51 protein-coding genes, 3 tRNA genes, 1 pseudogene and 1 riboswitch are annotated in these 52,202 nt (G+C 50.7%); of the genes and pseudogenes, 49 read left to right on the top strand and 6 right to left on the bottom strand.

From position 1 onward, the window contains the following. Nucleotides 1-4: 4 nt before the first annotated feature. The gene (locus tag TX77_RS08605) at nucleotides 5-2,170 is read right to left on the bottom strand and encodes a Tex family protein (RefSeq protein WP_044504393.1); all 2,166 of its coding nucleotides are present in this window, start codon (nucleotides 2,168-2,170) and stop codon (nucleotides 5-7) included. Between the two features lie 206 nt (nucleotides 2,171-2,376). Between TX77_RS08605 and TX77_RS08600 the strand changes: the two genes are divergently transcribed. From TX77_RS08600 to thiF, 11 genes are all read left to right on the top strand, one after another. After that, nucleotides 2,377-2,787 carry a Fur family transcriptional regulator gene (locus tag TX77_RS08600; protein ID WP_044504392.1) on the top strand — a complete coding sequence of 137 codons (411 nt, stop codon included), beginning with the start codon at nucleotides 2,377-2,379 and terminating at the stop codon, nucleotides 2,785-2,787. 111 nt (nucleotides 2,788-2,898) lie between these two features. Continuing rightward, on the top strand, nucleotides 2,899-3,735 hold the full coding sequence (locus TX77_RS08595) for a deoxyribonuclease IV (protein ID WP_044504391.1): 837 nt from the start codon (nucleotides 2,899-2,901) through the stop codon (nucleotides 3,733-3,735). A 22-nt stretch (nucleotides 3,736-3,757) separates the two neighbouring features. Next, nucleotides 3,758-4,909: an exonuclease SbcCD subunit D gene (locus tag TX77_RS08590; RefSeq protein WP_044504390.1), complete on the top strand. Its 1,152-nt coding sequence runs from the start codon at nucleotides 3,758-3,760 to the stop codon at nucleotides 4,907-4,909. Beyond that, nucleotides 4,906-7,950, top strand: coding sequence for an AAA family ATPase (locus tag TX77_RS08585; RefSeq protein ID WP_044504389.1), 3,045 nt, complete (start codon nucleotides 4,906-4,908; stop codon nucleotides 7,948-7,950). Before TX77_RS08590 ends, TX77_RS08585 begins: the two co-directional genes overlap by 4 nt. 70 nt (nucleotides 7,951-8,020) lie before the next feature. Then, complete coding sequence (locus TX77_RS08580; protein WP_044504388.1) at nucleotides 8,021-8,503, top strand: YbaK/EbsC family protein; 483 nt, start codon at nucleotides 8,021-8,023, stop codon at nucleotides 8,501-8,503. 16 nt (nucleotides 8,504-8,519) lie between these two features. After that, nucleotides 8,520-8,885 carry a VOC family protein gene (locus TX77_RS08575; protein WP_044504387.1) on the top strand — a complete coding sequence of 122 codons (366 nt, stop codon included), beginning with the start codon at nucleotides 8,520-8,522 and terminating at the stop codon, nucleotides 8,883-8,885. Beyond that, a complete protein-coding gene (locus TX77_RS08570) occupies nucleotides 8,885-9,595 on the top strand; it encodes a tRNA threonylcarbamoyladenosine dehydratase (RefSeq protein WP_044504386.1) in 711 nt (236 codons plus the stop codon). The genes TX77_RS08575 and TX77_RS08570 overlap by 1 nt, the downstream gene beginning before the upstream one ends. 260 nt (nucleotides 9,596-9,855) lie before the next feature. Further along, nucleotides 9,856-12,006 carry an anaerobic ribonucleoside-triphosphate reductase gene (gene nrdD, locus TX77_RS08565; protein ID WP_044504385.1) on the top strand — a complete coding sequence of 717 codons (2,151 nt, stop codon included), beginning with the start codon at nucleotides 9,856-9,858 and terminating at the stop codon, nucleotides 12,004-12,006. Between the two features lie 13 nt (nucleotides 12,007-12,019). Further along, nucleotides 12,020-12,526 (top strand): anaerobic ribonucleoside-triphosphate reductase activating protein, encoded by a 507-nt coding sequence (gene nrdG / locus TX77_RS08560; protein ID WP_044504384.1) that lies wholly within the window; start codon nucleotides 12,020-12,022, stop codon nucleotides 12,524-12,526. Nucleotides 12,527-12,675: 149 nt separating this feature from the next. Then, nucleotides 12,676-12,849 (top strand): hypothetical protein, encoded by a 174-nt coding sequence (locus tag TX77_RS13850; RefSeq protein ID WP_176698850.1) that lies wholly within the window; start codon nucleotides 12,676-12,678, stop codon nucleotides 12,847-12,849. A 114-nt stretch (nucleotides 12,850-12,963) separates the two neighbouring features. After that, complete coding sequence (thiF, locus tag TX77_RS08555; RefSeq protein WP_044504383.1) at nucleotides 12,964-13,761, top strand: sulfur carrier protein ThiS adenylyltransferase ThiF; 798 nt, start codon at nucleotides 12,964-12,966, stop codon at nucleotides 13,759-13,761. Here thiF and TX77_RS08550 read toward each other — a convergent pair. Beyond that, entirely contained in the window at nucleotides 13,733-14,617 is an 885-nt protein-coding gene (locus TX77_RS08550; protein WP_044504382.1) for a LysR family transcriptional regulator, read from the bottom strand. The two genes, thiF and TX77_RS08550, sit on opposite strands and share 29 nt — an antisense overlap. A 117-nt stretch (nucleotides 14,618-14,734) precedes the next feature. On the opposite strand from TX77_RS08550, the gene TX77_RS08545 reads away from it, so the two are divergent. From TX77_RS08545 to TX77_RS08480, 13 genes are all read left to right on the top strand, one after another. After that, a complete protein-coding gene (locus tag TX77_RS08545) occupies nucleotides 14,735-15,610 on the top strand; it encodes a DMT family transporter (protein WP_044504381.1) in 876 nt (291 codons plus the stop codon). Nucleotides 15,611-16,412: 802 nt separating this feature from the next. Then, nucleotides 16,413-18,338 (top strand): BglG family transcription antiterminator, encoded by a 1,926-nt coding sequence (locus TX77_RS08535; RefSeq protein WP_044504379.1) that lies wholly within the window; start codon nucleotides 16,413-16,415, stop codon nucleotides 18,336-18,338. Between the two features lie 74 nt (nucleotides 18,339-18,412). Beyond that, the gene (locus tag TX77_RS08530; protein WP_044504378.1) at nucleotides 18,413-18,703 is read left to right on the top strand and encodes a PTS sugar transporter subunit IIB; all 291 of its coding nucleotides are present in this window, start codon (nucleotides 18,413-18,415) and stop codon (nucleotides 18,701-18,703) included. Between the two features lie 265 nt (nucleotides 18,704-18,968). Further along, entirely contained in the window at nucleotides 18,969-19,442 is a 474-nt protein-coding gene (locus TX77_RS08525) for a PTS sugar transporter subunit IIA (protein WP_044504377.1), read from the top strand. A gap of 23 nt (nucleotides 19,443-19,465) precedes the next feature. Beyond that, complete coding sequence (locus TX77_RS08520; RefSeq protein WP_044504376.1) at nucleotides 19,466-19,756, top strand: PTS sugar transporter subunit IIB; 291 nt, start codon at nucleotides 19,466-19,468, stop codon at nucleotides 19,754-19,756. 31 nt (nucleotides 19,757-19,787) lie between these two features. Then, nucleotides 19,788-21,062 (top strand): PTS galactitol transporter subunit IIC, encoded by a 1,275-nt coding sequence (locus TX77_RS08515; protein WP_044504375.1) that lies wholly within the window; start codon nucleotides 19,788-19,790, stop codon nucleotides 21,060-21,062. A 122-nt stretch (nucleotides 21,063-21,184) separates the two neighbouring features. Further along, nucleotides 21,185-22,222: a zinc-binding dehydrogenase gene (locus TX77_RS08510; RefSeq protein WP_044504374.1), complete on the top strand. Its 1,038-nt coding sequence runs from the start codon at nucleotides 21,185-21,187 to the stop codon at nucleotides 22,220-22,222. 76 nt (nucleotides 22,223-22,298) lie between these two features. Further along, a complete protein-coding gene (locus TX77_RS08505; RefSeq protein ID WP_230198091.1) occupies nucleotides 22,299-23,141 on the top strand; it encodes a transketolase in 843 nt (280 codons plus the stop codon). Then, complete coding sequence (locus TX77_RS08500) at nucleotides 23,141-24,061, top strand: transketolase family protein (RefSeq protein WP_044504373.1); 921 nt, start codon at nucleotides 23,141-23,143, stop codon at nucleotides 24,059-24,061. The genes TX77_RS08505 and TX77_RS08500 overlap by 1 nt, the downstream gene beginning before the upstream one ends. Nucleotides 24,062-24,097: 36 nt before the next feature. Then, nucleotides 24,098-24,535, top strand: a complete 438-nt coding sequence (gene rpiB, locus TX77_RS08495) for a ribose 5-phosphate isomerase B (protein WP_044504372.1) — start codon at nucleotides 24,098-24,100, stop codon at nucleotides 24,533-24,535. Nucleotides 24,536-24,552: 17 nt separating this feature from the next. Next, nucleotides 24,553-25,515, top strand: coding sequence for an ATP-dependent 6-phosphofructokinase (locus TX77_RS08490; protein WP_071822360.1), 963 nt, complete (start codon nucleotides 24,553-24,555; stop codon nucleotides 25,513-25,515). Nucleotides 25,516-25,639: 124 nt separating this feature from the next. Further along, complete coding sequence (gene ptsP / locus TX77_RS08485; protein WP_044504370.1) at nucleotides 25,640-27,271, top strand: phosphoenolpyruvate--protein phosphotransferase; 1,632 nt, start codon at nucleotides 25,640-25,642, stop codon at nucleotides 27,269-27,271. A gap of 107 nt (nucleotides 27,272-27,378) precedes the next feature. Beyond that, nucleotides 27,379-28,059: an HAD family hydrolase gene (locus tag TX77_RS08480; protein WP_044504369.1), complete on the top strand. Its 681-nt coding sequence runs from the start codon at nucleotides 27,379-27,381 to the stop codon at nucleotides 28,057-28,059. Nucleotides 28,060-28,320: 261 nt separating this feature from the next. Here the strand turns inward: TX77_RS08480 and TX77_RS08475 are convergent, their stop codons facing one another. Beyond that, nucleotides 28,321-29,499, bottom strand: coding sequence for an MFS transporter (locus TX77_RS08475; RefSeq protein ID WP_044504368.1), 1,179 nt, complete (start codon nucleotides 29,497-29,499; stop codon nucleotides 28,321-28,323). Nucleotides 29,500-29,608: 109 nt separating this feature from the next. Here TX77_RS08475 and TX77_RS08470 point away from each other — a divergent pair, with 109 nt between their 5' ends. The 6 genes from TX77_RS08470 (at nucleotide 29,609) to rlmH (ending at nucleotide 33,739) form a co-directional block, all read left to right on the top strand. After that, nucleotides 29,609-30,796, top strand: coding sequence for a pyridoxal phosphate-dependent aminotransferase (locus tag TX77_RS08470; protein ID WP_044504367.1), 1,188 nt, complete (start codon nucleotides 29,609-29,611; stop codon nucleotides 30,794-30,796). A 126-nt stretch (nucleotides 30,797-30,922) separates the two neighbouring features. Next, nucleotides 30,923-30,999: transfer RNA gene (locus TX77_RS08465), tRNA-Ile, on the top strand. A gap of 48 nt (nucleotides 31,000-31,047) precedes the next feature. Beyond that, nucleotides 31,048-31,124: transfer RNA gene (locus TX77_RS08460), tRNA-Ile, on the top strand. A 67-nt stretch (nucleotides 31,125-31,191) separates the two neighbouring features. Beyond that, nucleotides 31,192-32,127 (top strand): MBL fold metallo-hydrolase, encoded by a 936-nt coding sequence (locus TX77_RS08455; RefSeq protein ID WP_044504366.1) that lies wholly within the window; start codon nucleotides 31,192-31,194, stop codon nucleotides 32,125-32,127. A 2-nt stretch (nucleotides 32,128-32,129) separates the two neighbouring features. Further along, nucleotides 32,130-33,260: a S1C family serine protease gene (locus tag TX77_RS08450; RefSeq protein ID WP_044504365.1), complete on the top strand. Its 1,131-nt coding sequence runs from the start codon at nucleotides 32,130-32,132 to the stop codon at nucleotides 33,258-33,260. Further along, complete coding sequence (rlmH, locus tag TX77_RS08445) at nucleotides 33,260-33,739, top strand: 23S rRNA (pseudouridine(1915)-N(3))-methyltransferase RlmH (protein WP_044504364.1); 480 nt, start codon at nucleotides 33,260-33,262, stop codon at nucleotides 33,737-33,739. The genes TX77_RS08450 and rlmH overlap by 1 nt, the downstream gene beginning before the upstream one ends. Before the next feature lie 592 nt (nucleotides 33,740-34,331). Here rlmH and TX77_RS08440 read toward each other — a convergent pair. Further along, nucleotides 34,332-34,407: transfer RNA gene (locus tag TX77_RS08440), tRNA-Lys, on the bottom strand. Between the two features lie 375 nt (nucleotides 34,408-34,782). Here TX77_RS08440 and TX77_RS08435 point away from each other — a divergent pair. From TX77_RS08435 to TX77_RS08360, 16 genes are all read left to right on the top strand, one after another. After that, a complete protein-coding gene (locus TX77_RS08435) occupies nucleotides 34,783-35,412 on the top strand; it encodes a hypothetical protein (protein WP_044504363.1) in 630 nt (209 codons plus the stop codon). Nucleotides 35,413-35,538: 126 nt separating this feature from the next. Beyond that, nucleotides 35,539-36,672, top strand: a complete 1,134-nt coding sequence (locus TX77_RS08430) for a hypothetical protein (protein WP_049917331.1) — start codon at nucleotides 35,539-35,541, stop codon at nucleotides 36,670-36,672. Between the two features lie 232 nt (nucleotides 36,673-36,904). Next, a complete protein-coding gene (locus TX77_RS08425; RefSeq protein ID WP_044504362.1) occupies nucleotides 36,905-38,356 on the top strand; it encodes a leucyl aminopeptidase in 1,452 nt (483 codons plus the stop codon). After that, on the top strand, nucleotides 38,353-39,156 hold the full coding sequence (locus tag TX77_RS08420) for a PHP domain-containing protein (RefSeq protein ID WP_044504360.1): 804 nt from the start codon (nucleotides 38,353-38,355) through the stop codon (nucleotides 39,154-39,156). Before TX77_RS08425 ends, TX77_RS08420 begins: the two co-directional genes overlap by 4 nt. Before the next feature lie 18 nt (nucleotides 39,157-39,174). Next, a complete protein-coding gene (locus TX77_RS08415; protein WP_044504358.1) occupies nucleotides 39,175-40,020 on the top strand; it encodes an Asp23/Gls24 family envelope stress response protein in 846 nt (281 codons plus the stop codon). Nucleotides 40,021-40,095: 75 nt separating this feature from the next. Further along, a riboswitch (ZMP/ZTP riboswitch) is annotated at nucleotides 40,096-40,173 on the top strand. Nucleotides 40,174-40,223: 50 nt separating this feature from the next. Continuing rightward, entirely contained in the window at nucleotides 40,224-41,399 is a 1,176-nt protein-coding gene (locus TX77_RS08410) for a phosphoribosylaminoimidazolecarboxamide formyltransferase (protein ID WP_044504357.1), read from the top strand. 211 nt (nucleotides 41,400-41,610) lie between these two features. Next, nucleotides 41,611-43,611, top strand: coding sequence for a molybdopterin-containing oxidoreductase family protein (locus TX77_RS08405; RefSeq protein WP_044504356.1), 2,001 nt, complete (start codon nucleotides 41,611-41,613; stop codon nucleotides 43,609-43,611). Between the two features lie 58 nt (nucleotides 43,612-43,669). Continuing rightward, nucleotides 43,670-43,999, top strand: a complete 330-nt coding sequence (gene ylxM, locus TX77_RS08400) for a YlxM family DNA-binding protein (RefSeq protein WP_071822349.1) — start codon at nucleotides 43,670-43,672, stop codon at nucleotides 43,997-43,999. Between the two features lie 13 nt (nucleotides 44,000-44,012). Beyond that, nucleotides 44,013-45,365 carry a signal recognition particle protein gene (ffh, locus tag TX77_RS08395; protein ID WP_044504355.1) on the top strand — a complete coding sequence of 451 codons (1,353 nt, stop codon included), beginning with the start codon at nucleotides 44,013-44,015 and terminating at the stop codon, nucleotides 45,363-45,365. A 56-nt stretch (nucleotides 45,366-45,421) separates the two neighbouring features. Beyond that, nucleotides 45,422-45,691, top strand: coding sequence for a 30S ribosomal protein S16 (gene rpsP, locus TX77_RS08390; protein WP_044504354.1), 270 nt, complete (start codon nucleotides 45,422-45,424; stop codon nucleotides 45,689-45,691). Nucleotides 45,692-45,706: 15 nt separating this feature from the next. Continuing rightward, nucleotides 45,707-45,934, top strand: coding sequence for a KH domain-containing protein (locus TX77_RS08385; protein ID WP_044504353.1), 228 nt, complete (start codon nucleotides 45,707-45,709; stop codon nucleotides 45,932-45,934). 8 nt (nucleotides 45,935-45,942) lie between these two features. Then, nucleotides 45,943-46,350 (top strand): YlqD family protein, encoded by a 408-nt coding sequence (locus TX77_RS08380; RefSeq protein WP_044504352.1) that lies wholly within the window; start codon nucleotides 45,943-45,945, stop codon nucleotides 46,348-46,350. Nucleotides 46,351-46,356: 6 nt separating this feature from the next. Beyond that, on the top strand, nucleotides 46,357-46,860 hold the full coding sequence (rimM, locus tag TX77_RS08375) for a ribosome maturation factor RimM (RefSeq protein WP_044504351.1): 504 nt from the start codon (nucleotides 46,357-46,359) through the stop codon (nucleotides 46,858-46,860). Beyond that, entirely contained in the window at nucleotides 46,857-47,591 is a 735-nt protein-coding gene (gene trmD, locus TX77_RS08370; RefSeq protein ID WP_044504350.1) for a tRNA (guanosine(37)-N1)-methyltransferase TrmD, read from the top strand. Before rimM ends, trmD begins: the two co-directional genes overlap by 4 nt. Continuing rightward, nucleotides 47,588-48,163: an RNA methyltransferase gene (locus TX77_RS08365; protein WP_044504349.1), complete on the top strand. Its 576-nt coding sequence runs from the start codon at nucleotides 47,588-47,590 to the stop codon at nucleotides 48,161-48,163. The genes trmD and TX77_RS08365 overlap by 4 nt, the downstream gene beginning before the upstream one ends. Nucleotides 48,164-48,177: 14 nt before the next feature. Further along, complete coding sequence (locus TX77_RS08360) at nucleotides 48,178-48,912, top strand: YebC/PmpR family DNA-binding transcriptional regulator (protein ID WP_044504348.1); 735 nt, start codon at nucleotides 48,178-48,180, stop codon at nucleotides 48,910-48,912. A gap of 117 nt (nucleotides 48,913-49,029) precedes the next feature. Here the strand turns inward: TX77_RS08360 and TX77_RS14140 are convergent, their stop codons facing one another. Beyond that, on the bottom strand, nucleotides 49,030-49,599 hold the full coding sequence (locus tag TX77_RS14140) for an IS3 family transposase (protein WP_154651884.1): 570 nt from the start codon (nucleotides 49,597-49,599) through the stop codon (nucleotides 49,030-49,032). 20 nt (nucleotides 49,600-49,619) lie between these two features. Beyond that, nucleotides 49,620-49,835, bottom strand: a pseudogene (locus tag TX77_RS14135) (helix-turn-helix domain-containing protein); the annotation flags it as partial. 496 nt (nucleotides 49,836-50,331) lie between these two features. Between TX77_RS14135 and TX77_RS08345 the strand changes: the two are divergent. Genes TX77_RS08345 through TX77_RS08335 form a run of 3 tightly spaced genes read left to right on the top strand, consistent with a single transcriptional unit; the run spans nucleotide 50,332 to nucleotide 52,116 of the window. Beyond that, nucleotides 50,332-50,697, top strand: coding sequence for a hypothetical protein (locus TX77_RS08345; RefSeq protein ID WP_044504346.1), 366 nt, complete (start codon nucleotides 50,332-50,334; stop codon nucleotides 50,695-50,697). Next, nucleotides 50,694-50,963: a hypothetical protein gene (locus TX77_RS08340; protein WP_044504345.1), complete on the top strand. Its 270-nt coding sequence runs from the start codon at nucleotides 50,694-50,696 to the stop codon at nucleotides 50,961-50,963. The genes TX77_RS08345 and TX77_RS08340 overlap by 4 nt, the downstream gene beginning before the upstream one ends. A gap of 13 nt (nucleotides 50,964-50,976) precedes the next feature. Further along, entirely contained in the window at nucleotides 50,977-52,116 is a 1,140-nt protein-coding gene (locus tag TX77_RS08335) for a helix-turn-helix domain-containing protein (RefSeq protein WP_044504344.1), read from the top strand. The last annotated feature ends 86 nt before the right edge of the window (nucleotides 52,117-52,202 follow it).

Below are 52,202 nucleotides of genomic sequence, written 5' to 3'. Positions count from 1 at the left end.
CTTTTTATTGTTTTACTTTTTTCATCGAAAGTCCGATGCGACCGCGGTCGGCATCGACACTGATGATTTCTGCGTTTATGATGTCGCCGGTGTGGACGATGTCCGTGGGATGACGGAAGGGATGGTTGCTGAGCTGGGATCGGTGGACCAGTCCCGGCGTCTTGATGCCGAAGTCGACGAAGGCACCGAAATCGACGACGTTCTGGACCGTGCCGCGAACGACGGTACCGACCTTGAGATCGGCGAGGGACATGACGTGCTGGCGGGTAAGGGGTTTTGGGAACTCGCTGCGGACGTCGCGGCCGGGCTTACGGAGTTCTTCCAGAATATCCTTGATGGTCGGCTCGCCGGCACCGAGGGAGGCCGCCAGTTTCGGGGCGGCGTTGCACTGGATCTTATCGCGTAGGCCTGCCATTTTTTCCGGTTCCTTCAAATCGTCGCGGGTCAGGCCGTACTGACCGGCAATTTGAGCGGCCAGGTCATACGATTCGGGATGGACCGACGTATTGTCGAGGGGCTCTTCGCCGTCTTTGATGCGCAGGAAGCCGGCGCATTGGGTAAAGGTAGCCGGTCCCAGGCGGGGAACGTTTAGAAGTTCCTGACGGTTTTTAAAGGGACCGTTTTCGTTGCGGTAGGTGACGATGTTGCCGGCCGTCGAAGTGGTGAGACCGGCGATGTGCTGGAGGAGGGCGGCTGAGGCCGTATTGAGGTCGACGCCGACGTAGTTGACGACAGAGGTTACGGTCTGATCGAGGGCCGTCGCCAGATCTTTTTGGTTGACGTCGTGCTGATACTGGCCAACGCCGATCGAAGAGGGATCGATTTTTACCGATTCGGCCAAGGGATCCTGGATGCGGCGGGCGATGGAGACGGCGCCGCGGATGGTGACGTCCAAGTCGGGCAGTTCTTCCCGAGCCAATTCCGATGCCGAGTAGACCGAAGCGCCGGCTTCATTGGTGATGACGTAGCGGCAGCTCAGGTTGTAATTCTCGATGAGCTGGGAGACGAATTGTTCCGTTTCATAAGAGGCCGTCCCATTGCCGATGGAAATGAGGGTGACGCCGTGGCGGCGGATCATATTGGCCAAATCCTTGGCGCTCTTTTTCTTCTGCGCCTCCGAATGGGTCAGGTAATAGGTCCCGTAGTCGAGGACCCGACCGGTGGCACTGATGACAGCGGCCTTGCAGCCCGTGCGAAATCCGGGGTCGAGGCCCAAGATGATTTGTCCTTCAAAGGGCGGCTGCAAGAGGAGGTGGCGGAGATTTTCGGCAAAGACGTCGATGGCCTGCTTTTCGGCCTGGGCCGTCAGTTCATTGCGGATTTCCCGATCCATTTGCGGGAAGATTAACCGCTTATAGCTATCAGCAGCGGCACTCTTGATGATGGCTTCATACGGCGAATGGCGCTCCATGACTAATCGGCACAGCATGTCGATGTGCTTGTCTGTCGGTTCCTTGATCGTGACCTTTAGTTTCTTTTCATTTTCGCCGCGGTTGATGGCCAAGATGCGGTAGCTCGGAAGACGGGTGATGCGTTCGCTAAAATCGGCGTAGGTCAGCATGGGGCCGGCGTCTTTTTCTTCGACTTGGAGGCTGCAGGTTAAGCGGGCCTCCTGCCAGAGGCTGCGGCGCAGTTTTTGACGGAAGTCAGCCCGTTCGGAGAACCGTTCGGCTAAGATATTGGCCGCCCCTTGGATGGCGTCTTCGATTGTCGGGACATCATCATTAAGAAAGGCCTTGGCCGCTTCTTCCGGAGACGGTCCTTTGGGATTTTGCTCAGCAAAGAGCTTGGCCAGGGGTTCGAGGCCGGCGTCACAGGCCATGGATGCCTTGGTACGCTTCTTTGGTTTATAAGGAAGATAGATGTCTTCGACTTCTTGGAGCTGACGGGCTTTGGAAAGGGCCTTTTCCAGTTCGGCATTCCAGCAGCCCTGGTCTTCAATCGATTGGCGTACCGTTTCTTTGCGGCTGGCCAGAGCCTGTTCATAGGCGTACTGTTCCTGGATACAGCGCAGCTGGACTTCATCCAGTGTTCCCGTCGCTTCTTTTCGATAGCGGGCGATGAAGGGAATCGTATTTCCTTCGTCGAGAAGGGAGAGGGCAGCCTGCACCTGCTGAGGACGAACGCCGAGGGTACGGGCAATTTCAATAATCATCGTTTCGTCAGTCATGAATTCATTCCCTCCATAATGTATAGTTAAGATTGCTTATTTTGTAAGAGAAACTTTACACAAGTCATTGAATTTTCTCTTAATAACCGTTACAATATAATAAGGATATTCTATTTTTTGACCATGTAAATTACTCATGTAAGTCCATGTGGAATAAAGCTATAATGTCTTATTATACCATATTTTTCAAAGAAAGGGGGATAAAAATGGAAATTGCTGAAGTTTTGCGAAAAAACGGTTATAAAGTCACACCGCAGCGGCTGGCTGTCTATGATGCGATCATTCACAACCCGATGCATCCCAATGCCGAAGCTATTTACAAAACCTTACAGCCGAACTACCCGTCTATGAGTATGGCCACGGTATATAAAACCATGGAAATTTTTGCTAAAATAGGTGTCGTACAAGTCTTGCAATGTGCAGAAGATGCCCATCGTTATGATTATAACACGAACCCTCACGCTCACATTCGCTGTGAGAAGTGCAACCGCGTCATGGATATCGACTTGGATCAGAAGCATCTGAGTCAGTTGGCTGCCGAACAGACTGGTTTTACGGTCAATGGTGTAAGTGTTTCGTTTGTCGGTGTGTGCCCGAAATGTCGGGAAAAATCGTAATAGGTTGTAACGTCTGTTTTCGCTGCTGTCGCACGAGACCTGTCGGTTTTGTGCGGCAGTATTTTTATATATAATGATAGTATACGTCTCAACGAGAAGAAAGGAAATGTTATGCTGCATATTGGTTGTCACCTGTCGGTGTCACAAGGATTTTTGCATATGGGTGACGAAGCTTTATCTATAGGAGCCGATACGTTCCAATTTTTTTCGCGCAATCCGCGGGGAAGCAAGGTGCGAAAGCTCGATATCGATGATATGGAAGCCTTGAATGAACTCATGAAGAAACACCATTTTGCCCCGATCTTAGCCCACGCTCCTTATACCTTAAACGGCTGTTCCCAGACCGAAAAGACACGGGAATTTGCCCGTCAGGCCATGGCCGATGACCTGCGCCGCCTGGAATACCTCGATAACTGCCGTTATAATTTCCATCCCGGCAGCCACGTCGGCCAAGGGCCGGAAAAGGGCATCGACCTCATTGCCGACATGCTCAATACCTGCATGTTTGCCGGTCAGAAGACGACAGTCCTCTTAGAAACCATGGCCGGCAAGGGGACGGAAGTCGGGCGGACCTTTGAAGAATTGGCGGCCATCATCGATAAGGCCGTTATGAATGATAAAATCGGCGTCTGCCTCGATACATGCCACGTCTTTGACGGCGGCTACGACATCGTCCATGAGCTCGACGACGTCCTCTTGACCTTCGATAAGGTCATCGGTCTCGACCGGCTGAAGGCCGTCCACATCAACGACAGCAAGAACGAACTGGCCAGCCATAAAGACCGCCACGAGAAAATCGGTGAGGGCCATATCGGTATTGCCGCCTTTGATGCCATCGTCAATCATCCGGCCCTGCGGGCCCTGCCGTTTTATTTAGAGACGCCCAATGAACTCGACGGCTATGCGCGGGAAATTGCACTGCTTCGCTCCTTACAACGATCGGAATAAACGTAGATAAAGGGGACTTTTTATGCGTATACTACATACTGCCGACTGGCATTTAGGAAAACTATTTTATGGATCGTATTTGACGGAAGAACAGGACTATGTATTAAAAACTCAGCTCCTGCCTCTCATTAAAGACGAAGAAATCGACGCCGTTGTCCTTTCCGGTGACGTCTATGACCGGAGCCTTCCGCCGACGGAGGCGGTCGCCCTCTTTGATGAAATGGCGACCAAAATCACGGCCGAACTAAAGGTCCCGTTTCTCGTCATCAGCGGCAATCATGACAGCGCCGCACGCCTGTCCTTTGCCAGCCGCCTTCTGGCCTCCCAGGGCCTTTATATCGCCGGCGAATTAGACCGCATGATGGATCCTGTGGTGTTAGACGATAAATACGGCCCCGTCGCCTTTCTATTGGCCCCTTATGCAGAACCGGCCGTCGTCCGCCATTTCTTGGGTGACGACAGCCTGCGCAGCCATGAGGCGGCCCTTTGCGCCCTTCTTTCGTGGCAGCAGGAAAAGATTCCCCGCGGCATGCGGACCGTTTGCGCAGCCCATGCTTTTGTAGCCGGCGGCCTTGCCGGCGACTCAGAGCGGCCCTTGTCCATCGGTGGCAGCGACCAGGTCGGAAGCGACTTGTTCACCGATTTTTCCTATACGGCTCTGGGCCATCTTCACGGACCGCAGCAGATTACGCTGCCGACCATCCGCTATGCCGGAAGTTTGCTGAAATATTCCTTCGGCGAAGCCCGCCAGAAGAAAGGCGCCGTCGTCGTCGACCTCGATGGAAAAGGCAAGGCAAGTCCCGTTTTCCATGAATTTACGCCCCGTCATGACGTACGCATCGTCAGCGGATCCTTTGAAGACGTCATGGCAGCTTCCGACGATCGGCCCGACGATTTTATCTTGGTACGCCTGTCGGATCAACAGCCGATTCTCGACGGCATGGCCAAACTGCGGCGAAAATACCCCAACGCCATGGCCCTTGAAATGCCAAACCGCAATACAGAAGGTGGCGGGCAGCGGGACTTTAACCTCAGGCAGTCGACGGGACAGGAACTCTTTGACAGCTTCTCCAAGGCCATGCGGCCCGACCAGCCCTTGACCGAAGCCGAAGAAGAATGCGTCCGCCAGTTGTGGAGCGAGTTAGAAAAACGTGAACAAGGGGGCTTATCATGATTCCCATTTACTTAGAGATGAAAGCCTTTGGCCCCTATGCCGGGGTGGAAATCGTCGACTTTCGCCGGTTGAAGGATCATAAATTATTTCTCATCTACGGACCGACCGGCTCCGGTAAGACGACGATTCTCGATGCCATCTGCTACGCCCTCTACGGCAGTACCAGCGGCGACATCCGCACCGGCTCCTATATGCGCAGCGAATATGCCACGCCGGATGAGCCGACGTCGGTCTCGTTCCGCTTTGCCATCGGCCAGAAATATTACCGCATCGACCGCAGTCCGGAACAACAGATCGCCAAAAAAAGAGGCGACGGGCTGAAGAAGGCCTCGGCCCAGGCTGCCTTGTACGAAACCGATGAAGACGGGGCTGATGAAAAACTCTTGGCCGCTAAAAACGTCAACGCCGCCGTCGAAGGGCTGTTGGGATTTAAAGCCGATCAGTTCCGCCAGGTCGTCCTCCTGCCGCAGGGCGACTTTCGAAAACTCTTATTGGCAAACTCCGGCGAGCGTCAGCAGATCATGCAGACCCTGTTTCATACCCAGTCCTATGCCAGACTCCAGGCCCTGGCTAAAGAACGCCATGACGAACTGGAAAAACGCCATGAACAGGTGGCCCGCGATCGGGAACAATGTTTGCTCAATCTCGGCGTCGACGATGAAGGGAAACTTTCGGAACGAGAGCAGGAATTTCGGGATCAGGAAGTTTCCGTGTCCGAAAAGTGGCACAAAGCCGAAGCTGAGCGCAGTGCTCGGCAGAAAGACTTTCAGGCAGCCCAGGCCTTGGAAGCCCACTGGAAACTGTGGGAGCAGAAACGGCAGGAAGCAGCCAATCTCGATGGCCAAGCAGGGGTTTTTCAGGATAAGCGGAATAAGATTGACGTCTTGAGAAAAGCCGAGGTCTTAGCCGAACCCTGCCGCCACCTCGATGAGCTGGAACGGGAAGGGAAGGCTGCCGCCAAGGCTGCTGACAAAGCCAATGAAGCGGCACAGCAGGCGGCTGTCGACTTGAAGGCCGCTAACGAGAAGATGGAAAAACTTTCTAAGCAGGAAGGAGCCTATAAGGCGGCCGGAGAAGAACGAATCAAGCTGACCAATCTCAAGGGCAAAGCCGATTCTTACTACGACCAGTGCCAACAGGTCCAAAAGCTTCGGTCAGAAGCAATGGCTGCCGAACAGGCCTGGAAGAAGGCTAAGGGCGAAACAGAATCGGGGAAAAAGGATTTAGAGAAAGCCCGCGTCGCCTTGTCGGCCCTGTCTGAAAAGGCCGTTCTTGCTGAACAGGTGAAGCAGCAGTGCCGGACCTTGGAAGAAAGGGTAGCGCGAGAAAAAGAAGCAGCTGCCCTGGCCTTTCAGAAGTCAGACAGTCAGAAACAGTGGCAGCAGCTTCAGCAGTCGTTAGAAAAAGCCGCTCAAAAGGCACGGAACGACCGCGTCGACTATGAAAGCGTCCGGACCTCCTTCTTACAAGCCCAGGCTGCCGTCTTGGCATCGGAACTTATCGACGGGAAGCCGTGCCCGGTCTGCGGGGCGACGGATCATCCTACGCCTGCCATTCCGCCCGAGGATTTACCGACGCGGGACGACGTCGAACGGCGGCAAAAAGCAGCCGAAACGAGCGAACAGGAGCGGCAAAAGCTGGAAGTTGATACCAAGGCTGCCGAAACGGCTTATAAAGCCTTAGAAGGTCAATACGATCATCTCCGTCAGCAGTATCCGCAAGACGTCTCCTTGAAAGAACTGGAAGCTGAATTGAAAGCGGCGCAAAAGACACAGGCAGACCTTGAAAAGGCCCTGGCCCAAGGGGGAAATCTTCGCAAGGCCGTTTCCGATGGCGAGACGAAACTCAGCCAATGGGAAGCGGCCGAAGAAGCGGCAAGAAAGGCCTTAGAAGAGGCCAAAACGAGAGCCGTCAAGGCCGGCGAGACCCAGGCCCATTTGGAAGCGGAACTGCCCGAGGCCTATCGCAATCCCAAGGAACTCAGCCGCCGTCTGGCCGAGTTGACGCAGCACCTTAAAGACTATGAAGAAGCTCTTCAGAAAAGCCGGGATCATCTGGTAAGCTGTGAACGTCAGGGAGCTCAGCGCCAGGAAGAAGCCAGAAGCCTCACCCAGCAGGTCCTGACCCTGCGCAGTCGATTCAAACAGGACTATAACGACCTCGGCCAACGGGTACTGGCAGCGGGCTTTGCCTCCGTTCGTGCCTGCCGGGACATGCAGCCGTCCGTAAAGGATATTCCCGTCCTGGAAGCCGAAGTCCGTCAATATGAGACCAAGCTGCAGCAAGTACGAGGCCAGCTCGAACAGGAAAAATCAGCCATCGACGGTAAGCCACGTCCCGATGTCCCGGCTTTGGAAAAAAACTTGGCTGAAGCTGAAAAGACGAGCCGCGACCTTGCCGAAGAAAGGGGACGTCTGTCGGCGACCTTCTCCCAATGGCAGCAGGAAAAGAAGAAGCTACTGGCCCTCGGTCAGGACGAAGCGGATCTCGTCGAAGCCTATAAGACCGTCGGTGCCGTCTACGACCTCATTGCTGGCAAACAGACGGGCATCAACTTCGAGCGCTACGTCTTAGGGGCCCTCCTCGACGACGTCTTGGCCGCCGCTAATGAACGGCTCCAGGCCATGAGCCGTCAGCGCTATACCCTGCAGCGTTCCCAAAGTTGGGATGATAAAAGGGTTAAACAGATCGGCCTCGACATCGAAGTCTACGACAACTATACGGGCTATGCCCGGCCGGCCAACACCCTGTCCGGCGGCGAGACCTTCTTGTCGTCCCTGTCCTTGGCTCTTGGGCTGGCCGACGTCGTCCAGGCTTATTCCGGCGGCATCCACCTCGATGCCATCTTCATCGACGAAGGCTTCGGCACCCTCGACAGTGAGACTTTGGACTATGCCTTAAAGACCCTGGCGTCGCTTAAGAGCGGCGGCCGCCTGGTCGGCATCATTTCCCACGTGCCGGAATTAAAAGAGCGCATCGACGCCCGCCTGGCCATTCATAAAACCGATCGAGGCAGTACGTCGTCCTTTGAATTTTCCTAAGCTCGTCTCTATATTGTTGAATTGACGGAAAAAGTATATAATAAGGCATAATCGAGAGAGGAGGGACGGAATGTCCATTCAAAAAGTACGCGACTATTTTTCTCAGTGGGGAATGGCAGACAAAGTCATGGAACTGACCGAGTCCAGTGCCACCGTTGAAGAAGCGGCAGCAGCCCTTCATACGGAAGGTCGGCGCATTGCCAAGACCATGTCGTTTCTGGTCGGTGACCAGCCGATCCTCATCGTCTTTGCCGGCGATGCCCGCGTCGATAACCATAAGTACAAAGAGAGGTTCCATAAAAAGGCGTCCATGATCAAAGCGGACGACGTCGAAGGTCTCATCGGCCATCCCGTCGGCGGCGTTTGTCCCTTTGCCATCAATCCCGGCGTCGACGTGTATCTCGATGAATCACTCAAGCGTTTTCACACTGTCTTTCCGGCCTGCGGCACGGCCAACAGCGCCATCGAATTGACCCTGGATGAGCTGATGACCTATTCGAAGGCTCTCGAATGGGTCGACGTGTCCAAGGTCTGGCAGGAAGAAAGCATTTAACAAAGGGGGTTACACCATGCAGTTTACGTTTAAACACACCAATTTTAATGTATTAGATCTCCAGCGCAGCATGGACTTTTATAAAGAAGCTTTGGGCCTCACGGAAGTCCGCCGCATTGAAAATCCTGATTTCACCATCGTCTATCTCGGTGACGGCGTTACGGGATTTCAACTGGAATTGACGTGGCTCAAAGACCGTAAAGAACCGTACAACCTCGGCGACAACGAATTCCATACGGCTTTTGCCGTTAAGGATATGGATGCTGCCTTGGCCAAACATAAGGAAATGGGCTGCGTCGTCTATCAGAATCCGGCTATGGGTATCTACTTCATCGTCGATCCCGACGGCTACTGGCTGGAAATCATTCCGGAGCGTGGATGATGAAGAAAGAATATACCCAGCGGACAGCCCGCCTCATCGGTCAGGATAAAGTCGATGAGCTCAATACCAAGAAAGTCCTCGTCTTCGGTGTCGGCGGCGTCGGATCGGCTGTCGTCGAAGCCTTAGGGCGAGCCGGCGTCGGCCATCTCATCTTAGTCGATGCCGACGTCTTCGATCCGTCGAACCTTAACCGCCAGTTAGGAGCGACCGTCGAAACCATCGGCCGGCCGAAAGTCGAGGTCATGAAGGAACGGCTCTTGACCATCAATCCCGACATCGACGTCGAAACCCATGCCACCTTCTATCTGCCAGAAAGCCATGAGGGCTTCATTGCCAAGTCCGGTGCCGACTATGTCGTCGATGCCATCGATACGACCAGTGCTAAGATCGCCATTATCGATGAAGCCTATCACAGCGGAATTCCCGTCGTCTCCTCTATGGGGGCCGGCAACAAGCTCCATCCGGAGTACTTCAAGCTCGACTACATCGAAAAGACATCCGTCGATCCCTTGGCTAAAATCATACGCCATGAATTGAAGAAGCGCCGCATCCGCCGCATCAAAGTCGCCTATTCGACGGAAGTACCCCGTACGCCCATCTCGGACAGCGAAGAACTTCGTCCCAGCCCGGGCAGCATCTCCTTCGTGCCGGCCACAGCCGGTATGATTTTAGCCGGTGCCGTCATCCGCGACCTCCTCGATTTAGATTAAAATAAAATTTTACCTATCTTATACACAAAGGCTGCGATCTAAAATCGCAGTCTTTTTTTACGATATTTTCACGGTATTTCGGCGATTTTGATAAGTATCGGAGCATACTTGTCCACAACATGATAGAGTATTTGCGCGTTGACACGACCTACTATATATAGTATCATAAATCTTGTAAATATCGGCCCCGAAATCGTATATATTGTGGGATACGCGGGACTTGTGGACATTTTTATACAATATACTGTGGAGGTAGACATATGCTGGAAGTAATCAAGAGAAACGGACAAAAAGTGCCTTTTGACAGGGACAAAATTACCATCGCCATTGAAAAGGCCATGAACAGCAGCAGCGGCGTATACGAAGAAGGCCAGGCTGCGAAGATTGCAGGTGAAATCGAAGCATATGCTGCATCCATTCATAAGGACATGACCATTTACGCTATTGAAGATCAGGTCTATTATCGCCTCTTGAAGTACAACAATCCGGCCACGGCCCGGGCTTATGAAAACTACAAAGCCATCCAGGCCTTTAAGCGCCAGACCAATACGACGGACAACGACGTTTTTGGCCTGTTGAACAACACCAACTTAGAAGTCCTGAATGAAAACTCCAATAAGAACGGCCACGTCGTTTCGACCCAGCGTGACCTCATTGCCGGCGAAGTTTCCAAAGACATTGCCCGCCGTAAATTGATTCCGGCCGACATCGTCCAGGCCCATGACAGCGGCGCCATCCATTTCCATGACATGGACTACATCATTCAGCCCATGTTCAACTGCTGTCTCATCAACCTCGAAGACATGCTGGCCAACGGTACGGTCATCAACGGCAAGAAAATCGACACGCCGAAGTCCTTCCAGGTCGCCTGCACGGTTACGACCCAGATCATCGCCCAAGTCGCCAGCGGCCAGTACGGCGGCCAGTCCATCAACGGCATCGACCGCATCTTGGCTCCTTACGTCCGCAAGTCCTTCAAAAAATACATGAGCGCCGTCGTCGAAGAACAGCGCGAAGTCTACGGCATTGAACCGGACATGGAAAAAGCCGAAGAAATCGCCTGGAAGCGTACGAAGAAAGAAATCAAAGACGGCATCCAGACGATCCAGTATCAAATCAATACCCTCATGACGACTAACGGCCAGGCTCCGTTTGTGACCTTGTTCATGTACTTTAAGCCCGATTACGAATACGCTAAGGAAGCGGCCCTCATCGATGAAGAACTCCTGCGTCAGCGCATTCAGGGCATTAAGAACGACGCCAACGTCTACGTCACACCGGCCTTCCCGAAACTGATCTACGTCCTCGACGAACACAACGTCAGCGAAGGAAGCCCCTACTTCTACCTGACCCAATTGGCTGCCGAATGCACGGCCAAACGGATGTATCCCGACTACATTTCGGCCAAGAAGATGCGCGAATCCTATGAAGGCAACGTCTTCAGTCCCATGGGCTGCCGTTCCTTCTTAAGCCCCTGGAAAGACGCCGAAGGCAACTATAAATTCGACGGCCGCTTCAACATGGGTGTCGTCTCCTTGAACCTGCCTCAGATCGGGATTCTTGCCGACGGCGATGAAGAAAAATTCTTCCAGATCCTCGACAAGCGCTTGGAACTGTGCAAAAAAGCCCTCCTCCTTCGCGTCAATCTCTTGAAGAAGGTGACGTCTGACGTCTCGCCGATCCACTGGCAGTACGGTGCCATTGCCCGCCTCCAGCCCGGTGAAACGATCGAAAAATTCATTTATGGCGGCTACGCTACCTTATCCTTAGGCTACATCGGCATGTACGAAGCGACGATGTTGACCAAACACTGCTCGCATACGACGCCGGAAGGCCGGAAATTTGCCATGCGCATCATGGACGACCTCAACGCCCATATCCAAAAGTGGAAGAAGGAAACGAACATCGGCTTTGCCCTCTACGGTACGCCGGCTGAAAACCTGACCAACCGTTTCTGCAAGATCGATAAGGCTCGTTTCGGCTCCATTGCCAACGTTACAGACAAAGATTACTACACCAACAGCTATCACGTCGACGTCCGCGAACCGATCAACGTCTTCGATAAATTCTCCTTCGAAGCCGATTTTGAAGACAAATCGACGGGCGGCTGCATCAGCTACGCCGAAATCCCCAATATGGCCCATAATATCCCGGCTGTTCTTACCATGATCCAGTATATTTACGACCATATTGCCTACGGCGAATTCAATACCAAGCTCGACTACTGCCACGAATGCGGTTTTGACGGCGAAATCATCCTCAACGACGACAACCAGTGGGAATGCCCGCGCTGTCATAATCAGGACCGCAACAAACTGACGGTTATCCGCCGGACCTGCGGCTACTTGGGCGAAAATTTCTGGAATGAAGGGCGGACACAGGAAATCAATAACCGTGTCCTCCACATATAAGAGGTGACTTTCGTTGCATTATGCACAGATGAGACAATATGATATCGCTAACGGGCCCGGCATTCGCTCGACCCTCTTCGTGACGGGCTGCTCGCGAAACTGCTTCAATTGTTTCAACCCGGAATACCAAAATGCTAACTTCGGCCAGGAATGGACCGACAAAGAAACGAAACAACTCCTGTCGTGGCTGCAGGCACCGACCAACAGCGGACTGACCCTCCTCGGCGGGGAACCGATGGAAAATACCGACGGCCTGACGCCTTTGATTCAGGAAATCAAAGCGGTCTTGCCCGACAAATCCGTCTGGGTCTACTCCGGCTTCACCTACGATGAAATCATTCAGGATCCGCAAAAAAAGGCCCTCCTCGATCAGTGCGACGTCCTCGTCGACGGCCCCTTCGTCGACGCTTTGAAAGACCCGGGACTCTATTTCAGAGGCTCGTCGAACCAGCGCATCATCGACCTTCAGAAGACGCGTGAGTCCGGCGAGATCACTCTCGTATGGCCTGACGGACGATAATCCGCCTTTTCCGGATTTTTACCGTAAAGAGTAATGAGTATTGGCTAATATGATTTACACCGTAAGCCTTTCTTGATATAATAAGTATAAATAGACGTTCTTATTTCCTTGCATTTGTAACGTCAAACAGACGTTGAGGGGGGCTTATTATGGTAGTCGATTCCGTTAAAAAATTAAAAAATGTCGTCAGCGAAGTTATGAAAGGCTATACCAGCAATTCGACAGGCGGATGCTGCGGCGTGTCCCTTCCGCCGGAAGAACAGCGCGAACTGAAACGGCTGAAAGAGGGCGCACAGGCCGATAAGGCTGAAAAGAAAGATTGACACGTACGATAAAAACGAGTACACTACAGTCATAGAACGCAAACGCACGACGGGGGCACCACGCAAGGTGTCAATCGTCGTGCGTTTTTATTTTGCTCACGAGAGGTGGATACGATGCAATTATTATTGAATGGGGCCCGCGTCGACGGCCCTTGGTCTTCGTTAGAAGAATTGAAACATGCCCACGGTAAGGGCCAGGAAATCACCATCGTCAACGGTTTTGCGACGACAGAAAATTTACCCTTACAAGACGGCGATGAAATCTATTTTATCCCTAAAGACCGGCTGCCGCCGAAAGAAGCCTTGGAGGCTATGATGTGTTCCCGCCACACGCCGAAAGTCCATGAAAAGGTCAGTGCCGGCCGGGTTGCCATCTGCGGTCTCGGCGGACTCGGTTCTAATGCGGCCGTCTATTTGGCACGGACCGGCGTCGGGCACCTGCACCTCATCGACTTCGATACGGTCGATGCCAGCAACCTGAACCGCCAGTCCTACATGGTCCGCGACTTGGGGCAGCGTAAGACCGATGCATTAGCTCGGCAGATTGCCGATATCAATCCGTTTATCGACGTCCGCACGGACTTCGTGCGCATGACCGAAGACAATACGGCCGACCTCTTACAAGATGACCAGATCGTCTGCGAAGCCTTTGACAACCCCGATGCTAAGACGATGTTGGTTCACACCGTGTTGGAACAGTGTCCCGATAAATATATCGTCTCCGCCTCGGGCATGGCCGGCTACGGCGACAGCAATGAAATCCAGACCAAGAAAATCATGGACCGTTTCTACGTATGCGGCGATCAGACGCGAAATGCCAAACCCGGCCGGGGACTCATGGCACCTCGTGTCGCCATCTGTGCGGCCCACGAAGCCAATCTCATCATTCAGCTCCTGGTAGACGTTTTGTAATTTTTGTCGCGTAATGGGCGAACTTTCGAACCGCCGGAGAGGCGGCATTGCCGGGAAGAAAGGCGATGCCGAGGGTAATTGATGACGGCGGATCGAGGGGCAGGATGACGGCTGACGTCACCCGTTTCCGGGTAATGAGGCGGTTCATGATACAGATGCCGAGTCCTTCTTCGACCATCGAAATAGCAGCTGCATTCTCCAGCGTCGTATAACCGATACGAGGCTGGAGATTATTTTTTTTTAGGAGATGCAAAACGTCGTCGTCCTTCCCGAGGGCCGGCATGATGACCGTTTCTTCTTGGCAGCGAGAAAGGGGATAGGGGCCATTGGGGGCCAATTCATGGTCGGGTGGGACGGCGGCCACCATTTCATCGTCAGAAAGGGGAATCCAGTCGTAAGGCATGGGTTCCTGATAACTGAGAAAACCGATGTCGGCCGTGCCGTCGTCGAGCCAGGCCATGACCTCCTGACGGATGCCTTCCCTCAAATGAATCTTGATTTGGGGATAATCCCTTTGAAAGCGGCCGATGACCTTGGGAAGCCAGTGCGTCGCCACGCTCGAATAGGCGGCGATGTTGAGGCTGCCCGTCAATAGGCCGCGTATGTCTGAAGCCAGTTCCTCCACGCGCTCTTCTTCACGGAGCAGCTGGCGGATGGGAACTAGCAGGCGCTCGCCGTTTGGCGACAAGGTGACGCCATGGCGGCTGCGGAGCAATAAGGGAAAACCGACTTCCTTTTCAAGAGCCGCTACGAGTTGACTGACACCGGATACGGTGTAGTCTAGTTGTTTGGCCGCAGCGGCAAAACTTCCCGTTTCGACGGCTGCTAAAAAGGCTTTATAACGTGCCGTATCCATAGTACCTACCCCCTGTACCTTATTCATTAAGTAATACTGTATGAAATATAAAAGAATTATAGATTTACTTAAGTATAATCGATGACTATAATAATGTACAGAAAAGGAGGTATCGTCATGAAGGTCAACGGAAACGGACAAGTCATGCTGGCCGGTATCCTGTGGGGGACCATCGGCATCTTCATTTGGTATATGGAAAGAGCCGGGGCATCCGTCGAATGGATCAGCTTCTTACGGGTGTTTTTTTCATGGCTCATCTTAGTAGCCTTCGTCTGCTGGCGAAACGGTCCGGCCTCGATGAAGGTGAAGCCTGAAATCATGGCTTACTGCGCCCTGTTAGGCCTCATCTGTCACGGCATCTATAATATCTTTTACAGCCTGGCCGTCACCTCCATCGGCGTGTCCCTCAGCGCCGTCCTGCTCAATGTGGCCACCGTTTTTACGGCCGTCTTTTCAGCCCTCTTCTTTCAGGAAAAGATTACACCTTTGAAGGGGCTGGCGCTGGTAATCAACATCGTCGGCTGCGTCCTGGCCGTTACCGGCGGCACCTTCGACTTAACGGCCCTTTCCCTGTGGGGCCTTGGCTGGGGCATCATGGCCGGTCTCTGTTATGGCCTGACAGCTATCATCGGCAAGGTAGCTGGTTACGGTACCGACGCCTTCGTCATGAGCCTGTGGAGCTTCTTTTGGGCTGCCCTCTGCCTTCTCGGTTGGATTCTGTGGCAAGGAGGGCCCATGGTCATGACGCCGTCCGTTTTAGGAATGGGCTTTTTCTACGCACTCATCCCGACCGTCTTGGGCTATATCCTATATTACCTGGGCCTCCAGCAAATCGAAGACCTGAGCCGCGTCCCCGTCCTGGCCTCCTTAGAAACGGCCGCTGCCGTTATCCTAGGCATGAATCTCACCGGCGACATCTTGAACCTGACGAATCTCCTCGGCATCGCCCTAATCATAGCTTCCCAGTGGCTAATCGGGAAAAGCCGCCAATAATCGCTGCGCCTGGAGACAACGTGATTACCTTTCTTGAGACCGATGGACTGGCAAACCGATTGGAAGCATAACCGTATAGATCTTAAATCGGGAGAAAAATAGATGTTGACAGGCTCTCCGTTAGGTCTGCATGAAATGGGATAATATCTCATGCAGACCTAACGGAGAGCTTGTTTTATGTGAAACAAGGAAAGGCTTTCTATATACCCACGGAAGACCGTCGGAGGGATACGAATGATGGCCGGTGTGACCGTAGCGACAAGGGCTCTGGGAGGTCTTTGGAGAATCTTGAAGGGCGAAGGTTACAATGGTCGTCGTGTTACAGACCGAGCCTTCTTGATTGACACCATAGAAGAATCTGTTGAATACGGCTCCGGGAGTATTCACGTCTCTGAAAGGGCAGGCCGGCGATTGGTTGGCCGTATAAAAGATATCATCGGAAACCGGCATCAAAAATAATGCGTATTATATTTTTTCAAGTGTATACTTGACGATTAACCGGTCACGATACAGTGGCTTTGTATTTTTTTCAGCATCCTAAAGCAGATGCGGCAAAGGTTTTCATGATTTATTGAAAGTGAAAATCCTATGCGTTTCGATGACCGCCGTTTCCGTAAATTGCGGAAATAAATCCGTCTATGATGTAAATACGGAAACTGTTATAATAAAGTGAACAATATTATGCATATATATCATAATATTACGGTATACACAGCGTTGCGGTATATACGATATTGCCGTATATATGCTGTTTCGGTATATACCGATACGAAACTTCCATACAAAAGGGGGAAATAGTTGTATGGACAAAAAGTCACGAAAGAAAAAAATTATAGAGCTTCTCATTACCCGTCCGGAAGGCATGACTGGGGAAGACATTGCCACGCAGATCGGCGTTTCTTCCCGTACTGTCCGATCGGATATGAAAAAGTTACAGGAACGGTTGCAGTCCTTTAAAAGCGAAATCATTGCTGCCCCCAATAAAGGCTATCGATTGGAAGTGAAGGAACCGAGAGAAGTGCTTCTTCAACTTTCCGATGAATCTAAAACTCAGGTAGGAATGTTACAGTCTGTATCACAACAGAATTATATTATCGGTCGGTTTATCGTAGCGTGTCTCGATGATGATTCGGTTACGCAGATGCATCTTTCTGAAGAGATGCATGTTGGTATTTCAACGATAAAAAAATACCTTGCCGAAACGCGGCTGAAACTAGAGGAATGGAACCTGACACTGGAACAGTACAAAACAGAAGGCTTGCGAATCGCCGGTGAAGAGGGAAATATCCGCAGCTTTATCGTCGATTATCTTCAAGAAGTAGAGAATCCCCTCGTTAAAGAACGGATTTTTTCACAGACGTCTGATGTACAGTATCAAGATATTTTGCTCAATATTTCTGAAGTTCGCAATCTGCCTTTTACCGATACGGCACAGCATAACCTTATCGTACAGGTTGCCTTATCTGTATTGCGGTCACAACGGGGCCATACCTTGGCTATTACGTCTAGTCTGGCTCAAAAACTGGAAGTTTCCTTTGAACACGATACGGCAAAGAAAATCGCCAACAGTATTAACGAAAAGCTGTCCATCGATTTGCCCTTTAGCGAGGTGTTTTATCTGACTCAGTGCCTCTTGACGGGGAAAAAGTTCCACGATGGTGAATCGGGATTGAATGATGATCACATCCGGCAATTGGTAGAAACCATACTGGACAGGGTAGATGAAAAGTTCGGTCTCGATTTTAGCGACGATTCGTACTTGAAAGAAGGGCTCATGCTGCATCTGCGCATTGCTATTGCCCGCGTCCAGTTCCACATGGCCATACGGAATGAACTTCTAGAAACGGTAAAGCATGACTATCCCGTGCCTTTCCAGATTTCCGTCTATGCCGCAAAGATTGTGAGCGATATCGAAGGTGTCCAGTTTAATGAAAATGAAATCGGTTATATTGCGCTCCATTTTGGGGCTGCCATGAGCCGGAACAGCATGATGGATCTCGATGAAGTAAAACGAGTGTATATCGTCTGCTCTGCAGGACTGGGGGTTTCGATGCTCTTAAAGGCCAAGGTTCGGGAACATTTCCGCAACAGCATACAAGTCGTCGATGTCCTGCCTGCATACAAGGTGACCCAGGATATCATCGATGATACCGACTTTATCTTCTCTACGGTACCATTACCGATGGAATCGCCGAAAATCTTAAGCGTCAATCACATGCTGCAAAAAGAAGACATCGAAAAAATCCAACGCGTCGTTTTCCATCGCCAAGATGAAGTCGGCAGTGATGATTTGATGAAAGGCTTTTTCCATGGTGACTCCTTCTTTCTTAATAAAGATTTTAAAACACGGGAAGAATGCTTGGAATTTCTCACGGATCAAGCCGTTCAAGGCGGCTATATGGATGAACAGAGCAAGCAATCCGTCTTTGAACGGGAACAACTTAGCTCGACGGCCGTCGGTAACTTGGCTGCTTTGCCTCATGCCATGGATACGGAACATGTCAAATCCAATATTTCCGTGCTGACCTTGCAAAAGCCCATTCCTTGGGGGGACATGCAGGTGCAGATCGTCTTTTTGTTGACTATTGAACAAGAAAAATCGGCACTGTGGGAAAAGGTATTCTTGCGGTTATATAATTTCATCAAAGACGGAAATGGTGCCGAGCAAATGCGGAAAATTCGGGATTTTGAACAATTTATGAGCCTCTTTGCCGAGGTGATACCATAAGGATCACGAAGTTCCTGCTACAGGGCTGCGTCCTATATAAATTATAATATTTGAAAACGTAAGGAGATGTTACTATGAATGCGAAAAAAACTGTTTTAATTGCCTGTGGCACCGGCATTGCCACTTCTACGGTTGTCAGCACGGTTGTACAGAAAATTGCCAATGAAAACGATTTGAACGTGGATATTATCCAGTGCAAGATGATGGAAGTTCCGGGCTATGCAGACCGGGCCGACCTCTTGATTACGACGACGGTCGTCGATAAGGATCAATATAAGTTCCCTGTCATCGGTGGTCGACCTTTCCTTACGGGAATCGGAAAAGACAAGGTAATTGCGGAAATTGTAGAAGTCCTCAAAGCATAATTTTATAGCGAAATACTTTTTGAAAAGAGAGATGGTGTTAAAACCGTCTCTCTTTTTTATTTTTCCAGGAAGGTATTACTTGTAAGAATTTTCCGCAATTCGATTTAGGAAATAAATCGGCCCATGAAGAATGAAAAATTTCCGCATGCGTGGAAGTAACTATAACTATGAGGGAAAGTTCTCACTTGGTATACTGTAGTCAGCTCAAGAGAAAGACACAAATACAGAACCATAAAAATTATCACATAAAGAAAAGAGGATGCATATGGATAGTACAATACAGCAGGAGCTCGTTCTCCTCAATGTAGAAGCCAAAGACAAATTTGATTTATTAGAACAGTTAGCATGTCATTTGCAAAAACTGGGGTATGTCAAGGATAGTTATAAAGACGCTGTCATTGCCCGGGAAAAAGTCTTTGCTACCGGCCTGCCGACTATCGCAGGAGGGGTAGCGATTCCCCATACGGATGCCGAACACGTAAATGAACCGGCTATCTGTTTCGCGCGTTTAACGAAGCCCGTCGACTTTGTCATCATGGGTGACGATGAAGAAACGGTTTCCGTCGATCTCGTTGTCATGTTAGCTATGAAAGAGCCGCACGCACAAATCGATCTCCTGCAGAACCTCATGGGGGTTTTCCAAGATGAAGATGCGTTGACCTATCTGAAAACGCAAAATGATAAACAGAGCATCGTAAACTTCATAAAAGAACGTGTCTTTAACAACTCAGCAGAATAATAGTGTATAAGGAGGAACTTATCATGAATACGAAAAAAACAGTTTTAATTGCTTGTGGTACCGGTATTGCTACCTCTACGGTGGTCAACAGCGCCGTACAGAAAATTGCTAAGGAACACAACTTAGACATCAATATGATTCAGTGCAAAATGATGGAAGTACCCGGCTATGCCGATCGGGCTGATCTTTTGATCACGACGACCGTCGTCGATAAGGACCAGTATAAATTCCCCGTCATCGATGGCCGCCCCTTCCTTACGGGAATTGGAAAAGACAAAGCCATTGCAAAAATTATCGAAGAATTAAAAAGTTAATAGAGGTGTCTTATAAAGGCGGTTTCATAAAATGGAACAATTAACACCCATGGTACAAGCATTCTTAGCTCTTGGGCCTACCGTTATTTTACCAGTATTCATTTTCTTCATCGGCTTACTGTTCCGTGTTAAACCGGCAGAATCCTTCCGCTCCGGCCTGACTATCGGCGTTGGTTTTGTAGGAATCAATTTAGTTGTCGCCTTGTTAGTTGATAACTTGGGACCGGCAGCACAGGCTATGGTTGCCAATTTCGGCATCCAGCTGACGGCTATCGATGTCGGTTGGCCGGGATCGGCAAGTATTGCTTGGGCATCGCCGATTGCAGCGGCGATTCTCCCAATCGGCTTGTTAGTAAACTTCGTCATGCTCGTCACCAAGACGACGAAGACGATGGACGTCGATATTTGGAACTACTGGCACTTCACTTTCTGCGGTGCTTGCGTTTATGCCTTGTCGAACAGCTTCATCATGGCTATCCTTGCCGCTGTTCTCTTCGAAATCGCCATCTTGAAAATTGCTGACTGGACGGCACCGTATATGGAAACATACTTCGGCCTCGAAGGGATTTCCGTTCCGACCGGTTCGGCAGCTTCCTATGCCACCCTCGGCGTTCCGCTTATCTGGCTTATCCAGAAGATTCCTTTCATCAAAGACCTCAAAGCGGACCCGGCTTCTATTCAGAAACGCTTCGGTATCTTCGGCGAACCGATTTTCATGGGCTTGTTCTTAGGTATCATCATCGGTGCGCTTGCCGGCTATAATCCCGGTAAAATCATCCAGGTCGGCATGGCTATGGCCGGCGTCATGGTTCTCATGCCGCGTATGGTTAAGCTTCTTATGGAAGGCTTGATTCCCATCTCGGAAGGGGCTCGTGAATTTTTACAGAAACGCTTTGGCGAAGACTCGGAAAATGCTAAGATTTACATCGGTCTCGACGCAGCGGTTACGACCGGCCATCCTGCTGTTATCGCAACGGCCCTGATTCTCGTCCCGCTTACCTTGTTAATGGCGGTCATCCTTCCCGGAAACATCGTACTGCCCTTTGGCGACTTGGCGACCATTCCCTTCTTCGTTGCGATGATCGTAGCTGCAGCCCGCGGCAACATCATTCACTCCGTCATCGCCGGCGTCGTTGTTATCAGCATATCCTTACTCATTGCTTCGTTTATGGCTGAATTCCAGACGTCCATGGGCCTCATGGCACAGTTTAAGATGCCTGACGGCGCCGCTCTCATTTCTTCCATTGACCAGGCAGGTAACTTCGTCAACTTCATCATCTTCCAGATCTTTGCATTGTTTGCATAATTATATGCCCGTGCAGGGCGTAAAACCGCCCTGCATCTATTTTTTTGACTATTTTTAAGATATTTTCCACTAAAATTAGAATTTAAATTCATAAAAGTGTATTTTTATAGGAGGTAGTTATCATGAAAGCACTCGTTAAGATGCAAGAAGGCGCAGGTAATTGGGCTGTTATCGATAAACCGGAACCGAATCCCGGCGAAGGCCAGGTAAAAATTAAGGTAGAATATATCGGCATTTGCGGCAGTGATATTCACACGTATGAAGGTCACTACAACGTCAACGCCAAAGGCCTCACTATCGGTCACGAATTTGCCGGCGTCGTTGCAGAAGTAGGCCCCGGCGTGACCAACGTCAAGGTAGGCGACCGGGTTACCAGTGAAACGACCTTTGAAGTCTGCGGTACCTGCGAATATTGCCAGGCTGGCGAATACAACCTTTGTTCTCACCGCAAAGGCCTTGGGACACAGCAGGACGGTGCCATGGCACAGTATATCCTGGCCCGTGCCCAGAGCTGCCACATCCTGCCGGAAAATGTAACCACTCGTCAGGCCTCGATTACGGAAGCTGCCTGCTGCGCTTACCATGGCGTACATAAAGCCGATATAAAACCGGGAGATATCGTCCTCGTCCTGGGTCCCGGGCCGATCGGTCTCTTGACGGCACAAGTCGTCATGGCCCGCGGCGGCCGTGTCATCATGACCGGCCTTACTTCAGATATGGGCCGTTTGAAGATTGCCAAGGAAAAATTTGGCGTAGAATACATCGTCGATGTACAGAAAGATGACGTCAAAGCTCTTGTCAATGAACTGACCAACGGTTATGGCGCTGATGTCTGCTATGACTGCACCGGTGCCGTTCCCTCCATGCAGTCCGGCATGGATTTGCTCCGTAAGAAAGGGCAGTACGTACAGATTGGCTTATTTGCCAAAGACGAAGTACCCGTAGACTTCTCCAAGATCATTCAAAAAGAATTGGTCGTATACGGAAGCCGCAGCCAGAATACGCACGATTGGGAACCGACGCTGCAGCTCATGAGCGAAGGCAAAATCAACGCTGATAAGATGATTACCCATGAAGTAGGTATCGACGAATGGGATAAAGCCTATCAAATGCTGAAGAGCGGCGAAGCCACAAAAATCGTCATGCATCCGATTGGCTAATAGAAAAAAGTAGTCGTAGACACGCCGGTCTGGGCCGGCGTGTTATGACGTAATATCCCATTCAGGAGGTTTTCGTATGAACATAGATTGCAATACCGTGAAAATGGAAACGGAAAAACGCGCTCGTCAGTTGCGCCGCAACATCGTGCGCATGCTGACCGAGGCCGGATCCGGTCATCCCGGCGGATCCCTTTCCATCATCGATATTTTGAACGTCCTCTATTTTGAAACGATGCATATCGATCCGGCACAGCCGAAAATGGCGGACCGCGACCGCTTCGTCCTCTCCAAGGGCCATGCAGCACCGGCGTTGTATGCAGCGCTCCAGGCACGCGGCTATTTTGCCGAAGAAGAGCTCTGGAAGCTTCGTAAGACCGGTGCCATGCTGCAGGGCCACCCGGATATGAAAAAGGTTCCTGGCGTCGACATGTCAACAGGATCGCTGGGGCAAGGCCTTTCAGCAGCTAACGGAATGGCACTGGCAGCAAAACTGGATAAGGCCCCATGGCAGGTCTATGTCATTGCCGGCGACGGTGAAATCCAGGAAGGTCAGATTTGGGAAGCTGCCATGAGCGCAGCCCATTATCATCTCGACAATGTCATGCTTTTCGTCGACTGCAACGGACTTCAGATCGATGGTACCAACGACGAAGTCATGACCGTCAATCCTGTCAGTGACAAATTTAAGGCCTTTGGCTGGAATGTCATCGAAATTAACGGTCATGATTACGAGGCAATCCGCGGAGCTATTGCTGCCGGCAAGAGCGTCAAGGATAAACCGACGGCTGTCATCAGCCACAGCGTCAAGGGCAAAGGCGTTTCGTTCATGGAAAATCAAGTGGGATGGCACGGCAAGGCTCCATCACCGGAACAGTGCGCCCAGGCTCTGAAAGAACTGGGAGAAGGAGGCGAAGCGTAATGGCTATGGCAACTCGGGCAGCCTATGGGAAGCTGCTGGAAACTGAATTATATAAAAATCCCCGCGTCGTCGTATTGGACGCGGACTTAGGGAATGCGACGAAATCAGCTTCGTTTAAGAAGGCAGCTCCAGAACGCTATTTCAATATGGGCATTTCTGAAGCGGATATGATGGGGACGGCAGCAGGACTAGCGACAGCCGGCAAGATTCCCATTGCCAGCACTTTTGCTATCTTTGCAACGGGCCGTGCCTTTGAACAGATCCGCAATTCTATTTGCTATCCTAAGTTAAATGTTAAGATTGCTGCAACCCATGCCGGCCTTACCGTCGGTGAAGACGGTGGCAGCCATCAGGCGATTGAAGACCTTTCACTCATGCGCAGCCTGCCCAATATGACTGTCATCAATCCGGCCGATGCGAAAGAAGCGCAGGAAGCCTTGAAAGCCGCTGTCGACTATGAAGGCCCTGTATACATTCGTCTCGGCCGTGCCGAAGTGCCTGATATCCACGATGATTCCTATCAATTCCAGTGGGGGAAAGGCGAAATTTTACGTGAAGGCAGTGACGTCGGCATCATCGCGACGGGCATCATGGCTGCTAAAGCGTTGGAAGCTGCAGATGCCTTGGAAGCCAAGGGAATCCATGCCCGGGTCATCAACATCCATACGCTGAAACCCTTGGATGAAGAACTCGTCATAGAAACGGCTAAGATGACAGGCCATATCGTTACCTGCGAAGAACACAGCGTCATCGGTGGACTGGGATCGGCTGTCAGTGAAGTATTAGTACGCCATTGCCCGGTCAAGCAGGACTTTATCGGCGTTGACGATTGCTTTGGCCAGTCCGGTAAACCGGCAGAATTATTAGAAAAATATGGCCTTACAGCAGCGGCCATCGTAAAAGCGGCTGAAACGAAATAAGTTAATACTACGTATGTGATTAGGAGGCAGATAGCGGTGAAACTCATCATTGGCAGCGACCATGGCGGTTTTGAATTAAAAAAATCAATTATAGAGTATTTAGATAAAGAAGGTATTGCCTATACCGATGCAGGTACCCACACGTCGGAACGGTGCGACTATCCGGTCATTGCAAAAAAAGTAGCCGAAGCCGTAGCCGCCGGTGAATACGACAGAGGTATCCTCCTTTGCGGAACGGGCATCGGTATCGGTATTGCAGCCAACAAGGTTCATGGAATCCGGGCGGCTCTTTGCCACGACATGTTTTCTGCAGAATACTGCCGGCGCCACAACGATGCCAACATTCTCACCATGGGCGGTCGTGTCATCGGTCCGGGACTGGCCATCGAAATCGTCCGTCTTTTCCTCACGACCGGCTTCGACGGCGGCCGTCATGCAGAACGGCTCAATATGGTTAAGGAAATGGATACGTAAAGGATCTGACGACAGTGATTAATAAAATTGGAGTATTAACAAGCGGCGGCGATTCTCCCAGCATGAATGCTGCCATCCGCAGCGTGACTCGGTATGCCATCTATAAGGGCCTGACGGTGGAAGGCATACAGCGTGGCTATGAAGGCTTGATCCACGGCGAAAGCTTGGCTTTGAATCGTCGCTCTGTAGGCGGTATCATCCATCGCGGCGGTACGCATTTACGGACGTCTCGTTCTGAAGAATTCATGACCCAAGAAGGGCGGCTGAAAGGCTATAACTGGCTCGTGCAGAATCACATCGATGCCCTTGTCGTCATCGGCGGCAACGGCTCCATGAAAGGCGCTGAAAAGCTGAGTGAAATGGGGCTGCCGACGGTTACGATTCCCGGCACTATCGATAACGATATGGCAGGAACGCAATATACCTTGGGCTATGATACGGCTGTCAACACCGTATTAGAGGCAGTGAACCGAATCCGGGATACGGCTGTTTCTCATGACCGCGTGGCCATCATCGAAGTCATGGGGCGCCATGCAGGCTTCATCGCCTTGGAATCGGGACTGTCCTGTGGGGCTGAAATCGTCTTGATACCGGAAAAGAAGATGTCCATGGAAGAAGTGTCCCACCATCTGGAAGCATCTCATAAGCAGTGGAAAAAGAACAGCATCATCATTACGGCGGAAGGCGCTGTGAGCGGAGCCGAGGTCCTTCAGTATATGAAGGCGCATCATCCGGAAATGAATCCCAGCCTGACCGTTTTGGGCTATCTCCAGCGCGGAGGCGCACCGAGTGCCCGCGATGCGAAGATGGCCAGCCTTTTTGGACAGAAGGCTGTAGAATATCTGCTGTCTGGCGGTACGGGGGCCGTCGTCGGTCTTATCCACGACAACATCGTTGCCACGCCTTATGAGGAAGCTGGCCAATTTCAGTTCGGTATCGATGAAAACGAATATGAATTGGTCCATGCACTGGGAATGTAATAGGAAGGTTTACTAAGAAGGGGCCCTTCTTTTAAGGCAAACCTCTCAAAGTAACGAACAAGAGGAGCCTTGTTGTATAGGTCTCCTCTTCTTTTTATGTACCCCTTGGAGGAGGTAATTTCGTATGATTACGTTAATGGGGAAAAGCGTCTTTCGCGGCATCACCATTGGACCGCTGGCACTTTTTCATCGAAACACGATATCTACAGCTGTCCATGAAATAGAAAGTGTTGAAGACGAAGTCAAACGCTTTCATGGAGCTAGAGAAAAGGCTGTGGAACAACTGCGCATGCTCTATGATAAGGCCGTTCAAAAGGTAGGCGAAGAGCAGGCTGCCGTCTTTGAAGTCCATCAAATGATGCTGGAAGATGACGACTATATCGAATCCATTGAAGGACTGATTCAGGATAAAAATATGAATGCCGAAGCTGCGGTAGAACAGACGGCCCGGTTGTTTGCCGAAATGTTCCGATCTATGGAGGATGCCTACATGCAGGGCCGTGCGGCCGATGTCCTCGATATTTCCCGTCGCGTGCAGATGGAATTGTGCGGCGGTCAGGGCGTCGATTTCAGTAAGTATGGTGAAGTCATTATTGCAGCCGATGACCTCGTACCGAGCGAAACGCTCCAGCTCGATACGGATAAGCTTATTGGCTTCGTCACCTCCGGCGGAAGCACGAGCTCGCATACGGCTATCCTGGCCCGTACACTGGGTATTGCTTCTGTCGTAGGCACGGGAACACAGCTTCATCAGGACGTAGACGGCATGTTGGCAATCATCGACGGGACTACGGGCATGGTTTATATCGATCCCGATGACGACACCCTGGAAAAGATGAAGGCGAAGAAGGCTGAAGAAGACGAACGGCATGCTAAATTAGAACAAGTACGGGGACTTGAATCGGTGACCCTTGATGGCAAAAAAATCAATGTCTTTGCCAATATCGGCAATACGGAAAACCTGCCGCAAGTGCTCCAAAATGATGCGGAAGGCATCGGGCTGTTCCGTAGCGAATTTCTCTATCTCGGCCGCAAGGATTATCCGACGGAAGAAGAACAATTCGAAGCCTACAAAAAGACAGCCCGGACCTTGGAGGGCAAAACGGTTGTCATCCGGACGCTCGATATTGGCGCTGATAAAAAGGTGGATTATTTTAACTTGGCGCCGGAAGAAAACCCGGCCATGGGCATGCGGGCCATCCGCATCTGTCTGACACGGCCTAATCTCTTTAAAACTCAGCTCCGAGCCCTCTGCCGGGCGTCCGCCTTCGGAAAAATTGCCATCATGTTCCCGATGATTATCTCGGTAGATGAAGTGAAGCGCTGTAAGGCCCTTTTACAAGACGTTCGGGCAGAACTGGATGAACAGGGACTACCCTATGATCGCCATATGGAAGTGGGCATCATGATTGAAACGCCGGCGGCAGCGGTCATGAGTGACGAGCTGGCAAAGGAAGTCGATTTCTTCAGCATCGGCTCCAATGACCTGACTCAGTACACACTGGCTATCGACCGTCAGCAGACGACACTCGATTCCTTCTTTGATGCCCATCATCCGGCGGTACTGCGTCTCATTGAACAGACCATTCAAAACGGCCATAAGGCTGGCATCTGGGTTGGTATCTGCGGTGAATTAGGCGCAGATCTTACCTTGACAGAACTGTTTCTTCGCATGGGTGTCGATGAGCTTTCTGTAAGTCCATCGGCTGTGCTGGGCCTGCGTGAAAAAATACGTTCCCTTGATTTGACAAAATAAATTGTCCATTGTACAGTAAGAAAGAGTCTGTACAACGTGAGATTACTCATTGTATACAGGCTCTTCGTAATTTCGATGCCCCAGGGTATCGTGGCTGAGGAGGATATATGGATAGACGAAAGCTGTTTGTGTTTGACCTGGATGGAACTATGTTCGATACGGAAATTATTTCCTATCAGTGTTGGCGGGACGTATCGGCCCGTTACGGATTCAAAATGGGACGTGATGTATTTGATCTCATGTTGGGCCGTGACAACCTGCGCGTCCGCTCTACCTGTGAAAATGCCTTTGGGCCGACTTATCCCTATGACCGGGTGTGCAAGGAGAAGATAGAACTGCAGCTGGAGTACTACCGCACCCATGATATTCCTATGAAACCGGGATTACTCCATATCTTGGAATACGCGAAAGAACAGGGCATCCTCTGTGCTGTTGCCTCGTCGTCACCGCGGAAACTCATTGAGTATCTGCTGAAAAAGACAGCTATCGATTCCTTCTTCACCGTCGTCCAAAGCGGAGAAGAAGCAGCCCATGGAAAACCGGAACCCGATATCTTTCTCATGGCTTGTGACAAGGCCGGCATTGCACCGGAAGATGCCCTGGTTCTGGAAGATTCAGAAAGCGGCATCCTGGCAGCTCATGCCGCAGGAATCCCGTCCGTATGGATCCCGGACCTTGTGACGATTCCCGAAGAGGTGCAGCAGTTGGCTTGGCAATGCTGCCAACGGTTGGATGAAGTACCGGCCCGGCTGGAACCAAACTATGGTAAGACGCATATGAACGGCTAAAAATGATATACCCCAAAAAGTTAGACATAACCACTGCAGCAAACAGGCTGCGGTGGTTTTTCTATGCAGCGGCATGGCTAAGTACGTAGGTTGCCGGACTGAATCCGCCGTGTGTTTCCTCGGGTGCTTACGTATCGGTTGAGCTGCATGAAGCTTAGCCTTAAAAGGGCATATACTATAAAAATCCCCCTAAACTTTGGATTTTTTGTCCAATGTCAGGGGGATAATCTGTTGCTTAAAGGGACAGCTTCAATGGTTTTCTTAACTGTGCAGATTTTTCCAAGCCTTTGGTACGGGGATGAGGAAGGCGAAGATGGAGCCGATGACGGCGGCAATCCAGAGGATTTGCAGGGCTGTTGTCAGGCCCCATTGGTCGGCACCCCAGCCGACAAGGGGTGAGACCAGTCCGCCGATGGTCGTCGTAAGGCCCAGGGTGATGCCGGAAGCAAAGCCGACATTTTTCCCAAGGTAGGTCTGTCCTAAGACGACGATAGGGCTGTAGGCGGCAAAGAGGGAGAAGGCGACGGGCAGGAGCAGTAATGTCGCCGTGACGATATTGGTGCTGTTGACCAGGAAGAACATGGACGGAATCATGAGCAGCATGGCCCCGCGCAGAATGCGGATGAAGCCGAAGCGATCGGCCAGGATGCCGCCGAGGAAGGTGATGACGACGCCCATGGAGAAGAGGATTGATAAGGCGAGACTCCCTGTCGTCGGGGCAGCGTGGAGGACGTTGATCCAAAAGAGGGGAATGAAGGCGTTGCAGAGTGTAAAGCCGATGGAACGGACGAAGATGATGACCGACAGACGGCTGAAGGCACCCCATTCGTTTTCCTTGACTTCGCCGGGATGGGCTTTTTGTTCTGCTTTTTTGGATTCCTGTACGAGGGACAGGATGTGAGGCATACGGTTGTAGATGATGAGGGCCAGGATGGTGTTGACGACGCCGAAGATGGCAAGACCGCGGATGTCAAAGGCATAGGCACAGGCACCGGCGACGATCGGTCCTACGGCAAAGCCGGCATTGCCGCCGACGGAAAAGGATCCTAAGGCCTTGCCTTTTTGATCGCCGGCGATGTTGTTGACCATGCGGGCTGCTTCGGGATGATAGATGGAGGAGCCGAAGCCGCTGAACATGGAGAAGAGGAAGATGAGCCAGTAGTTCTGCGTAAAACCGAGAAGGGTCAGGCAGATCCCGCAGAGGATGGGCCCTAAGGGAACGAACCAGGGTTTTGAAATCTTATCGGAGTAATATCCGAAGATCGGCTGCGACACCGAGGATAAGAGCATGTTGGCAAAAATGAGTGTCGCGCCGTCTTGGTAACTGAGGTTGCAGGTCGTAATGAAGTAGGGCAGGAGGGCCGGAATGGCGCCTTGTGCCCAGTCGACGGAAAAATGGCCCATCGTAAAGAGATAGACGTAGGGACTTTGTTTTTTCATGAAGGTCTTCCTTTCGTTTTTTTATCGTTATTATTATAACACAAGATTGTTTTCTTTTTTTGGGCGATATATAATAGAATATATTTATTGCTAAAGGAGTTGTGTGAGTATGGCATCAAAAGAAATGTACGCCCTCGGTTCTCAGGCTTCGGTCATCCGCGACCTCTTTGCCTATGGCCAGGAACAGGCAGCCGTCGTCGGCAAGGACAATGTCTTTGACTTCAGTATCGGAAATCCCACCGTTCCGGCTCCGTCCTGTGTCCGTGAAGCGATTGAAGATATTTTGCGCGAGCGCGAATCGGCAGCTATCCACGGCTATACGGCGGCAGCCGGCGACGGCCCCGTCCGTCAGGGCTTGGCTGATTTTATGAATAAGACCTACGGCGCCGATGTACGGGCCGACAATTTCTATATGACCTGCGGGGCGGCGGCCTCTTTGGTCATCAGTCTCAAGGCCATCGTCGAAGACCCTTCTGATGAAGTCATCTTGGTGGCTCCGTTCTTCCCGGAATACACAGTTTTTGTGCAGAATGCCGGGGCTAAATCGGTCATTTTGCCGCCTGATACGGAGCATTTCCAGATTTCTCTCGATGCCATGGAACAGGCCATTACGCCGAAGACGCGGGCCATTATCGTCAATTCGCCCAACAATCCGTCAGGCGTCGTCTATTCGGCCGAAACGTATGAAAAGTTGGCCGCCCTCCTCGAACGAAAATCGAAGGAAATCGGCCATCCCATTTACCTCATTTCCGATGAACCGTACCGTGAAATCATTTACGATGGCCTTCCCATTCTCTATGTACCGAAGTTTTACCGCGACACGATCATTTGCTATTCCTACAGCAAGTCCCTCAGCCTTCCGGGCGAACGCATTGGCTACATCCTCGTTCCCGACTGCGTCACCGTTTCTAAAGAGGTATATACGGCAGTCTGCGGTGCCGGCCGCTTCATGGGCTTTGTCTGCGCACCCCATCTGTTCCAGGACGTCATCTTGAAATGTATGGGCCAAACGAGCGACGTCGACGTCTATGACCAAAACCGGAAGTTATTGTATAATGGTTTAAAAGAAATGGGTTATGACTGCGTCTATCCCAGCGGTGCCTTTTATCTCTTCGTCAAATCGCCGGAACCGGATGCCAAGGCCTTTTCCGATAAGGCCAAGAAACTGAACCTTCTCATCGTGCCGGCAGACAGCTTCGGCTGCCCGGGCTACGTCCGCATTTCTTACTGCGTCGATCCCGATATGATTCGGCGTTCCTTTGCGGCCTTTGAAAAGCTCATGGCCCAGTATCGCTGAAGACGGCCGGTTATCTAAAGGGAGAGGGCCGTTTGACTGCATAGGATAAATAAAATGTAAAGGATTTGGAATAATTTTCTTGACACGTTCTGTATCTGTGGTATACTAAACAAGTCGTTAGGAAATGGGCCTATAGCTCAGCTGGTTAGAGCGCACGCCTGATAAGCGTGAGGTCGGTGGTTCGAGTCCACCTAGGCCCACCATTTCTTTATGACTGACAATCGGGGATAAGGAAACGTCATCCCATACATGGGCCTATAGCTCAGCTGGTTAGAGCGCACGCCTGATAAGCGTGAGGTCGGTGGTTCGAGTCCACCTAGGCCCACCACACAGACCATCGTTTGGAATTATTCCGGAACGATGGTTTTTTTTGAATCATGGGAAGGAGGGACTTAATGACTGAATGTGAACGGCAGCTCCAGGAAATGGCCTTGTCCATTCAGGAGGCAAGGCGGGAAGCCGGCTGTGAAACAAAAGTAACGGTGCCGGAACCGTCGATGGATGCCATCCCCAACCTCGGCGGCGAAGCGAGGTCCGGCGACTGCCTGGTCAGTATGCTGGCCAGCGGCAGCAAGGGCAATGCGGCTTATATTCGCTGCGGAAAGACGAATATCCTCATCGATGCCGGTATCAGCTGCCGCCGTATTGAGAAAGGTCTCAAGCGTTACGGCTGCGCTCTCGGTGACCTCGATGCTGTTTTTATTACGCATGAACACTCAGACCACGTGGGAGGATTGGCGACGCTGTTAAAGCGGACTGATATGCCAGTCTACACGACGGCCGAAACGTGGCAGGCTATGGGACGGAAGACCGATGGCTTTGACCATCGCTTTGTCCGCCTGACGCGGCGCGTGGCCTTGAAAGATATAGAGGTGACGCCTTTTGCCATCTCCCATGATGCGGCCCGTCCCGTCGGCTACAGCCTTCGCCACGGCGATGCCAAAATCACCTTGGCGACGGATTTGGGGTATGTCAGCCCCGATGTGGCAGCGGCTGCGGCTTATGCCGACATCCTGGTGTTAGAATCCAATCACGATGAAGAGATGGTCCGAAACGGTCCTTATCCCTATGCCCTTCAGCAGCGGATACTCGGACGCTGGGGCCACCTGTCCAACAAGACGGCGGCAGCCTTTTTGGCATCCCTTCCGACGAAAGGCCTCATGCGGGTCCTTCTGGCTCACCGCAGTGAGAAGAACAACACCCCGTCTCTGGCTCTCCATACGATGCGCACGGTGCTCGCTCAGTCCGGCCGCGTCATGGGTCAAGATATTTTATTGCGGCTGGCCTGCCAAGACGGCAGCGTCCGCTTTCAGGAAAGGAGTAGTGACTAAGTATGCAGCACAAACGTATCCTTACGGCCATCGTTGCCGTAATCCTCATCGCCGGCGGCGTCTTTGGGGGCTTTAAGCTTCGCGATACCTTTTTTTCACCGAGCGGGACCTACCAGGGGACGACGAACCAGCTTCAGGAACCGGAAAAGTCGGAATCCATTTCGAATGCCCGCAATACGGCTGTCGTTCAGGCGGCTAAGAAAGTAAGCCCGGCTGTTGTCGGCATTACGACCAAGGTCTATAACCGCGACATGTTCAACCGTAAAGTCCTCGTCGGCGAAGGCGTCGGCTCCGGTGTCATCTTCGATAAGGCCGGTTACATCGTTACCAATAATCACGTCGTCGGCACGGCTAAGACGGTCATCGTCTCCCTGGCTGACGGACAGAGCACGGAAGGTACCGTCGTCGGCCGCGATGCCAGAACGGACTTAGCCGTCGTAAAAATCAACATGGATAATCTGCCGGTCGCTGAATTTGGCGACAGTGACTCCCTTCAGGTCGGCGAACCGGCCATTGCCATCGGCAACCCCTTGGGTCTTGAATTCCAGGGAACGGTTACGGTCGGCGTCATCAGCTCCCTCAACCGGACCATCGGTGCGGAAGGCCAGAGCATGAAGCTCATCCAGACTGACGCAGCCATTAACCCCGGCAACTCCGGCGGCGCCTTAGTCGATGCTGACGGCAAGGTCATCGGTATCAACAGTGCCAAGATTTCTCAGGAAGGCGTCGAAGGCTTAGGCTTTGCCATTCCGATCAATGCAGCTCGTCCGATCTTACAGGACCTCATCACCAACGGTAAAGTTGTCCGCCCGTACCTCGGTCTCTACGGCCTTGACCAGCAGATGGCAGCTCGCTTCGGCATGCAGCTTAATGCTCAGGGCATCTACGTCTACCGCGTCGTTCCCGGTGGTCCTCTCGATCAGGCCGGACTCCAGCACGGTGACGTCATCGTTAAGTTGGACGGCACGGACGTGAAGGACTTTGCATCCCTCCAGAGCGTCATGGATAAGCATAAAGTCGGTGATTCCGTCACTGTTGACTACACGCGGAACGGCATGAACCGTGAAGCCACCATCGTTCTCCAGGAAAGCCCGCAGACCGATTCGGCTGACGACGATGTGAGCGGCAACTGATGAAATACCATCTCATCACCATCGGAAAAATCAAGGAGAAGTACCTTACGGCCGGAATCGATGAATTCTTGAAGCGCCTCCGTCCTTACGGCGACGTCACCGTGACTGTCCTGCCCGAAGAAAAGATGCCTGACAACCCATCGCCGGCCCAAAAGGCACAGGTCCTCGATAAAGAAGGGGAAAAGATGCTGCGCCACGTCCGGGAAGGATCGCACCTCATGGCCCTCGACGTAGGCGGCAAGCTCGTATCGTCGGAAGAACTGGCAGAATCCTTTTCAGAACTGGCCCTTTACGGCTGCAGTGAAATCTCCTTCATCATCGGCGGTCCCTTCGGCCTCAGCGACATCGTCCGCAGAAAAGCCGACAAATGCATCTCCTTTGGCCGCATCACCTTGACCCATCAGATGATACGCCTGATCCTGATTGAACAAATCTACCGGGCTATTAAAATATCCCGACATGAACCGTATCACTTGTAATGTGAAAAGCAAACATCCCTCACTACCGTTTGAGTAGTGAGGGATGTTTTTGCGTTTAAAATCGTTTTATCGGATATCCAGCGGAAATAATATCCGCTAAGTTGTAGTATAAAACGCTTTTCTTCTGCGTTTTCTGAGGCATAGCGTCATGATGAGTGGCTGTTGCGATTTTTGCAACAACCACTTTTTTTGAATATGAAAAAAGATAAAAAATAAGGGACATGTCGTAACACGTCCCATCCAAAACCATATATAATATGATTTTCAAGTTGATTGTAGTATAAAATAGGACGAGTTAGTTGTCAATCGTTGGGAAAAATATAGAACAGGTATTCTTTTTTTGCAAATGCTGACAGTTAAAATAGCTTCAAGATTGCAGAATGCGTTTTTGTGATTATTATTATCCTATTCAGTTATAAAATGGTATTTTACAACTGAATCCTTATCCAGCTCATATTCCTTACAGCACCGTCGTAAATGGTGGGGAATAATTTTTATTCAGGGGGTCAAAAAGGGGTCAAAGGCATCTGACTTTTGGGGGTCACATAAAAATAGCCACCGCACAAATGCGATGGCTATCAGCTTTCTCATATGGTGGACCATCAGGGGATCGAACCCTGGACACCCTGATTAAGAGTCAGGTGCTCTGCCAGCTGAGCTAATGGTCCATGTTTGTTGTTGGTGTGCTGACCTCGTGAGCACATTTGTTATAATACACCAAATGTAAAATAATTGCAAGCTTTTTTTTGTGAATTTTTCCAAAGAGGCCGAAAGCCGTGATAAATATGTCGAAGCCTTCCGCAATAGGGCATTTATTAAAACTTTCTGAGAAGGACCTCTCAGTTGGCAGGATAATTCTGTTTTACAGCGAAATATATAAGTATCGGTTGTAATGTAAGATAAAAAATGGATTCGTGTTCATAAATACGTTTTGACATCGGAAGCGGCGTGAAACAGGGGGCTAAGGGCTATTTCCCAGTCTTCGTGTTCGACGGATGTCTGGCATTATTATAGATATATAAAGTGATGAAAGGATGAGCGTAATGGAAAGTTCAGATAGAAATTTAAAGTTATATGAGGAGGCTACGGAAAAGCTTTGTGCCGGAGATTTTGACGAGGCTTTAAAATTATATGCCTTGTCTATGCACGACGAGGATGTCTATGGTTCGATGAAGGGCTACAATGCCATGGGAATCACCTTTTACTTGAAAGGAGATGTTTCGATGGCTATCAAGTGCTATGCCGTTTGCAGTAGGTTTGCGGCCCTAAGTATTCCGGAGATTCTGCAGGATTATCAGGCCATGCTGAAGGGCGACACAGAGGCTAAAGACCGTTTACTGGCCCGGTGTTCCTATTTGGCAGCCGATTGGGGCTGGAGTGAGTCTAAGGCGCAAATGGATGAAAAGAGTCAGTCCCTGAATGGAAATAATGAGCAGCTGTATCGGGACCTTTTGATGGGAAAACGGGAGGAAGACTCGCTGTCAAATGGCGAGAAGCTTTCATACAGCCAGTATCTGCTGGAGTGCCGGAAAATCGGCTATGACCTCATTTTTCATGATTTCCAAAACATGATCGATGATCGGGACGGCACGACTGAAGAAATGAAACAATGGATCGCCGATATTTTTGATGTCGTTAAAAAGTTGGTCATGGCGGCCGATAAGGCTGAATAGGAAAGATGGTGTGGCATCGCTGGTGGATTGTCTGTCTTGTATACCGGAACAGGGCGTGTGTTCGTAAAAAAACTGTCGGTTGAACGAGCCTTTTTCAGGCCTGTTTAACCGGGAATGGAGCGACATATGGTGAAGGGCTGGAGTAAGGGTAAGAAGATGGAAATGGCCGAGAAGGCTGCGAAGACCGTGGCCGGCGTATCGGTGGGAGCGGCGCAGAGCGGAGTGGATTTATTCAAAAATACCCGCGGCGTCTTTTATCGTCAGAAAGATTTTGAAGCTTTGCTGACCGGCATTGAGCAGCAGGCTGTGGCTTATGCGAAGGTTCGAGAGGCGTTGGCAGCGGCTGAGTTATCGGTGGAAACGAGAAAAATCCTATTCCTCGATTCTCTGGGGCTGGCCACGGGCAGTATCTTGAGCCGCCTCATGGGCTGGCATGTGCCTTCTGATGTACAGCAGGCCTATGAAATGGCGTATCCGCAAAAGGCGGCGGCCATGGATTTTAAGGAGGCCGTGAACGATCTCGATGAAGACCAGCTGGATGGCTTTATCAGTGGCGTCAAGGGCAAGCTCTTTGAAATCAAGTACACCGATTACCTCAATGACGGGAGGCTACCGGCAGGGTACCATGCGGAAATGGCGCAGTCGGCGACTGAACCCGGATGGGATATTGCCATTCGCGACGCCGACGGCAATGTCGATGAGGTGCTGCAGCTGAAGGCGACGGAGTCTGCCGAATACATCGGTCATGCGCTGGAACGGTATCCTTACATCGATATCGTCTCGACAGAGGAAGTGTACAGCGAAGTGACCATGGGCGATATGGCCGAACACGTCATCAACAGCGGCATATCCAATGAGGAATTGACCCAGTACGTTCAGGATACGGTCATGGTCGGTGCCGATGTCAGTCATGAAAGTTTCCTGCCGTCCATCATTCCCTATGCCATCATCGCCTATTCAGTGGCTAAACAAAAAGATCTGTCTGAGTACAAGAAGGGAAAAGAATTTGGCCGCCGCTCGCTCCTTTCTTACGTCTGTCATGTATTGGGCGTGACCGTCGGCGCTTTTACCCATACGTGGTGGCTTATTCCGGTGACGTCTGTCGGCCTGCGCCTTGCCAATCGTCACGGTGCTAAAAAGTATGCTGCTTACCGGTCCTTAGCCCGCTATGCCAGGAATAATGAACGGGTTCTCTATCGGTATACAAAGAAGTCGCGGTGGCGCAGTATACTGGAAGGACAGCTCCTGGCACCGGAGTAATCTTTACATCTTCATAGAAGGCCTGAATTTAATAAGGAGAAATATTTTAAGTACATTGCAGGAATCGTCGACGTTATGATTCTGACCAAGCAATGTACTTAATTTTTATTGTTTTTACGAATTCTTGATTTTGTCAATAGGGCGATTGTATAATAATAGTGGCTAATAATATCATTATGATTAATTCTTTAATATATGGTGACTTAGAGTAGTGTGAAAGTGAGCGATGTGCATGATTAGTTATAATGGCAAAGGCGGTCTGAATACGCTGGCAGTCGGCCTCGATAAGAGGCTGTCGACCCTGCGTCAGCTGCCCCAGGATGACGTCGTCCTGATCCGGGCCTATACGGAGCAACACCCGGAACTTTTACAGTATACGTCTCTCCACGTATTTCACTGCCTGTCAGACGGGGAGCCGAAAACGTACTTCCTCATCGGTCTGGAGGGGAAACCGGTCCGTTATTCGACGTATGAAGATTTCCGCATGGCCCAGCGGCTGATGGCGGCGGCCATGAAAGAAGGCGTCCGCGAGCTGGCCATCATGGCCGATACCCTGGAAATGGATATGGCGTCTCTTCTCGACGGGCTTTTGTACCGCAATTATGAATTTACCCATTATAAGAGCGATAAACACAGCCGAACCGTCAGCAGTATCAATATTCTGTCGCGCAGCATGAGAGCTCAGGAATTCAATTCCATGTGCTATCGCTACACGTCGATGTATGAAGGCGTCTATGAAGCCCGCGACTTGATCAATATGCCGTCTAACGATTTGACGCCGAGGAAGTTTGCCGATATCGTGGCCGATACGCTGAAGGGCGATCACATCCTCATTGAATCGCTGAATAAATGGGCCTTGGAAAAACGCCACATGGGCGGTATCGTCGCCGTCGGCAAGGGCAGCATGAATCCGCCCCAGCTGGTATCCATTGCCTATCAGGGCGATCCTAACAGCCGGGAAGTCCTGGGCATCGTCGGCAAGGGCGTTACCTATGACAGCGGCGGTCTCTCCTTAAAGAGCCACAAGGGCCTGGAATTTATGAAAAGCGATATGGCCGGGGCGGCTGCTGCTGTCGGTGTCATTCGGGCCCTCATGCTGCTTCGCTATCCCGTCAATGTGCTGGCCGTTTTGCCCCTCGTTGAAAATATTCCTTCCGGCATGGCTTATCATGTCGACGACATCTTGACCATGTATAACGGCAAGACCGTTGAAGTCAAGAATACCGATGCCGAAGGGCGGCTCATTTTGGCCGACGCCTTGACCTATGCTCAGGAAAAAGGGGCGACGCGCCTCATCGACCTGGCGACCCTGACCGGGGCTTGTGTGACGGCCTTGGGATCGGTGCGGACGGGCATGGTCGGCAATGACCAGGAATGGATGAACCGCTTCTTTAAAGTCGCGACGGAAGCCCATGAAAAGATTTGGCAGCTGCCGGCTGATGAAGAATATGAAAGCCTTTTGAAAAGCAGTGTAGCCGACATGAAGAACGTCGGCGGTCCTGAAGCCGGGGCGATTACGGCAGGTCTCTTCTTGAAGCAGTTCGTAAAGGACGGGACGCCGTGGATCCACCTCGACATCGCCGGTCCTGCTTTCCGGGAAAAGGCCGATGAAACGGGATTTATCGGCGCCACGGGCGTCGGCATTAAATCGATTCTGCACTTACTGCAGGGAGGTGTACAGTGATAGTCGATCTCCATATGCATACAACCTGCTCGGACGGTGTCTATACGCCGGAACAGCTGACCAAGATGGCCGTCGATGCCGGGCTCGACGTCATCGCTATTTCGGACCACGATACGGTGGCTGCCTACGACGGCAGTCATGAGCTGAATCCGGGCGTCCGCATCATTCGGGCCATTGAAATAAGCTCTGAATACGACGGCGAAGATGTCCATATTTTAGGCTACGGGATCAATCCCGACGATGAAGCCATGCAGGAATACTGCCGCGAGTTCAAGCAGCGGCGCTTCGACCGGGCCATGGAAATCGTCGACCGCTGCCTGGCAAACGGCTATGACATCGACCGCAAGGTCGTCGAAGACATGGTTCATAAGGGCGGCACCGTCGGCCGTCCCCATATTGCCCGCATGCTCGTCGAAAAGGGCTATTTCCCTGATGTAAAGACCGTCTTTGACAAGGTCCTTTACCACGGCGGCCCCCTCTACGTGCCCTATACGCGGCGGACCATCGATGAATGTGTGGCCCTCATCCGCAAGGTCGGGGGACTGGCCGTCTTAGCCCATCCGGGCCTCTTGAAGCGGACCTTGGATGAAGTCCTGACCCACGATTTCGACGGCGTGGAAGTATACCATCCCAAGAACCGCGGCCGTTTCGACGAATTTTTGGAATTAGCCCAAAAACGCAATTGGTATATCAGCGGCGGCTCCGATTTTCACGGGACCGTCGGCCGTTTCCCGGAAAAGCTCGGTATCTTTACCGTCGATGGGGAAAAGGTACAGGCTTTGTTGTCTCACGTACCCTAATAAAGGCAGGTGACAGACATGGAAGTTGTCGGTTTTATCGGCGCCAGCGGGACGGGGAAGAGCCACCATGCCCTGGTCGTCGCCTACGATCACGATATTCAGACCATCATTGATGACGGACTCCTTATCGATCACAACCGCATCGTTGCCGGCCGGTCGGCCAAGGACGAAACGAATCGCCTCAAGGCCGTGCGCCGCGCCGTATTCAATAACCCGGACGACGCCGCTGCCATGAAGGCAGCCTTAGCCAAAGCAGCTCCTGAAAAACTGCTCATCCTGGGAACGTCGCGGCACATGATTCACCGCATCTGCGAAGCCCTCGAGCTTCCGGAACCGGCGCGGTTCATCCGTATCGAAGACGTCTCGTGCTCGGAGGAAATCGAAAAGGCTCAAAGTATCCGCATCAAAGAGGGAACGCATATCATCCCCGTGCCGACGATGGAGCTGAAACCCCATTTTCGCGGCTATCTGCTGGATTCGATCCGTTCTTTCTTTTATGACAACAACGGCAAGAAATTGTCGCCCTTCGAGCGTTCCGTCGTTCGTCCCATCTTCAGTTATTATGGGAAACTGACGTTTTCCAACGACGTCCTTGAAAGCCTGGTCCGCCATGCTTTGAGTCAAAATGAAGGCGTGACCAAGATCAACCGACTGAAGGTGGCTATCAACTATAACTCGACGCGCAACGGTCTGGCTATTATCTTGTCCCTGACCATTGCCTACGGAGAAAATATAAAGAAACTCATGAGCCGTATCCGCCGCGATATCCAGCACGAAGTGGAATATACGACGGGCATGGCTGTGGAAATCCTCAAGATTACCGTGCGCGACATTTCGCCGCAGCCTCCGGAAGAGGAATCATAGAGGGTACGACCTGAAAGGGGCTGCTGACGGCAGCTCCTTTTTCTTGACAGCCTGAATCGGCGGACGGTATAATAAGGTGAAGCATGTGACTGACGGAAGTGGAGTTACCACGGGGAGCATGATTCATAAGAGCCGACCGTCTGGGCGAAACGTTCCAGAAGTGTCGGTATTTTTTTATTTTGGGTCTATCAGGAGGTATCACGATGAACGAACTGAAATTAAAATACGGCTGCAACCCGAACCAGTCGTCGTCCCGGGTCTATATGAAGGATGGCAGCGCCCTTCCTTTTACGGTCCTTTGCGGCCGTCCCGGCTATATTAATTTGCTCGACGCCTTTAACAGCTATCAGTTGGTCAAGGAATTGAAAGAAGCGACAGGCCTTCCGGCAGCGGCTTCCTTCAAGCACGTCAGCCCGGCCGGCGCCGCCGTTGCCACGGAGATGAGTGATACCCTGAAGAAGATATATTGGGTCGATGATCTGCCCTTGTCGCCCTTGGCTACGGCCTATGCCTGCGCCCGCGGTGCCGATCGCATGAGTTCTTACGGCGATTTCGTTGCCCTCTCCGATGTCTGCGACGTCGAAACGGCAACCCTCTTGAAGCGCGAAGTATCGGACGGCGTCATTGCGCCCGGCTACAGCGACGAAGCCCTGGCTATTTTAAAGACTAAGAAAAAGGGCAATTACTGCGTCCTTCAGATCAATGCCGATTACAAGCCCCAGCCTGTCGAATCGAAAGAAGTCTACGGCGTCACCTTTGAACAGGAACGAAATGAAGCCAAGATCACGGCCGATATGCTGCAGAACATCCCGACGCAGAACAAGGACATCCCGGCGGCCGCTCAGCGCGATCTCATCATCGCCCTCATTACCTTAAAATACACCCAGTCCAACTCCGTCTGCTACGTAAAAGACGGCATGACCATCGGTGTCGGCGCTGGTCAGCAGTCCCGCGTCCACTGCACCCGTCTGGCCGGCAATAAGGCCGACGTATGGTGGCTCCGTCAGAACCCGAAAGTCTTGAACCTGCCCTTCCGCGACGACGTCCGTCGTCCGAACCGGGACAATGCCATCGACGTCTACATCTCCGACGATTACGAAGACGTCTTGGCTGACGGTATCTGGCAGGATCTCTTTACGGAAAAACCGCAGCCCCTTACGCGGGAAGAAAAGAAAGCCTGGATTGCCCAGCTCCACGGCGTAGCCCTTGGCAGTGATGCTTTCTTCCCCTTTGGCGATAACATCGAACGGGCTCATCGCAGCGGCGTCGATTACATCGCCCAGGCCGGTGGTTCGATCCGCGACGACAATGTCATCGAAACGTGCGATAAATATGGAATTGCCATGGCTATGACCGGCCTGCGCCTCTTCCATCATTAAACAAAATACCCTTGCGGCAACTGTAAGATAGGTTTTCGCAGATTTGGGCCCATGGTGAGACTTCCCGTCGTCATCGTGGGCCCTTGCTGTATGTACCATTATGCTCGATGATGAAGAAGGGGGGATCGCATTTTTTTAGATAATTTTGCCAAGGTTCCTCTGCGGCGATATAATGAACATATATTATATAGATAAATAAGGAGGGAATTCTATGACACAATATAGGTCGGTCTGCCCCTATGACTGTCCCGACGCCTGCGGCCTCTTGGTCGACGTTGAAGACGGTCGCGTCGTCTCGGTGAAGGGCGATGAAAGCCATCCCTTTACGCGGGGGACGATATGCCCGAAGATGGCTCACTATGAACGGACGGTCTATTCGCCGCGGCGGCTGACGACGCCGCTCAAGCGGACGGGACCGAAGGGGAGCGGGAAATTTGAGCCCATCTCGTGGGATCAGGCCCTAGCTGAAATCGCAGCTTCGTGGAAAAAAATTATTGCCGAAGAGGGACCAGAAGCCATCTTGCCGTACTCCTACGCCGGCACCATGGGCATCGTCCAGCACGATGCTCTGCATGGCTTGTTTTATCGGCTAGGTGCGTCGGAACTCGACCGGACGATTTGCGCACCGGCCAAGGGGCAGGGGTTCAAAGACATCATGGGCGGTACCTTGCCGACGGCGCCCCAGGAAGCGCAAAACAGCGACGCCATCTTCTTGTGGAGCATTCACATGATGGCCACCAATATTCATTTCAAACACGACGTCGATGCTGCTCGTGAAAAAGGGGCTGCTATTTGGTGCATCGATACGTACCGCACCAAGACGGCCGATTTGGCCGATCACTTCGTCGCCATTCGGCCTGGTACCGATGGGGCACTGGCTCTCGGTATGATGCACGTCTTGGTTAGAGACGGGCTGACCGACGAAGCCTTTCTGTCTGAAAAAGTCCTCGGTTGGGATGAGCTGAAAGAAAAAGTCATTCCTCGCTATACGCCGGAAGAAACGGAAAAAATTACCGGCGTCCCGAAAGCTGTCGTCGAAGAATTGGCTCAGGCCTACGGCAAGGCGCGGGCGCCCTTCATTCGTCTGGGAAGCGGCCAGTCCCGCTACCGCAACGGCGCCATGACGACGCGCATCATCACCTGCCTTCCGGCCGTCGTCGGCGCCTGGGGAAAACGAGGCGGGGGAATCTTGACCTCAGCCGGCGCCTCTAAGGCTTATGACAAGGATATCGTCATCCGGTCGGACTGGAAGAAGAAGGGAACACGACTGGTCAATATGTGCTGCATCGGTCAGGCCCTTACGGAAGACGACAGCATCCAGAGCCTCTTCGTCTATTCGTCCAACCCGGCCTGTACGGCGCCGGATCAAAATAAAGTTCTCGCCGGCCTTTCTCGGGACGATCTGTTTACCGTCGTCCACGAACGCTTCATGACCGATACGGCCCGATACGCCGACATCGTCCTGCCGGCGACGACGTCCTTGGAGCACGACGACGCCTATTATTCCTACGGCAATTACACGATCCAGTGCGGCTATGCCGTCATCAAGCCTCTCGGCGAAAGTCGATCTAATTGGCGCGTTGCCTGTGATTTGGCCAAGGCTCTCGGCATTACCGACCCCTTTTACGACCAGTCCGAACGGGACCTTGTCGATAAACTCATCACCTCGACGGTAAAATGGCCCCTTCCCGTCGATCAGGACTGCCTGCGCTCAGGCCGGCCGACGCCCCTTCCCATGCCGGAAGACTATCAGACGACCTTTGCGACGCCGTCGGGGAAGATCGAAATTCGCAACGATGCCCTGACACCGGCCCTTCCCGATTATATGCCCCTTGATCCCGATGAGGGAAAACTGGCCTTCGTCAACGGCGCCGATATGCGCATCCTCGATTCATCCTTTAATGAACGGGATGAATTGACGGCCAGCCATACGATGGACCTCTTCGTCCATCCCGATGACGCCAGCCGATACGGTATCGCTGACGGCGAGTCCGTGACCCTTAGTAATAAAAGGGGACAGGCCGATTTTACCGTCCGCATCAGTGACCGCACCGTACCGGGCCGGGTCGTCAGCGAAGGCGTATGGTGGCGTGAACGGGTCAAAGACGGCGGCGCCTCGGTCAACGTCCTCACCAGCCAGCGCCTGACCGATGAAGGGCGGGGCAGTACCTTTTATGACGTTCGCGTCGACCTGACAAGTAAAAATACTTGACAGCGCAGACCGATTCCGGTATACTATCAAAGTACGCTGTTTGAAAGGCGGTGAAGCCATGCTTGAAGACGTAGTCCGTAAGGGACGGCTCCTCGATCTGTACGGGCCGTTATTGACGGAGAAGCAGCGGCGCTGTATGGAAATGTATTTCGATATGGACCTGTCCTTGAGTGAAATCGGGGAAGAACTGCAGATTTCCCGTCAAGGCGCTTACGACATGCTCAAGCGCGCTTCCCATTCGCTGGAAAGCTATGAACAGCGGCTTCAGTTGCTGGCCCGCTTCGATGCGGTCCGGGAACAGATCGATGAAGTCCAGGGCCTGCTTGAAGGTCAAGGGCCCAGCGATATTGAAAGAGCTAAACAACTTTTACACGAAATAGATTTATAAAAGGAGGCCCCTCATGCCATTTGAAAGTCTGTCCGAACGATTCCAGGCGGCCTTTAAAAAGCTTCGAGGCAAAGGGAAGCTTTCTGAAGAGGATGTCAGTGAAGCGCTGAAAGAGATGCGCCGCGCCTTGCTGGAAGCGGACGTCAACTTTGCCGTCACCAAAGACTTCATCAAGAAGGTCAAAGAAAAAGCCGTCGGTGAAGAAGTCTTCGGCAGCTTGAATGCGTCGCAGACGGTCATCAAAATCGTCCGCGATGAATTGACGGAACTCCTCGGCGGGACCCAGAGCCGGATTACCATTGCGCCGAAGCCGCCGACAGTCATCATGCTCGTCGGTCTCCAAGGTGCCGGTAAGACGACGACGGCAGCGAAACTCGCCAAAAAACTAAAGTCTCAAGGCAAGAGCCCGCTCATGGTAGCAGCCGACGTCTATCGTCCTGCAGCTATCACCCAGCTGCAGGTTCTCGGCCAGGAACTGGATATGCCCGTTTATACCGAAGACGGCAGTAAGGACCCTGTCGCCATTGCCCAGCATGCTATTCCCTATGCGACCAGCCATTTGCGCGACGTCGTCATCATCGATACGGCCGGGCGGCTTCATATCAACGAAACCTTGATGGATGAATTGATTCACATTAAAGAAAATGTTCATCCTCATGAAATTCTCTTAGTCGTCGACGCCATGACCGGTCAGGATGCCGTGACGGCAGCTTCTGCCTTCGATAAAGCCCTCGGTATCGATGGCATGATTATGACCAAGCTCGACGGCGATGCCCGCGGCGGGGCCGCCTTGTCCATCAAGGCCGTCACGGGCAAACCTATCAAATTCATCGGTGTCAGCGAAAAACTCGACGGCATCGAAGAATTTCATCCCAATCGTTACGCGTCGCGTATCCTCGATTTAGGCGACGTCGAAACAATCATCGAAAAAGCCCAGGCTGCTTTCGATGAAGAGTCCATGGAAAACATGAAGAAGACCATGAAGAGCGGGTCTTTCACCTTCGATGATTTCCTCTCCCAGCTTCAGATGATTAAGAAGATGGGCAACATGGGCAGCTTACTTAGCCTCATTCCCGGCATCGGGAAGTACAAGAAAGAACTCGACAAGGTCGACATGGACGGCAAGGAATTCAAGCGAATCGAAGCCATCATCACGTCCATGACGGCTCAAGAACGGTCGAGTACCAACCCTAAAATGCTGATTAAGGACAGCCGTAAGCGCCGCATCGCTAAGGGCAGCGGTACTCGTGTCCAAGACGTCAACCGCCTCATCAAGCAGTTCATGGAAATGCAGAAGATGATGAAGCAGGCCAAGAAAGCACAAAAGAGTAAACGACGGGGTTTTATGCCGCGTCTGCCTTTTTAAATGGATTTCCCGATTTATCGTGGAAATAAGATATTCTGACAAGGAGGTGATTTTCAATGATTAAAATTCGTTTGGCCCGTTTAGGTGCTAAAAAGAAACCGATCTACCGCGTCGTCGTTGCTGATTCCCGCAATGCTCGTAACAACGGTCGTCCCGTTGCAACCCTCGGCATGTACGATCCGTCCAAAGACATGGATACTCGTCTGACCGTCGATGCAGAAGCTGCTGTAGCTTGGCTCGGTAAAGGCGCACAGCCGACAGATACGATCCGTTCTATCTTCAAGAAAGCTGGCATCATGGCCCAGTTTGAAGCATCCAAAAAGTAAGTGAGGCTGGATACTATGGAAGAATTGATTGCGTGTATCGCCCGGTCTCTGGTAAAGAATCCGGAAGCGGTTACAGTTACCAAGATTCAAAAAAAAGGCCTCGAAGTCTATCAGCTTCATGTCGCACCCGAAGATATGGGCAAAGTCATTGGCAAGCAAGGTAAAATTGCGAAAGCATTGCGCCTTGTTGTCAAGGCTGCGGCAGTGAAGGCGAATAAGAAAGTATCAGTGGATATCGTATAGGAGGTACCATGGATCAGATTACATTGCGCATTCCCGTTGCCGTTAAGGCAAAAGTCACACAGTCCCTTAAGGACCGTATCCTCAAGAATGCCGATCAGGCCCTGAGTGATATCGATCGGGAAATGCAGAACCTGGAATTCCAGGCTAAACGCATGATGACCGAACAGGCCAAAATCGATGCCCAGGGACTTATTTCCCTGCGTGCGCAAGTAGAAGAACAGAAACAGCGTCTCGTCTCGGCTCGAGCTAAAGCTCAGCACGACCGCGAAGAAGCAGAACACCTTACAATCGATTCCGAAATCAGACAAGGTACACTCGAACAGACTGTCGTTGTCAATGTCGGCGATGATTTGGAAAAATTGATGGGAACTGAAATCTTGCTTGAAGACGGCAAGATCATTTCTATCCGCCAATAGAATACGATGGCTGACTTAGATTTTTTTACAATCGGTCAAATCGTTGCCCCGCACGGCGTGCGGGGTGATGTTCGTATTTATCCCGATACGGACTTTCCGAACCGATTCCTCAAGATGAAATACGGCTATATCGACGGCAAGAAGTATGAAGTAGAGTCCGCTCGTCTTCATAAGCGGGTCGTCCTCATGAAATTTGTCGGCGTCGATGATCGCAATGCCGCTGAAAGGCTCCTCAAAAAAGACCTTCAGGTACCGCGGGAAGATTTGGTACCCCTTAAAAAAGGGCAGCATTACATCTACGATATCATCGGCTCTGTCGTATACGATCTTGAAGACCATGAACTGGGAAAACTTACAGACGTCCTGCGCACGGGCAGCAACGATGTCTACGTCGTCACTGCTGATGACGGCAGGGAAACCCTTTTTGCGGCTATCCCCGACGTCGTCAAATCCGTTGATACTGAAGCGAAGCGAATCGTCGTCGATCCGCCGGAGTGGGTGGACGAATGAGAATCGACATTATCTCACTCTTTCCGGAGTTGATCGAAGCCTTTTTTCAGCACAGCATCATCGGCAGAGCCCGGGCAGCCGGTCTGTTGGATCTGGATGTGACCAATCCTCGTAACTTCACGTATGACCGCCACCACATGGTCGACGATACCATCTACGGCGGCGGCTGCGGTATGCTCATGAAGGCGGCTCCGCTCTATGCGGCCGTCGAAGCCGTGCGGAGAGAGGTTCCGCGGCGGCGCATCATTTTCATGGGTCCCGCTGGAAAGCCCTTTGATCAGGCGAAAGCACGCGAGCTGGCGACATACGACCAGCTTATTTTGCTATGTGGCCACTATGAAGGTGTCGACTACCGTGTCGAAGAAGACCTGGCCGATGAAACCATTTCCGTTGGCGACTATATCCTGACCGGCGGCGAACTGCCGGCCATGACCGTCACCGATGCCGTAGCCCGCATGATTCCGGGCGTTCTCGGTGCCGCCTCGGGAGCGGCTGACGATTCCTTTTACTCGTCCCTTCTCGAATGCCCGCAGTATACGAAGCCTGCCGTCTTTCGCGGTATGGCCGTGCCGGAAGTTCTGCGAAACGGCGATCACGCCAAGATTGAAACGTGGCGCCGAAAGGCGTCCCTTTCAAGGACCCTGGACCTTCGGCCGGACCTTCTCGAACACTGCGAGTTGTCACCGAAAGATGTGGAAATACTGAACAAATTAAAGGGAGACAAGCGATGAAAAAATCCCCTTTATATGTAGGATTGGTTCATTATCCCATATACGATAAGAACTTTAACGTCATTACGACGGCCATTACCAACTACGACCTGCATGATATTTCGCGGTCGGCAAAGACCTATGGCATAAAAAAATATTTCATCATCCATGATGTGCCGGGACAGCTGGACATGGTTCACAAAATCATGGGCTTTTGGGAAAGTGATACCGGCCGTAATTACAACGGCTATCGCACTCAGGCCTTCGACATCGTCGATATCCGCCCTTCCATCGGAGCGGCTGTCGAAGCCGTAACCGAGGCAGAAGGCAAGAAGCCTTACGTCGTTACGACCGATGCCCGGACCTATTCCAACACCATTTCCTATAAGGCACTGCGCCAAAAACGGGAAGAAGAGGACACGCCGATTCTCCTGCTCTTTGGCACGGGTTATGGCATGACGAAAGAAACGATGGAAAAATTCGATTTTATCCTGGAACCAATTTACGGCGCTGGGGAATATAATCACTTATCCGTCCGCTCGGCAGCGGCGATCATCTTAGACCGCCTGGCCGGCGAGGATTGGTGGACATAAAGGGAGGCATTTGAATGTCTGGACATTCTAAATGGGCAAATATTAAACGTAAAAAAGGGAAAAACGACGCCATCCGCGGCAAGATTACGACCAAGATCGGCCGTGAAATTACGATTGCTGTCCGCATGGGCGGTCCCGATCCGGTCGGCAATATGCGTCTGAAATTGGCCCTCCAAAAAGCAAAAGAAAACAACATCCCGAAAGATAACATTAAGCGGGCTATCCAAAAAGGCGCCGGCGCTACGGAAGGCCAGAACTACGAAGAAATCGTATATGAAGGCTACGGCCCGGCAGGCGTTGCCGTTACGGTCAACGTCCTCACGGATAACCGCAACCGCGCCGCTGCCGACGTTCGCCACGAATTTTCTAAATCCGGCGGCAACCTCGGTGCTACAGGCTGCGTCAGCTGGATGTTCCACAACACGGGTCTCTTCGTCGTCGCCCGCGATAAGGCTGACGAAGATCAGATCATGGAAGTCGCTATCGAAGCCGGTGCCGATGACGTAAAAGTCTCCGACGAAGACTACGAAATCATCACTACGCCGGAAGCCTTCGATGCCGTTGAAAAAGCCTTGGCTGACAACAACATCGAAACGGATCATGCGTCCATTACCATGATTCCGGAAAACACGATCAAACTGACCGGTGAAGATGCCGAAAAAATGGAACGCTTCATCGACGCCCTCGATGACATCGACGACGTCCAGGACGTTTACCACAACGCAGAACTTCCGGAAGACGAAGAATAAAACAAGTAAAACAGCGCCATTGCCTCATTCAGAGGAATGAACTGCTACTCGTCAAGTAGACACTCGGAAAAACATAAATAGGTTTTGTTTCTGCCACCGGTTTCCGGTGGCAGTTTTTTATGCTGCCAGCCAATAGCTGGCATGTTTTTCCATTGGAGTTAATACTCCCAGATTTCTCTGTAATCGTTTGTTATTGTAGTATTCAATATATTCTTCTATCGCTTTAATCAGTGTTTCTCTATCTGTAAAACGATGACCATAGTAACGTTCGCGCTTTAAGATTCTCCAAAACCCTTCCACAGGGCTATTGTCAATACATTTTCCCACTCGGGACATGCTTTGTACCATTCCTGCGGCCTTCAGTTTGGCATGGAAACTTCTGTTTGTATATTGAAAGCCTCGGTCGCTATGAAATAGCGGATGGGCCTCTGGATTGCAAGCAATGGCTTGATGGAAGGTATCGAATACTAAGAAATTGTCATTTCTATTACGAATTACGAAAGAGACAATTCTTCGGTCATACAAATCAAGGATAGCGCTCAGATATATTTTATGAACTTCATTTCCAAGATAATACTTAAATTCGGTAACATCTGTAAGCCATTTTTCATTAGGGCTTCCACCATAAAGTCTCTGCCCAGAATATTTTCTGCTATAAATTGCGGAGTTGAAGCCCGACGAGTACATCCGTGGCTGCGATACTTAATGGTGGACTTGATGTTTTCTTCACGACAAATCCGGAGTACGCGTTTGTCATTGAGGTGCATGCCATAATACCGTTCCATATCGTCTCGAATTCGGCGGTAGCCTTTGTCCGGATAAGCCCGGTGAATTTCTTCTATTCTTTCGGCAGCCAGCCGGTTTTCTTGCTCATTTGCAGGCAGTCGACGATGAAGCCATTTGTAATAAGTGGCTCTGGTCACGCTTCCTAATTTGCATAAGGCTGAAATAGGATAGTGATGCTCCTCGTGTTCTTCCTTAATGGCTAAGTAAATATGAAGTTTTTTCAGTCGGTTCAGTCCCGCCTCCTCTCTATTTTGTCCAATTTTTTTAAGAAAGAAATCTCCATTTCCGACTGTTTTCGCTTAGCTCTTTCCAGTTTGAGCTCGGCATGTAATTTTTCTATTTCCGTTAGTGAGTCTTCTAATTTCCTTTTCTCGCGATTATCCTGCAAGGCATCAAGACCACCAGCCTCATATTTCAGCGTATAGCTGCGTGCCTGTTGGTAGGAAACACCGTACTTTTTATATGTCTGAATTCATTATACAATCAGCCCTATTATATTTTTTCAAGTGACTACTTTACGGGTAGTAGTTTACTAGAAAATAGTAATTTTTTAGTTGACAAAATATATTTAAAAATGTAAAATAGGTGCATAGAATAAATGTTCGAAAAGGCTTATAGAAAGGAAATGAAAAAATGCGTAATTTAATTTTGAGTCATCATTTTAGTGCTTCGTGTCGTAACTTCTTAGCTCAAGCTGGAATACAAGCTTATCAATATGGAGCAGAGTTATTAGAAACCACTTCATTGGGGATGTCTGAGCGAGGACGTAGCTTGCATCCACATTTAGTAAACGTATTATATGACTATAACATTAAAAGTTTGTGTGATGCTGGAGAAATTCCATTTTCTGTAGAAGAATGTATGAATAAAGCTAGAAATAGTTATTACTACTTATTTAGAGGAGATGGCATAGAATTTACCGTTTCTAAAGTGTCAAAAAAAATAGCTTTCCACGAGATGCTATTTTTAGAAAAAATTATGCACAGAATAACGATATGATTTCTTTATTTCCTGAGTTAGAGATGACAGACATAGATGGAATAGCGTATGCTATTTTGACGCATGGTGGGAATGGTAACAAAATGAGTTTTGCAAGAATGGGATTTCCTAGGAAAGATACGAAATCTTGGATAGGAAATCAAGTGTATTTGTTTGATCGTACACAAAACCTTGTGTTAATACCTAAAAGTGAAAGTGCAGTTATTGAAATTGCTCGACCTAAGTTAAAAAATATTGAAAATATATTGGGCGAAAAAATAAAATAGGAAGGCAGTTGTAATGAAAAGTAATATCACTCCTATACAAAAAATAAATTCTGTTAGGCTAAAAGAAGCAAGAATAGCTAGAGGGTATAGCCAATCTAAATTAGGAAACTTGTTTGGAGTAAGCCGGCAAACTATTAGCAAATATGAAGAAGGATGCATGTTCCCTAAAGCAGAAATTTTCAATAAGTACGTGGAATTATTGAATTTTCCGTTATATTATTTTTATAATTCAACTCTTGATTATGAATCATCGGATACGGCAATATTATTTCGTTCATTAGCAACGGCTTCAAAAATGGAAAGAGAAAAAATATCTATTCGTGCTGAGTGGATAAAACGAATAGTAAGATATTTCTCTCAATATTTAGAATTTCCTGAAGTTACAATTAAACAGCAAACAATCAATCAAAACTATTCGGCTGAAGAAATTGAAAATTTGAGTAAATTGTTGCGACAACATTGGAATTTGGGGTTAGGACCGATTTCAAATTTGACAGCTCTATTGCAAAATAAAGGCTGTTTCATTGCTCGTACAAAAATTAAAGTTTCAAAATCAGATGGATGCTCTAAATGGTCTGAAAATCGGCCATATATTTTTTTGACAGCAGATAAAAATGTTGCTGTGCGATCACGTTTTGATTTGGCTCATGAATTGGGACATTTAATTTTACATCATATTACAGAAGATATGATGAATAAGGAGTTATTAAAAAAAATTGAGAAAGAAGCTAATTATTTTGCTGGCGCATTTTTATTACCAAGAGAAACATTTGGGAATCAGATTGTTTCTACCTCTTTGGACTATTTTATACAATTAAAGAAAGAATGGAAAGTGTCTATTGCAGCGATGATATATAGATGTAAGGAATTAGGCATATTGTCTGAAAATCAGACAAGTTATTTGTGGAGACAATTGGCCGCACGTGGCATGAAAAAAAATGAGCCATATGACGAGAAATTTATTCCCGAAAAGCCTACTTTGTTACATGATGCCGTAGAAATACTGATGGAATCTGGTGTTGTTTCAGCTGAAGAAATACTCCAAAAAATAGCGTTACCTAAAGAGGATTTTTGTGAATTATGTAATATATCTAGTCATGTATTTGATAAGAATATAAAATTATATCAGCCTAAATTACGATTAATAAAGTAATTTTAAAAATGATGTAAAGAGTGCTCATGATGTTGAACTGCTTCCCCCTAAAGTTGGACTAAAAATCCAACTTTAGGGGGATTTTT

Source organism: Megasphaera massiliensis (genome assembly GCF_000455225.1).
GTDB lineage: Bacteria > Bacillota > Negativicutes > Veillonellales > Megasphaeraceae > Megasphaera > Megasphaera massiliensis.
This window is presented reverse-complemented; position numbering and strand designations above follow the sequence as displayed.

Excerpts from the sequence above, each read along its gene's own strand:
- TX77_RS08605 (WP_044504393.1), bottom strand. The coding sequence starts at position 2,170 with ATGACTGACGAAACGATGATTATTGAAATTGCCCGTACCCTCGGCGTT.
- TX77_RS08600 (WP_044504392.1), top strand. The coding sequence starts at position 2,377 with ATGGAAATTGCTGAAGTTTTGCGAAAAAACGGTTATAAAGTCACACCG.
- TX77_RS08595 (WP_044504391.1), top strand. The coding sequence starts at position 2,899 with ATGCTGCATATTGGTTGTCACCTGTCGGTGTCACAAGGATTTTTGCAT.
- TX77_RS08590 (WP_044504390.1), top strand. The coding sequence starts at position 3,758 with ATGCGTATACTACATACTGCCGACTGGCATTTAGGAAAACTATTTTAT.
- TX77_RS08585 (WP_044504389.1), top strand. The coding sequence starts at position 4,906 with ATGATTCCCATTTACTTAGAGATGAAAGCCTTTGGCCCCTATGCCGGG.
- TX77_RS08580 (WP_044504388.1), top strand. The coding sequence starts at position 8,021 with ATGTCCATTCAAAAAGTACGCGACTATTTTTCTCAGTGGGGAATGGCA.
- TX77_RS08575 (WP_044504387.1), top strand. The coding sequence starts at position 8,520 with ATGCAGTTTACGTTTAAACACACCAATTTTAATGTATTAGATCTCCAG.
- TX77_RS08570 (WP_044504386.1), top strand. The coding sequence starts at position 8,885 with ATGAAGAAAGAATATACCCAGCGGACAGCCCGCCTCATCGGTCAGGAT.
- nrdD (WP_044504385.1), top strand. The coding sequence starts at position 9,856 with ATGCTGGAAGTAATCAAGAGAAACGGACAAAAAGTGCCTTTTGACAGG.
- TX77_RS13850 (WP_176698850.1), top strand. The coding sequence starts at position 12,676 with ATGGTAGTCGATTCCGTTAAAAAATTAAAAAATGTCGTCAGCGAAGTT.
- thiF (WP_044504383.1), top strand. The coding sequence starts at position 12,964 with ATGCAATTATTATTGAATGGGGCCCGCGTCGACGGCCCTTGGTCTTCG.
- TX77_RS08550 (WP_044504382.1), bottom strand. The coding sequence starts at position 14,617 with ATGGATACGGCACGTTATAAAGCCTTTTTAGCAGCCGTCGAAACGGGA.
- TX77_RS08545 (WP_044504381.1), top strand. The coding sequence starts at position 14,735 with ATGAAGGTCAACGGAAACGGACAAGTCATGCTGGCCGGTATCCTGTGG.
- TX77_RS08535 (WP_044504379.1), top strand. The coding sequence starts at position 16,413 with ATGGACAAAAAGTCACGAAAGAAAAAAATTATAGAGCTTCTCATTACC.
- TX77_RS08530 (WP_044504378.1), top strand. The coding sequence starts at position 18,413 with ATGAATGCGAAAAAAACTGTTTTAATTGCCTGTGGCACCGGCATTGCC.
- TX77_RS08525 (WP_044504377.1), top strand. The coding sequence starts at position 18,969 with ATGGATAGTACAATACAGCAGGAGCTCGTTCTCCTCAATGTAGAAGCC.
- TX77_RS08520 (WP_044504376.1), top strand. The coding sequence starts at position 19,466 with ATGAATACGAAAAAAACAGTTTTAATTGCTTGTGGTACCGGTATTGCT.
- TX77_RS08515 (WP_044504375.1), top strand. The coding sequence starts at position 19,788 with ATGGAACAATTAACACCCATGGTACAAGCATTCTTAGCTCTTGGGCCT.
- TX77_RS08510 (WP_044504374.1), top strand. The coding sequence starts at position 21,185 with ATGAAAGCACTCGTTAAGATGCAAGAAGGCGCAGGTAATTGGGCTGTT.
- TX77_RS08505 (WP_230198091.1), top strand. The coding sequence starts at position 22,299 with ATGAACATAGATTGCAATACCGTGAAAATGGAAACGGAAAAACGCGCT.
- TX77_RS08500 (WP_044504373.1), top strand. The coding sequence starts at position 23,141 with ATGGCTATGGCAACTCGGGCAGCCTATGGGAAGCTGCTGGAAACTGAA.
- ptsP (WP_044504370.1), top strand. The coding sequence starts at position 25,640 with ATGATTACGTTAATGGGGAAAAGCGTCTTTCGCGGCATCACCATTGGA.
- TX77_RS08480 (WP_044504369.1), top strand. The coding sequence starts at position 27,379 with ATGGATAGACGAAAGCTGTTTGTGTTTGACCTGGATGGAACTATGTTC.
- TX77_RS08475 (WP_044504368.1), bottom strand. The coding sequence starts at position 29,499 with ATGAAAAAACAAAGTCCCTACGTCTATCTCTTTACGATGGGCCATTTT.
- TX77_RS08470 (WP_044504367.1), top strand. The coding sequence starts at position 29,609 with ATGGCATCAAAAGAAATGTACGCCCTCGGTTCTCAGGCTTCGGTCATC.
- TX77_RS08455 (WP_044504366.1), top strand. The coding sequence starts at position 31,192 with ATGACTGAATGTGAACGGCAGCTCCAGGAAATGGCCTTGTCCATTCAG.
- TX77_RS08450 (WP_044504365.1), top strand. The coding sequence starts at position 32,130 with ATGCAGCACAAACGTATCCTTACGGCCATCGTTGCCGTAATCCTCATC.
- rlmH (WP_044504364.1), top strand. The coding sequence starts at position 33,260 with ATGAAATACCATCTCATCACCATCGGAAAAATCAAGGAGAAGTACCTT.
- TX77_RS08435 (WP_044504363.1), top strand. The coding sequence starts at position 34,783 with ATGGAAAGTTCAGATAGAAATTTAAAGTTATATGAGGAGGCTACGGAA.
- TX77_RS08430 (WP_049917331.1), top strand. The coding sequence starts at position 35,539 with ATGGTGAAGGGCTGGAGTAAGGGTAAGAAGATGGAAATGGCCGAGAAG.
- TX77_RS08425 (WP_044504362.1), top strand. The coding sequence starts at position 36,905 with ATGATTAGTTATAATGGCAAAGGCGGTCTGAATACGCTGGCAGTCGGC.
- TX77_RS08415 (WP_044504358.1), top strand. The coding sequence starts at position 39,175 with ATGGAAGTTGTCGGTTTTATCGGCGCCAGCGGGACGGGGAAGAGCCAC.
- TX77_RS08410 (WP_044504357.1), top strand. The coding sequence starts at position 40,224 with ATGAACGAACTGAAATTAAAATACGGCTGCAACCCGAACCAGTCGTCG.
- TX77_RS08405 (WP_044504356.1), top strand. The coding sequence starts at position 41,611 with ATGACACAATATAGGTCGGTCTGCCCCTATGACTGTCCCGACGCCTGC.
- ylxM (WP_071822349.1), top strand. The coding sequence starts at position 43,670 with ATGCTTGAAGACGTAGTCCGTAAGGGACGGCTCCTCGATCTGTACGGG.
- ffh (WP_044504355.1), top strand. The coding sequence starts at position 44,013 with ATGCCATTTGAAAGTCTGTCCGAACGATTCCAGGCGGCCTTTAAAAAG.
- rpsP (WP_044504354.1), top strand. The coding sequence starts at position 45,422 with ATGATTAAAATTCGTTTGGCCCGTTTAGGTGCTAAAAAGAAACCGATC.
- TX77_RS08385 (WP_044504353.1), top strand. The coding sequence starts at position 45,707 with ATGGAAGAATTGATTGCGTGTATCGCCCGGTCTCTGGTAAAGAATCCG.
- TX77_RS08380 (WP_044504352.1), top strand. The coding sequence starts at position 45,943 with ATGGATCAGATTACATTGCGCATTCCCGTTGCCGTTAAGGCAAAAGTC.
- rimM (WP_044504351.1), top strand. The coding sequence starts at position 46,357 with ATGGCTGACTTAGATTTTTTTACAATCGGTCAAATCGTTGCCCCGCAC.
- trmD (WP_044504350.1), top strand. The coding sequence starts at position 46,857 with ATGAGAATCGACATTATCTCACTCTTTCCGGAGTTGATCGAAGCCTTT.
- TX77_RS08365 (WP_044504349.1), top strand. The coding sequence starts at position 47,588 with ATGAAAAAATCCCCTTTATATGTAGGATTGGTTCATTATCCCATATAC.
- TX77_RS08360 (WP_044504348.1), top strand. The coding sequence starts at position 48,178 with ATGTCTGGACATTCTAAATGGGCAAATATTAAACGTAAAAAAGGGAAA.
- TX77_RS14140 (WP_154651884.1), bottom strand. The coding sequence starts at position 49,599 with ATGTACTCGTCGGGCTTCAACTCCGCAATTTATAGCAGAAAATATTCT.
- TX77_RS08345 (WP_044504346.1), top strand. The coding sequence starts at position 50,332 with ATGCGTAATTTAATTTTGAGTCATCATTTTAGTGCTTCGTGTCGTAAC.
- TX77_RS08340 (WP_044504345.1), top strand. The coding sequence starts at position 50,694 with ATGATTTCTTTATTTCCTGAGTTAGAGATGACAGACATAGATGGAATA.
- TX77_RS08335 (WP_044504344.1), top strand. The coding sequence starts at position 50,977 with ATGAAAAGTAATATCACTCCTATACAAAAAATAAATTCTGTTAGGCTA.